The organism is Kitasatospora sp. NPDC032757 (assembly GCF_055579305.1).
Genome location: NZ_JBVINN010000008.1, coordinates 56,206 through 110,889 on the forward strand (window position 1 = coordinate 56,206; position 54,684 = coordinate 110,889).

The window sequence follows — 54,684 nt, forward strand, 5'->3', positions numbered from 1 at the left end:
CAGCGGCGGCCAGGCGGTCGACATCCGGGGCGTCGCCCTCGGCGTGATCGAGCGGATGGGCCTGACCGGGCAGGTCCGCGCCGTCCGCACCCGGATGCGTGGCATGTCCGTCCTCGACCCCGACGGCAAGGAGGTGCACCGCTCCGTCGAGGCCACCTTCAGCAGCGGCCGGCTGGACAGCGACGACGTCGAGCTGCTCCGCGAGGACCTCGTCGCGATCCTGCACGAACACACGGCCGGCGACGTCGAGTTCATCCACGGCGACACCGTCACCGCCCTCCACGAGGACGAGCACGGCGTCCACGTCACCTTCGCCCACGGCGGGCCCCGCACCTTCGACCTGGTGGTCGGCGCCGACGGCCTGCACTCCCGGGTCCGCAGGCTGGCCTTCGGCCCGGAGGAGCAGTTCCTGCACCACCTCGGCACCCACCTCGCCATCTTCAGCGCCGACAACTTCCTCGACCTGGAGGACTGGCAGGTCTGGCACCGCGACGGCGACGCCGGCTACGGCATCTACCCGGTGCGCGGCAACAGCGAGCTGAGGATCGTCTTCGGCTACGGCAACCAGGACCCCGCCGTCCGGGACACCGAGCGGACCAGGCAGCTGGTCGCCGAGCGGATGGCGGCGCTGCGCTGGGAGACGCCCCGGATGCTGGAGGCGCTGCACCGCGCCCCCGACTTCTACGCCGACGCGATGGCCCAGATCCACCTCGACCACTGGTCCACCGGCCGGACCGTCCTGCTCGGCGACGCCGGCTACTGCGCCTCGCCGCTCTCCGGTCAGGGCACCAGCCTCGCCCTGGTCGGCGCCTACCTGCTGGCCGACGAACTCGGCCGCGCCCGGGCCGCCGGCGAGGGCCACCGTGCGGCGTACGAGCGGTACGAGGAGCGGATGCGCCCCTTCGTCACCCTCAATCAGGCGCTCGCCACCGAGAACCCCGGCGGCCCGGCGGCAGAGGAGTCGGTCGAGCGGGCCAAGAACGCCATCGAGCTCGACCGCTGAGCAGATGGCTACCCAGGCCGCGTACGCCGCGCCCGACCCCGGCCCCGGCGTCACCGCCCGAGCAGGCGTCTGCCCTTCCACCCGCAGGACACCGTCGACTCCGAGACCCTCGTCCACGGTGACCACTGGGCCGAGTGGCTCGCCACGGACTGCCCCGCCCTCCTGGTGGCCGGCAGCCGGATGCCCTGCCTGGACGCCGACCTGGCCGAGGCGATGGCGGACCGGCGACCCCACACCCGGCTCGTCTTCCTCGACACCGACCACTTCGCCCACGACGGCGACCCGGCCGGCTTCGGCAAGGCCGTCCGCGAGTTCCTCGCCACGCTCGCCTGACGTACCGCCCCCGTGTCCGGGCGGCGCCCCCACGGCCCATGGCGGGCGTGGCGGTACCGGCCGGACACGGCCCACAAATTGACCCATCATTTCTGCAAATAACTGCACCATAGAGCGGGTCGTTCCGGCGCCTAGAGTCGTAGACACAAGGCCACGGCGGAGCGCCGGAGCAGCCGCAAGACCAGGGAGAACACTGTGAACACCAGCACGAACACCGCCGCGCTGAAGCCCGTCCTGACCCGCGCCGCCGAGGCCGAGACCACCAGCGACCCGAGCAGCGTCATGACCCTGCTCGCCGACTGCGGCACCGACGGCAGCCCGATCACCAGCTACCGCTCCACCTTCGCCAAGGGCGCGGTCGGCGCCCCCGCCCACTTCCACACCCGCGCCTCGGAGCTGTTCTTCGTCATCGGCGGCGCGCTCCAGGTGCTGGTGGACGACGAGGTGAAGACGCTGCACGAGGGCGACTTCCTGCTCGTCCCCCCGCACACCCCGCACGCCTTCGCGGCGGCGCCCGGCTCCGAGGCCGACGTGCTGTTCACCTTCACCCCCGGCATGCCCCGCTTCGACTACCTGCGCCTGCTCGGCCGGGTGATGCGCGGCGAGGCGAGCCCGCAGGAGATCAAGGACTCCTCCGAGCAGTACGACAACCACTACGTCGACAGCCCGCTGTGGCGCGCCACCCTGGAGGCGGCGGCCAAGTAACGGACGGGGTGCGCCCGCCGGTCAGGGGTGGGCGAACGCCGTGCCGGCGAGGGCGACGTGCACCGCGGTGCCGCCCAGGATGCTCAGCACGGCGTTGCGCCGCCCCCCGGGCGCGGGTCAGCAGTTGCAGTGCCACTCGTGGTCGAGCGGCGGAGTCCGGTCCGGCACGGGCGTGGGGTTGACGGTGCGTGGGGCGGTCGCGGGGTGGACGGTCCGGCCGGCCTTGAGGGTCTCGGCGACCTCGATGTGCTGGATCTCCTCCGGGTCGACCGTCACCGGGTTGGCGCTGAGGATCACCAGGTCGGCGAGCTTGCCGACCTCGATGCTGCCCTTGCGGTCCTGCTCGTCGTACTGCTGGGCGGCGTTGATCGTGATCGAGCGGACGGCGTCCAGGGCGGACACGCACTGCTCCGGCCCGAGGACGACCTTGTCGGTGCGGGTGCGCCGGGTGACCTGGCTGGACAGGATGGCGATCGAGTTGGGCAGCGCCACCGGGGCGTCGTGGTGCGAGGTGTAGGCCATCCGCCGGTCGAGCGCCCAGCGAGCGGGGGAGATGTTCGCGGCCCGCTCCTCGCCGAGGACGGTCTTCCGGTACCAGTCCCCCCAGTAGAACGTGTGCATGGAGAAGAACGACGGGATGATCCGGAGCAGCGCGAACTCGTTGATCTGGTCCTCGCGGGCGGTCTGCGCGTGGATCGCGACCGTGCGGCGGTCGCCCGGCCCGGCCTCCGCCGTGGCGGCCCTGACCGCGCCGATGAACTGGTCGATCGAGGCGTCCCCGTTGACGTGCGCGAGCACCTGCCAGCCCTTGGCGTACGCCGTGAGCACCTGCTTGAGAACGACGGCGTCGTCCTTGACGGCCGGGTAGCCGCAGTAGTCGTCCGGCTCGTTCCCCGGCGGCGTCTTGTACGGCTTGCTGAGCCAGGCCGTGCGCCCCTGCGGCGAACCGTCGAGGAACATCTTCACGCCCGCCGCCCGCACGCCGTTGACGTACTCCGGGCTCGCGCCGACCGGGTCCGTGCCCGGGTCCTTCTCCAGGGCGGCCGTGGCCTGGTCGGCGCGCGCGTAGGCGACGACGTCGATCTCGAACGGTACGGCGGCGGCGATCTCCCGCAGCGCGCCCAGGTTCGTCAGGGTGGCGCCGCCCTCCTGGACGGTGGTGAAGCCGAACGCGGCCGCCGATGCCGCGCCCTTGCCGAACAGCCCGAGCTGCGCGGCCATCGGGAGGCCCGCCAGCGCCGTGTCCGAGGCGGGGGAGAAGGCCGCCTCCTCCAGCACCCCGTTCGGCTCGCCGTGGGGCTCGGCGATGACGTCCTCCCACCGGCGGATGACCCCGCCCTCCGGGTCCTTGCGGTTCGAGTCGTAGCCGAGCGCCTCCAGCCCGAGGCTGTTGACCGCCCCGAGGTGGAAGGACTGGTGGATCGCCAGCACCGGCCGGGAGGTGGAGACCTCGTCCAGGTCCTTCCGGGTGGGGTGCTGCTTCTCCGTCAGCATCGCGTCGTCGTAGCCGAACCCGACGATCCACTCCGACTCCTGCCCGACGTCGGTGTCCGCCCAGTCGCGCAGCTTCTGCTGCAGCGAGGCGATGGTGGTGACGTCGCCGTCCGGAGCGGCCAGCAGATTGGCGATGGTGGCCTGGAGACCGATGCCGCCGAGGTGGCCGTGGGCGTCGATGAACCCGGGGAGCAGCGCCCGGCCTTCGAGGTCGCGCACCTTCGTCCGGAGGCCGCCCCAGCGGTCGACGGCCTCGGCGTGGTCGCCGACGAAGACGATGACGCCGTCCTTGACCGCCACCGCCTCGGCGGTGGGCGGCTCGGCGACGGTCACGATCTCGCCGCCGTGGAGGATGAGGTCGGCCTCCTCGTACGGTGCCGGAGTCTCCGGTGTCGTGTGCTGCTGATCGGCCATGGTGGGGCCCCCTTGCCAATGGATACGTTCGGTGCTGGTGGGGCTACCCAAGGTGATCGCGTTCAACCTGGTGGATCCCGAAAGCGCGGCGGCGGTGCGGCGCGGTCGGCGGGGCCGGTAGGGCCGGCGGGGCCGGTCGGCGGGGTGGCAGCCCTCAGCGCCGCCACCCCGCCCGGGACTTTGCGTCGGACGGGGTATCGGCGCGTGAAGGGCGATCAGTTGAGCCAAACCCCACCTTGGGGGGAACGTGGCGCGGAAAGGGCGGGGAAGTGCGCCGGGCGGCGCCCGCCGATCAGACGGCGAGGACCTCCGGGGCCTGACCGGAACCGAGCTCGGTGAAGCCCGGAGCCGGGGCGATCAGCGCCCACACGAACTTGCCGGCCCCACCCGCGCGTGGACAGCAACCCCACCGCTCGGCAAGCTCGTTGACGAGAAGGAGGCCGCGCCCGCTCTCGTCGTCGGCGGACGAGGGGCGGACCGTCGGTCGCCCGCCGCCCGCGTCGTGGACCTCGATCCGGAGGCGGTCCGTGATCAGCGCGAACCGGATCTCGATCATCCGGTCCGGCGGCGCGTCACTGTGCCGGACCGCGTTGGCGAACAGCTCGCCGAGCAGCAACTCGGCGATGTCCGCGTACCGTTCGCCCCTCGGCATCCCGGCCAGGTACGCGCGCAGCATCAGGCGCGCGAGCGGGGTGGACCCGGGCCGGGAGTCGAGCCGGGCCGCGAACTCACGTGGCCGGCGGGGGTCGGGGTGGAGCGGCCAGCGGTTGGCGCAGTTCTTGGGCATGGCGTGGCTACCTCCTGGGGGATGGGGGAGTGGAACGGGCTCGCAGGAAGGCGCGCGGAATCACGCTGTGCAAGCAAAGGATTGCGTTCCGGTGTCAATCATCGGGGTGCGGAGATACGGTGACGACCGATCCGGAGTACCGGTCACGTGCAGCACGTGAGGGGAGACGACGTGTCACACCGGCGAGCGAAGCAGGGGCCAACGGCAAGCTCGGCCGTGATGTTCGGCGAAGAGCTGCGGTTCTACCGGGAGATGCTCGGCTACACGCAGGAGGAGTTGGGCAAGCTCCTGCACTGCAACCGGACGAACATCACCCGCTACGAGAGCGGCAAGCGCCGGATGCCGATCGACTCGGTGGAGGATGCGGACCGGGTGCTCGGCACGGGCGGCCTGCTGAAGCGGCTCTGGGAGCGGGTCGACTGGGATGCGGAGATCGAGCACCCGGACTGGTTCCGGGACCACGCGGACATGGAAGCCGAGGCGGTCGCCGTCAGGGTCTTCCAGTACGGCTACATGCATGGGCTGCTGCAGTGCCAGGAGTATGCGCGGGCCATGTTCGCGGCCGGTGACGACGCTGGGAACCTCGACCTCATCGAGGAGCGGACGGCGGCGAGACTGGCCCGGCAGGAGCGCTTCCTGGTGCAGGACGGCCCGCTGCTGCTTGCCGTCCTCGATGAGAGCTCCATCCGATCGGTCGTCGGTGGACCGAAGGTGATGTGCCGCCAGATGGAACACCTGTTGCGAGTCATGGAGCTCCCGAACGTCCTCGTTCAGGTTGCTCCGTTCACATCCCGCTCCGCGATCATCAACACGTCGATGGTGCTCCTGGAAATGCCTGACGGGCAGCGGTGGGTCTACTCGGAGAGCCTCGATCGAGGCTTTCCGAGCGACGTTCCGGCCATCGTCTCGGGCCACCACCGCACCTATGATCGGCTGCGCGGCGACATTCTCTCGATGAGGGACACGCGCGCGCTGATCATCGATGCGCTGGAAGGGTTCAGGGATGACGAGGAACGAGCTCGCCGCAGCCGTCTGGCTCAAGAGCAGCTACAGCGGAACCAACGGCGGCGACTGCATCGAGGTGGCCCCCGGATTCCGCGGCGTCGTCCCGGTGCGTGACTCCAAGGACCCGCAGGGCCCAGCCCTCCTCTTCCCCGCTGTCGCATGGCAGTCCTTCGTCGCCGCCCTTCGGGCAGGCGACTTCCCCGGCTGACCGGTCAACTACGGTCACGAACGATCCCGCTCGACGGCTTTCGACCAGTACCGGTCCCGTGCTGGTGCAGTGAGTAACCGAACCGTTACCTTCACTGACTGTGCACGGATGACCCCTGTTCGACTCGACCGAGGCGGTAGGCATGGCACAGAACCCCCGTATCGACGTTGCGTTCACCCTCCGGGAAGGCGGCGCGGAGCCCACCCGGGACGAACTGGCGGAACTCGCCGGCTCCCTCAAGCCCGAGATCTGGTTCTCCACCCCGCTCTCCGACGCCGAACCGGGCGAGGGCGGGCGCGAGCCCGACGTCACCTGGGACCTCTCCGGTGCTCCGTACAAGGGGCAGGTCGCGACGGGCAAGGCGGCGGTCTACCTCGCCAACTCGAAGTTCGGCCTCAACCGGCCCTTCATCTTCGCGGACGGGTTCAACTACGGCGAGAGCGACCTCCCCGGGCTGTTCGCGTACTTCAACACGCCTTACGGCAACAAGCAGGGCCTCTTCGACCAGCTGCTCAGCAGCGGCTTCGACGTGATCGTGCTCGGCTTCACCGAGCGGCACACCCACATCCAGGCCAACGCCGAGGTCGCGATCGCCGCGATCCGCCGGGTGATCCAGGAGCGCAAGAGCGACATCCCGCTGACCGTCGGCGGGGTGAGCATGGGCGGCATCATCACCCGCTACGCGCTCGCCAAGATGGAGACCGAGGACTCCGACCACCAGACCGCCACCTACCTCTCCTACGACTCCCCGCACAACGGCGCCTGGATCCCGCTGATCCTCCAGCAGATGGCGTACTTCTTCGAGGACTTCACCCCCGCCGGGCCCGACGGCGTCAAGCAGGCCGAGCTGATCCGGAGCCCCGCCGCGCAGCAGCTGCTCTGGGCCTGGGTGGAGAACTCCAAGTACTCGGGCGAGGTGGCCACCGCCAGTGAGCTGCGCGGGGAGTTCCTGCGGGACCTCGCCGCCGTCGGCAACTTTCCGCAGCGCCCGCTCAAGCTCGGCGTCTCCAACGGCCGGCGTGACGGCGTCGGCCGCCCGCTGCCGGCCGGTGAGGTGGCCTTCGACTGGCAGGCACTGGTCGCCAGCGCCACCGCCCGGTTCCAGGCGGACAAGGGCGAGAAGAAGCCGATCGGCGGCATGCACCTCGGCCTGGCGCTGCGCCGCAGCACCACCACCGAGGTCCCGGCGCTGGACGGCGCGCCCGGTGGCACCCTGGAGTCCTTCGGCCTGGTCGCGGACGCGCTGAAGGCGAAGATCGCCCACGAGTACCGCAGCGGCGCCTTCGTGCCGTCGGTCAGTGCGGCGGCGCTGGACTTCGACCCGGTGAAGTGGGACGTCAACCTGAACCTCTCCATCACCGGCGCCGACCTCGAGCGCGGACACCTGGACGAGGTCGCGTTCGACGACGACAACCACCCGCACAGCCTGGTCTCCGGAGTCCTGATCGACTGGATCGTGGAGCACCTCGCCGGCTGACCCCGCCGCCTGCCGAAACCGGTTCGGAGCACCCCCGCGCATGGGCTACGATTTACCTCATCACCCAGATGCGCGGGTGGCGGAATAGGCAGACGCGCTGGATTCAGGTTCCAGTGCCCGAAAGGGCGTGGGGGTTCAACTCCCCCCTCGCGCACAGAGAAGTACCGACGAAACGGTGCCTCCCCAGTGACGGAAGTCGCTGTGGGAGGCACCGTTTCGTCGTTTGTTCGCCTGCGGGAACCTTCGCTCAAGAACTGACACCCCACCCGCACCGTACGGCGTCGCACGACGCCGCGCACCGGCTGCCCGCCCCCGCCAGGAGCGGGCGGCCGTCGTCGTTCCCGCGGTGATGTGCTCGACCCGCTGTGGGCACACGTCTGACGGCCCGGTATTTTCGCGCGGAGCGCGGATCCCGGCGTGCCCGGCCTGACCGGGCCGCTGGAGCCGGAGGCCGGCCGCCGGTGCTCGGGCGAGGCCGACCTCCGGCGGGGTGGTCGCGTCGGCCGTGAGCCGGTGCCGGCGGCCCGAGCCGCCGCCCCTGCCGTCGGGGCACGGTCGGACCGCCACCGCCCGGCCGGGAGGCCTCAGTTCAGGAACGCCGCCGTGGTCGCGACGAACCGCCCGGGGTCGTCCACCCAGGGGTTGTGGCCCGCGCCGGGCTGCTCGACGTACGTGGCGTCGGGGAACAGGGCGGCGAACTCGGCCATCGCCGGCGGCGGGCTGTTGAGGTCGAACTCCCCGGCGAGCACGAGGACGGCGCCCTCCCAGGCGGCGAGCGCCGCACGGGTGGCCTCCGGGGCGAAGGCGCCGTCCGAGCCGAAGACGCCGACCACCTCCGGGTTGGTCGGGAGGGTGGTCACCTGGTGGCGTTGCGCCGCCTCGTCCCACCGGCCGTAGCCGAAGGGGGCGATGGCCTCCCAGTCGCTGCCCGTGCCCGCGGCGATCGCCTGCAGCGCGGCGGACGCGGCCGGGTACCACGGCTCGCCCGCCCGCAGCCGGGCGGTCTCCTGCCGGGTCTCGCCGCTGATGGCGATGCCGACGGCCCGGGTGCTGGGGGTGATCAGGGCGAGCCGGCCGACGTGCTCCGGGTGCCGCGCCACGTACTGGGCCGCCAGGTTGGCGCCGGCGCAGTGGGCGAGCAGGTCGATCCGGGGGAGCCCGAGGTGGGTGCGGAGCGCCTCGACGTCCTCGACCATGCGGTCGCAGCGGTAGGAGGAGGGGTCGGCCGGCACCGCGGACCGGCCGGTGCCGCGCGGGTCCAGTACGAGCAGCCGGCGGTGCGCGGAGAGGCCGCCGAGCTCGCCGAGGTAGGCGGAGTCCGTGGGGCCGCCGGGGAGGCAGACGAGCGGCTCGCCCTCCCCGTGCACACGGTAGGAGAGCAGGGTGCCGTCGGGCGCGGAGAAGGTGGGCATGGCGTGGATCATGTCAGCGGCCTTCCCCGCCGGACAAGCGGATCCGGTCGGCGCCGTGTCCTATGCTGATCTCCGATTCAAGATCAACGGGGGATGTGCACGCCATGCTGACGGACTCTCTGCGCCGGACCATGCCACCGCTGGCCGCGCTCGCCGCGCTGGCCCTGGCGCTGACCGGCTGCGGGCCGGACAACAACGAGCAGCCGGCCTCGAACGGGAAGGGCGCGGGAACGTACGCCGACCCGTTCCCGTTGAAGTCGCCGGCCGACGCGACGGTGGCGGGGTACCTGAACGACAGGATCCAGGTGAGCGTCACCCCGGTCTCCGTCGTCAAGGGCGACAAGGCCGAGGTGGAGAAGCTCGGCATCGGGCTTCTCGCCGGAAAGACGCCGTACTACGTCACCGCCACCTACACCCACAAGGGCGGCCCGGAGGACATCGGCGCCTACGCCGCCAAGCTCTCGCTGCACTCGGACGCCGAGCACGCCTACCAGAACGCGCCGGCCTGGGGTGTCGACTTCCCGCCCTGCCAGGAGGGCAGCGACGCCGCCCGCAAGCTGACCCCGGGCAAGACCGTCACGACCTGCGAGATCTTCCTCGTGCCGGAGACCGTCCAGCCGGTCTTCGTCGCCTACAAGGGCGACGAGAAGGCCACCGCCGAGGTGGTCTGGAAGATCGGCTGACCGTAGGCCGGGCTTTCGTCGGCCGTGCCGCCCGGAGGTCGTCGCACGTGCCCTCGTCGGCGCCGGCGAAACCGATCGCGGATCGGACGGTGGACGGACCCGGCTCCACGGTGGAGACGCGAAAGCTCAGGGCAGCTCCTGCTCGGCCCAGATGGTCTTGCCCTGACGGGTGTAGCGGCTGCCCCAGCGGCTGGTGAGCTGGGCGACCAGGTAGAGGCCGCGGCCGCCCTCGTCGGTGAGGCGGGCGCGGCGCATACGGGGCTGGGTGGCGCTGGGGTCGGAGACCTCGCAGGTCAGGCACTCGGCGCGGATGAGGCGGACCTCGACCGGGCCCCCGGCGTAGCGGATCGCGTTGGTGACCAGCTCGCTGAGTACCAGTTCGGTGGTGAAGACCAGATCCTCCAGCCCCCAGGTGCGCAGCCGCTCCGTCGCCCGCTCGCGGACCAGGGCGACGGCGGCCGGGTCGGCGTCCACCGGCCAGGCGGAGGTGGCCTCCGCCGGCACCGCGCGGGTGCGGGCCAGCAGCAGGGTGACGTCGTCGGCGCGCGCGTTCGCGGGGCGGCCGGCGACGAGCGCCCGGCCGAGTTCGGGCAGCGGCGCGGTGACGGCGCCGGGGAGGGCGAGGCGGCGGCGCAGTTCGTCCATGCCGTCGTCGAGGTCGCCGCCGCGGCCGTGGATCAGTCCGTTGGTGTAGAGCGCGAGGAGGCTGCCGGGGGCCAGCTCGACCTCCGTCACCTCGAAAGGCAGACCGCCGACGCCCAGCGGCGGGCCCGGCTGTACGGGCACGTACTCCACGGTGCCGTCCGGGGCGGCGACGGCGGGCGGCGGGTGGCCGGCGGAGGCGATCGCGCACCGCCGCGACACCGGGTCGTAGACCGCGTACACGCAGGTCGCTCCGGAGGCGACGGCGCGGCGGTGGGCGGGCCACCCCTCGTCACCCGGCCTCCCGCCCGGTCTGTCGCCCGGCCTCGCGCCCGGCGGTCCGCCGGGGCTCCCGCCGTGCTCGTCGTCCGGCTCGGCGTCGGGTTCGTCGGTCTCGACCAGCAGCCGGGAGACCAGGTCGTCCAGGTGGACCAGCAGTTCGTCCGGTTCCAGGTCCAGGTCCGCGAGGGTGCGGACGGCGGTGCGCAGGCGCCCCATGGTGGCGCTGGCCTCCAGCCCGTGGCCGACGACGTCCCCCGTGACCAGCGCGACCCGGGCCGAGGAGAGCGGGATCACGTCGAACCAGTCGCCGCCGATGCCGGTGGCGGTGTCGGTGGGCAGGTAGACGCTGGCGGTGCTCACGGCGGCGGTCTCGGTCTGCGACGGCGGCAGCAGGCTGCGCTGGAGGCCGACGGCGGCGCGGCGCTCGCGGGTGTAGCGGCGGGCGTTGTCCAGGGCGAGGGCGGCGCGGGCGGCGATCTCGCGCAGCAGGTCCAGGTCGGCCGGCTCGTACGGCGGGCGGTGCGGGGCGCGCCGGACGGTCACCCGGCCGAGCAGGACGCCGCGGGCCCGGAGCGGGGCGGTCATGGCGGCGGGGGACAGGGCGGGGGAGAGGTCCGGGGGGAGGGCGGGGGCGTCGGTGGCGGGGGGTTCGGTGGTCGGGGATTCGGTGGCGGGCGAGCCGGAGACCGGGCCACGCCGGTCCGGCTGCTCGGACGGGCCTGGCCCCCCGGGCGGGTCGAGCACCTCGGACGGGTCGGACGGGTCGGATGCGACGTCGTCGGGCCCGGTGGCGACGGCGGTCCGGCGGAGCGCGGGCCGGCCGTCGCGGTCGGGGGCGGATTCCTCGCCGCTGAACACCGCCTCGGCGATCTCGACCACGGCCAGGTCGGCCAGGCCGGGCGCGAGGACGGCGGCGAGCTCCTCGGCGGTGCCGGTGACGGAGAGCGATCCGCCGACCGCCGCGGTGGCACGGTGCAGCACGGCCAGGCGTTCGCCCGAGCGGTGGAGTTCGGTGACGTCGGTGAACAGCGCGGTGACGCCGATCGTGTGCCCGTCGGGGGCCTGGAGCCGGAACGCGGAGACCGCCATCACCGCGCCGGTGCCCGGGTCCTCGATCGTCCGGACCACCTCCTCGGCCAGCACCAGCGGATGGCCGGTCTCCAGCACCTCGTGGAGGTGGCGTTCGACCGTCGCGGCGTCGTCGGGCTGGAGGAAGTCGCCCAGGCGGTGGCCGTTCAGGTTCGGCGGGAGGCCGGTGTAGGGGAGCAGGTGGGTGTTGGTCCTGACCAGCCGCAGCCGCTCGTCGAAGACGGCGAGGCCGACCCGGTCCTGGAGGAAGAGCTCCTGGGTGAAGGCCTGGTCCTGCCGCCACTGGGCCACCAGGCCGGCAGGGGCGGCGAGCACGAAGTACCGGGATGCGCCGTCGTCGCCGTTGTCGCCACTCCGGTCGTTGTCGTCGTTCGGACCGTTGCCGTCGTCGGGGCCGGTCCCGCTGGTCGGGCCGGCCCCGCCGTCCGCGAGCGGCAGCACCTGGAAGACGATCCTCAGCTCCTCGCCCCGCCCCGACCGCACCACGGCCCGCCCGGACCAGGCGTCGGCCGTCCGCCCCGCCAGCAGCGCGGGCCAGGTCGCCGGGTCGGCGAGCAGCTCCCGGGCCGGCCGGCCGCAGACCTCGTCGGCGCGCAGCGCGAGCAGCTGCTCGGCCGCCGGCGTCCAGCTGGTGATCCTGCCGTCCGCGTCGAGCAGGACCCCGGCCGCGCTGTCGACGAAGGGGAACCTCCGGCTGTCCATGTGCGCACCTCGGGTGTGTTCTCGCCGCCTCGGCCGTCGGCGGGCCTCTCACGTCCGCCCCCCGCCATCATCCCTCGGCCGTCATGACTCGGCCGGGCAGGGACGTCGGCCCGGGCGGGTGCGAGGTGCGGGTGCGGGGCGGGCACGGTGGGCGCGGGGCCGTGCGCGGCCGGGTGCGAGGGGCGTGCGGGGCGGGCGTGCGCGAGGGCTTCTCGCCATGGAGCTCTTATTGTACTCTCCGTCTAATAAGTGGGGTGGGCGGGAACCCCGCGCAGGGCATGCACCTGGAGGCAGCCATGGCTCGGACCGGCGCGACGGGCTCGGCGACAGGAACCCACGGCCACCACAAGGCCCACCCCACCGAGGCCCACACCACGAAGGCCCACGGCCACAGCCCGGCCGACGACGACGTCTCGCAGCGGCTGCTCGACTCGGCCGCGACCCTGTCCTACGACCCGGCGACCGAGATCGACTGGGAGGCCCCGCTCCCCGCGGGCGAGTACGGGCTCAACCCCGAGTGGAGCACCCTCTACGGCACCCGGCTCTGGGACGAGATGACCGAGGAGCAGCGGGTCACCCTGACCCGGCACGAGGTCTGCTCGATCATGACCACCGGCATCTGGTTCGAGATGATCCTGCAGCAGATGGTGCTGCGCGACCAGTACCTGAAGAACCCGGCCGACGCCGGGTTCCGCTTCGCCCTCACCGAGATAGCCGACGAGTGCCGGCACTCGATCATGTTCGCCCGCGCCTGCGAGAAGATGGGCGTCCCGCAGTACCGGCCGAACAGCGTGATCGCGCAGGCCGGCCGACTCTTCAAGGCCACCGCCAAGGGCGAACTCGCCTACGGCGGCATCCTGGTGGCCGAGGAGGTGCTCGACGTCATGCAGCGCGACTGGATGCGGGGCGAGAACGTCCTCGACATCGTCCGCGGCACCTCCCGGATCCACGTGGTCGAGGAGTCCCGGCACATGAAGTTCGCCCGGCAGCAGATCCGTGAGCGGATGCGCCACGCCTCGCCCGCACGCCGGCGGGCCGCCGCCACCGGTATCGCCGCCGGCGCCTTCGTCATCGTCAGCAGCATGGTGCACCCCGGCGTCTACACGGCCGCCGGCCTCGACCGCGAGCAGGCGGTCGCCGAGGTGCGCGCCAACGAGCACCGCAAGGCGATGATGCGCACCAGCTCGCGGCACCTGATGGCGTTCCTCGCCGAGTGCGGCCTGCTCACCAAGGCCTCCGCGGCGGTCTACCGCCGCGTCCACATGCTCTGACCTGCTCCCGACCGAACCCCCACGCAGCGAGGACCCCACCCCGGCCATGGCCTACGCGATCACCCAGACCTGCTGCAACGACGCCTCCTGCGTCTCCGTCTGCCCGGTCAACTGCATCCACCCCGCCCCCGGGGAGCCGGACTTCGGCAGCACCGACATGCTGTACATCGACCCGGCCGCCTGCATCGACTGCGGTGCCTGCGCCGACGCCTGCCCGGTCGACGCCGTCCACCCCGTCGACCGGCTCGCCGGGCCCGACGCCGTCTTCGGTGACCTCAACCGCGACTACTTCCGCGACCACCCGAACGACCACGCCTGGGGCGCGCCCGTCTTCCCCCGCAGCCTGCCGAACGGCCTCGGCACGCTGCGCATCGCCATCGTCGGGACCGGCCCCTCGGCGAGCTACACCGCCCAGTCGCTGCTGCGCACCACCGGCGCCGAGATCACCATGATCGACCGCCTGCCGGTCGCCGGCGGCCTGCTCCGGCACGGTGTCGCCCCCGACCACCAGGCCACCAAGCGGATCGCCGAGAGCTTCGCGTCCGTCTTCCACCACCCGCGCCTGACCGTCCACCTCAACGTCGAGATCGGCCGCGACCTCAGCCACGCCGAACTCGCCGCCCATCACCACGCGGTGGTCTACGCCGTCGGTGCCGCCGCCGACCGCCGGCTCGGCCTCCCCGGCGAGGACCTCCCCGGCAGCCTGCCCGCCACCACCCTCGTCGGCTGGTACAACGCCGACCCCACCGTGCCCGCCGACGCCGTCGACCTCACCGCCGAACGCGTCGTCGTCATCGGCAACGGCAACGTCGCCGTCGACGTCGCCCGGATCCTCCTCCTCGACCCCGACACCCTCGCCGCCACCGACATCGCCGACCACGCCCTCGCCGCCCTGCGCGGCAGCCGGGTGCGCGAGGTGGTGCTGCTCGCCCGGCGCGGACCGGAGGACGCGGCCTGGACGCGGCCCGAGTTCCTCGCCCTCCGGCACCTCCCCGGCGTCGAGCTGGTCGTCGAGGACCATCCGGACGTCCGGGCCGCCATCGACGCCGCCGCCCCCGGCTCCAAGGCCGCCCTGCTCGCCGGGCTGCCCCTGGAGACCACCGACACCGGACGGCCGCCGCGCCCCGGCCGGCGGATCGTGCTGCGCTTCCTCGCCACGCCCACCGCGCTCGCCGGCGAGGACCGTGTGACGGGCGTCGGGACGGGCGGGACCACGATCGCCACGGGCCTGGTCGTGCGGTCCATCGGTTACCGCGGTGTGCCCGTCCCCGGCCTGCCCTTCGACGAAGGCACCGCGGCCGTCCCGAGTCACGACAGCCGCGTCCTCGACCCGTCCACCGGCCGCCCGCTGTCCGGCACCTACGTCGTCGGCTGGGCCAAGCGCGGCCCCTCCGGCGGGATCGGCGCCAACCGTGCCTGCGCCCAGGAGACCGTCGACGCCTTCCTCGACGACGCCATCGCCGGCACCCTCCCCCAACCCACCGGCACCGCCAAGGACTTCGCCCGCCTCGTCCGCACCCGCCGCCCGGACGCCATCGGCCTGCGGCAGCTCCGTGCCATCGACCGCACCGAACGCAGCCTCGGCGAGGCCGCCGGCCGCCCCCGCGTCAAGTTCGCCACCGTGTCCGACCTGCTGGCGGCGGCCCGCCGCTGAGCGCCGCTCGCCGGCCCGCCGCTGAGCGCCGCTCGCCGGCCCGCCGCTGAGCGCCGCTCGCCGGCCCGCCGCTGAGCGCCGCCCGCCGGCCGGCCGCCTCAACGGCCCAGGACCGCGCCGCCGTTGAGGCCGATGATCTGGCCGGTGAGGTAGCCCGCGCGCGGCGAGGCCAGGTAGGAGACGGCGGCGGCGACGTCCCCGGGAGTGCCGGCCCGGCCGACCAGGGTGGCGGCGACCTTGTCGGCGTGGAACTGCTCCGACCAGCCGTCGCCGAAGATCTCGGTGTCCGCGACGTAGCCGGGCGCCAGGACGTTGACGGTGATGCCGTCCGGGCCGAACTGGCGGGCCAGGCCGAAGGCCCAGCCGTGCAGGGCGGCCTTGGCGGCGGCGTAGGAGCCGGCCGAGTGCGGGCCGGCGCCGCCGCGCTGGGCGGCGGCCGAGCTGATCAGGATCACCCGGCCGCCGGGTCGGCGGAGGTGGTCGGCGAGGGCGGTGGTGAGCAGCACGGCCGTCAGCAGGTTGGTGTCCAGGTCGCGCCGCCAGGCGTCGGCGAGCGCCGCCAGTCCGGCGTCGGCGGGCGGGGTGATCACCGCACCCGCATTGTTGACCAGCACGTCCACCGGCCCGAAGGCCGTGATCGCCCGTGCCGCCTCCGCCACCTCGGCGGCCGCCGTCAGATCGGCCGCCACCGGCACCACGCCCGGGCCGATCTCCGCGGCCGCCTTCTCCAGCACCTCGGCCCGCCGGCCGAGGATCACCACCCGGTAGCCCTCCCCGGCCAGTTCGGCGGCGATCGCCCGCCCGATCCCCGTCCCGCCCCCGGACACCACCGCAGTCCGCTGCCGCTCCATCGCGCCCCCCTCGGCCCGTTTGTCGTCCCCGAGATGCTACCGAAGGGTAACTTCCTGCCCGGGGGAGAGCACGTGGCCGCCGCCAGGCCTCCTCCACCTCCGCCCGCCGGCGGAACGGGCGGTCAGAGCGCCTGTTCGGGCCAGTTCAGCAGCCGGGCGCCCATCGCGGCGGTCTCCAGGGTGTAGCGGTGCAGGGCGTCCGCCGTGTCGTAGCCGGTCAGCGCCCGGATCCGCTCCAGCCGGTAGCCGAGCGTCCGCACGCTCAGACCCAGCCGGCGGGCGGCCTCCGCGTTCACGTACCCGGTCTCGGCCTGCACCGTGATGGTGTCCAGCAGCGGGCGGGCGCCGCCCCGGGCCGCGGTCAACGGGCCCAGCACGCTGCGCACCAGGTCGGCCATGGCCTCCCGGTCACGCATCAGCACCGGGAAGACCAGCAGCTCCTCCGCCTTCAACTGCTGCGCGGGCAGCGAGAGGCGTTCCGCGTAGTCCAGCACGCCCAGCGCCTCCTCGTAGCTGTGAACCACGCCGCCCGCCCCCGAGTGCCGGCGGCCGGTCGCCACCCGCAGCACCGGGTGGTAGCCGGCGCCGGGATGCAACGTCAGCTCGGTGAAGGCCTCCACCACGGCGCGGTCGTTGTCGGAGGCGATGCAGACCATGCGGCCGCCCTTGGTTGCCAGCAGCACGTCCCGCTCGCCGAACCGGCCCACCAGCTCCCGCTCCACCCGGTGCACCAGCGGGTGGACGTTGGTGTACGGCTCGTCGCCGACCGCCACGGCCACGGCGTACCCGCCGGCCAGTCGCAGCCCGAACCGTTCGGCGTGCTCGGCGAGCAGGCCGAGGTCGCTGCGCCCGTACAGCAGGTCGTCGATGAACTCCCGCCGCGCCGCCTCCTCCTGGCGCACCGCCATCCGCTGCGCCCGCTCGTGCCCCTCGCCCAGTGCTGCGAGCGCGGCGTCGGTGGCGGCCAGCACGGCGTCACCGGTGTGGCGCAGGTCGGCGACGGACACGGCGGCCGTGATCCCGGGCAGCGTCCGCCAGGACTGCCGGGTGGCGCCCAGGCAGTGCGCGACCAGTTCGCGCAGCCCGTGTCCGGCCTCGGCGGCGCGCTCGCCGAGGGCTTGCAGGCTCTCCAACTCGGCGCGGCGGAGCAGCCGTCCGGTCCGGGAGACGTCGCCGAGCAGGTCGCGACAGCGCAGACCCAGCTCGGCGGGTATGCCGGAAATGTCCTGATCTCTTCCCGCCGTCATGCCGCTCTGCTCCGCCCCCGAAACAACCCGTCGTCCCGGGTTCCGGGGGCGAATTTTACCGGACCCCGTTTTTGCGGACTCCATCCGGCCCGGACCGGTCGCCGCCGCGACCGCGCCCCACCGGCGCCCCCACGCCATACCCGTAGCCCCACCTGTAGGCCCATCCGTTGGCCCACCCCCGCCCCGCCCCCGGCGCCGGAAAACCGCTCGCCCGCGGTGGCCGGCCGCTGGCAGGGTTCCGGCCATGCAGCAGCAGAGCCTTCGCGAGATCCGCGCCGACCACGATGCCGGCACCATCGTCGTCTACCAGGCGTACGCGCCGGCCGTCGCCACTGCCGCGCTCGCCGCCGGGCGCTTAGTACCGCCGTTCTCCTTCGGCCGGATGACGTGGATCAAGCCCTCGTTCCGCTGGCTCATGCACCGCAGCAACTGGGCGCAGAAGCCCGGTCAGGAGCGAATCCTCGCCGTCCGGATCACCCGTGCGGGCTGGGAGGAGGCGCTCTCCCGCGCCGTCCTGACCACCGCCGACCCGGCCGCCGTCGCCCGCGCCGAGGTGCACGTCCAGTGGGACCCGGAGCGCTCCCTGCGCGGCGCCGCGCTGAACCGGTACAGCATCCAGGTCGGCATCGGCCGCTCGTTGATCCGCGCCTACGCCGAGGAGTGGATCACCGGCATCACCGACCTCACCCCGCAGGTCCGGAAGATCGCCGCGCTGGTGCACAACGGCCAGGCCGCCAAGGCCCAGCGCCTGCTCCCGCCCGAACGCCCCTACCCCCTGCCGGCGGGCCTGGCCCGCCGGCTCACCTGAAGCCCACTCGTCTGAGGCCGGCTCACCCGGGGCCCGCTCACGTCCGTCCGTCCGTGGCGCCGCCGAGCACCTTGCCGTAGACGGACGAGCTGCGCCGTACCGTCATGCCCACCCGCTGGTACAGCGAGAGCGCGCCGGTCTGCGAGTGCGTCCACAGCGTGCACGCCGACCGTCCGCGGCGGTGGAACGCCTGGAAGGCCTCGTGCAGCAGCACCCGGGCGATCCCCCGGTTGCGGTGGTCCCGTCGTACCGCGAGCCGTTCGACGTAGCCCTCGCCGCCCTCGCCGGTGCCCGGCCGGTCCAGCGACAGCACCGCGCCGACCATCTCCCCGCCCGCGAACGCCACCGGCGAGAGCTCCGGCGCGAAGGTGTCCCGCCCGACCGTGCGCAGCGCCCACTCCTCGTACGGCTTCCGCCGCAGCTGCCACTCGTCGAACGCGTCCTCGGTGAGCCGGTACGCGGCGCGCTCGTCCCCGGGCCGGAACGGTCGCACGGTGACCCCGTCCGGGGGTGCGGGCACCCGGGCCGCGGCGGGCAGCGCGATCTCCAGCAGCCACTCGGTGACGAACGGCTCGTACCCGCGCGAGCGCAACAGCCCGGCGGCCGCCCGGTCGCCGTCCGGCACGGTCTGCGAGAGCCGTCCGGCGCCCGCCTCGCGCGCCCGCCCCTCGGCCCAGTCGAGCAGCACGCCGCCCAACCCCCCACCCCGGTGGGCCGGGTGGACGTCCACCTTGCTCCGCCGCCCGTACACCCACGCCCGCCCGACGACCTCGCCCGCCGCGTCCTCGACCAGCAACGTGTCGCGGGAAGGGTCCAGCCCGGGCAGTTCGAGGTCGGCGGCCAGCGCGTCGGCCCCGCCCTCGGGCGCGCCTTCCAGCCCACCGAGCAGCTCCTGCGCCCGGGCGGCGACCAGCCGGTGGATCGCCGGAGCATCGGCAACGGTTGCCGCCCGAGCACGGTACCGGGCCGGGAGGGACACCAGAGGAGTACGAGGCATACCGCGACTCTGCGCCATCCACGCCCGCCCTGTCGACCTCCTTACCCGACTTACCCGAAGCACGAGTTGGCGGCCGACCCGCGCGGCCGGGTGGGAACGGGTCCGCGAACCCGGAACGCCACTCGCCCATCGTCACCGAGGGACTCCGCACTCCGCCGCGGCAAACTCAGTTGACGTGCCATCAGCACGAGACGGGACGATACGCGCCCGCTCCGCCAGCCTGGGCGAAGCCGCCCCACCCTCCCAGGGCGGCAGCTCATCGGCGGAGCGGACGACCTCGACAGCACAGGGTCCTCGTTGCGACCTGGACCCAGTCCACAAGCCCGGACTTGCCACCTGTTTGCTGTGCACATCACGAGCCGCTGCTGCTGTCATGGCGGAATGGCCGGGCGGCCAGGGATGCACGGCGGACAAGCCACGCTCGAATAGCCCACTCGGAGCGCATGGCCAGTTGCCCGGGGTGAGCATGGACCTGTCGCCCCTTGCGTCGGGCGACTTCCTTCCCTCTCTCACAAAGGTGAGCTGATGAGTGAACGATCCAGGCGGGGCCTATCCAGCCGGGCACGCCGTCAACGGCTTTGGGGTCTGGCCGGCGGAGTGACCATGGCAAGCGCCATTTTCGCGGGCACAGCAGGCGTAGGAGTGGCCAGCGCGGCAACGGGCGGGGCCAGCACCCCCGATGTCGCCGACCAGGTCCTGAACAGCCCGTGCCACACGCGACCGCCTTGGTTCTGCGGCCCCGGAGACGGCACCTGGCTCCCCGGGCCCACGGGGCCCACGGGGCCCCAGGGCCCGACGGGCGCGACGGGTCCGACCGGCGCCACGGGTGCGACGGGCGCGACGGGCCCGACGGGGCCCACCGGGGCCACCGGCCCGACGGGCCCTGACGGCGCGACGGGCGCGACGGGGCCCACCGGGGCTACCGGCCCGACGGGCCCTGACGGTGCGACGGGCGCGACGGGACCCACCGGGGCCACCGGCCCGACGGGCCCGACCGGCGCGACGGGACCCACCGGAGCCACCGGCCCGACGGGCCCTGACGGCGCCACGGGCCCGACCGGCCCGACCGGCCCGACCGGACCCACCGGGGCCACTGGCCCGACCGGACCCACCGGGGCCACTGGCCCGACCGGCCCGACCGGCGCGACGGGGCCCACCGGAGCCACCGGCCCGGCAGGGCCGACCACCACCCAGCAGATCGTGGGCACCCCCGCGACCGCGCAGCCTCTGCTCGGTCCGGTCACTGCTACCGCGACCTGCCCGGCCGGAACTGTGCTGCTCGGCGGTGGATACACCCTTGGCGGTGCCGGTGTGCTACAGGTCACCGACTCGAGCAGGGATTCCGTCAACCTCAATCAATGGAACGTGACGGCCTTCGTTGCCACCGGTGTTCTTTCCGGCACGGTAACGGCTGTCGCGGAATGCGCCCCCTGACGCGAAGGTACGACGCCGACATCCATTGAGTCTGCCGGCCTTGGCCCGAAGCCACCGCGCTTCGTGGCCGGGGTCGGCCCTTTCCCGCACAACGAGGCCACGTACTTGACCGCCTACGGCAAAGCTGCTGACAGACCAGAATCGGGACCGGTGACAACATGAGGCCGTCGATCTGCCTGTGCATGATCGTCAAGAACGAGGCGGAGGTCATCGAGCGCTGCCTTGCCTCCGTGGCAGACCTGGTGGATACCTGGGTGATCTCCGACACCGGCTCCACCGACGGCACCCAACAGCTGATCCGCTCGGCGCTCGACGGCATTCCCGGCGAACTCTACGAAGAGCCCTGGGTCGACTTCGGCCACAACCGCACCGCGAACATCAAGCGTGCGCGGGGCAAAGCCGACTACCTGCTCCTGCTCGACGCCGACCTGGTGATTCGCCAGGACTCCGCCCTGCCCGTGCTGACCGCCGACGCATACATGCTGCGCCACGAGGGCTCCACGTCGTACCGCATCAAGCGCCTCGTCCGAGGCGATGTCTCCTGGCGCTACGAGGGTGTCACTCACGAATTCCTGACAACGGATCAGGTGACGGGGCAGGCGAACCTCGATTCTCTCGTGATCCAGGACTTCGCGGACGGCGGGTCGCGAGGCGACAAGTTCGAGCGCGACACGCGTTTGCTCACTGCGGAGCTGCGGCGGGATCCCGGCAACGCGCGGACCGTCTTCTATCTCGCGCAGACTCTGCGCGACATGGGGCGGACGGAAGAAGCGATCACCTTCTACGAGCAGCGCGCCCGCATGGGCGGCTGGGCCGAGGAGGTGTACTACGCGCTGTTGCAAGCCGGCATCCTCAAGGCGGAGGATGCCGACTGGCCGGGGGCCATGGACACGCTGGCTCGCGCGTGGGAGGTACGCCCGCAGCGCCTGGAGGCCTGCTACGAGCTGGTCTCCCGGCTGCGGACGATGGGCCGCCACCAAGCCGCGCACGCCCTCGTCTGTGCGGCGCTGGACAGGGACGAACCGGACGACCTGTTGTTCATCCAGCCCTGGGTGTACCGCTGGGGCTTGCTGTTCGAGTTCTCGATCACCGCGTACTGGACCGGCGACCTGAAGGCCTCCCTCCGGGCTTGCGACCGCCTCCTCGCCATGCCGGACCTCCCCGACCGCTACCGCCGCCAGACCCTGGCCAATCGCGGCTTCGCCGTTCGCGGCCTCGCCTCAGTGTCGGACGACCAACGTCCCGCAGTATGTATGAGCGTCGCCCCGTGACGTGGACACCCTGACACTGGGATCTTGTAGATCCAGGAAGGGAAGTCCAGGTGGGACGTCCGTCGAAGCACTCGGACGAGTTTGAGTTGTCCATGCCGGGCAGCTCATCAGATGAATGAGGGATTCGGCAGAGCGGTCTGCCGGCCGGACGCCTGCGTGGTCATGGCTCACGTCCCCCGAGGCGTGGCCGGACGGCAGCATCCGCGTACACGCGGCGGCGCTGTCGTTCCCGCCCCCGCCGGGCGTGCGGGCCCGGCGGGGGCGGAGCTCGGAAAGGGACCACCGGGGGCTCGGCAGTGGCTCGGCAGCGGCTCGGCCCGGAGCCGGGCGCGGGTCGCCGGGGGCTACGCCGCGCCGCACCGGGGGCTACGCCGCCATTCGCCGCGCCGGGTCGTACGCCGCCCGCACACGCGCCTGCGCCGCCTCTCCCACACCCAGGTGGTCGAGGCCCAGCAGGGCGGCCCCCAGGACCGGCGGTGCGACGACGACGCGAGGCTCGGCGAGCGGGGCGGCCGAGGCCAGCCGCGCCGTCAGGTTGTCGAGCAGCAGCGGATGCCGGGAGGCGAGCACCCCACCGCCGAGCACCACCGGCGTCGGCTCGTCCAGGAGCCCCAGCCGTCGCAGGGCGACGACCGCGAGCCGGGCGATCTCGTCCGCCTGCCGGTCCACCAGCTCCAGGGCGACCGTGTCCCCGGTCTCCGCGACGGCGAAGAGCACCCGGGCGACCTCGTGCAGCCGGGCCCACGGCAGGTGCCCGAGGTGGATGGCCTCGGCGACCGCACCGGTGTTCGGCAGGCCGAAGTGCTCGGCGATGGCCCGGGCGAGGGCGGTGGGCCGGCCGCGGCCGTCCTCGGCGCGGACGGCGTGCCACATGCTGCTGGTGGCGAGGCCGCTGCCGCCGCCCCAGTCGCCGGTGAGTTCGCCGAGGGCGGGGAAGCGGGCGGTGCGGCCGTCGGGGAGCAGGCCGACGCAGTTGATGCCGGCGCCGCAGACGACGGCGACGCCGCGCGGGCCGTCGGTGCCGGCCCGGAGGAGGCCGAAGGTGTCGTTGGCGACGGTGCTGGTGACGCCCCAGGGGTGGGATTCCAGGGCGGTGCGCAGGGCTTCCTCCTCCACCGGGAGGTCGGCGTTGGCGAGGCAGGCGCTGACGTGGGTGGTGAGGACGCCACTGCGGAAGGAGAGGCCGGCCGCCGCGGCGGCCTCCTCGACCAGCGGGACGAGGCCGGCGACCGCCGCCGCGCCGCCGACCTTCTGCGGGGCGAAGCCGCCGCCGCGGGCGGTGCCGCGGACGGTGCCGTCGGCGCCGATGAGGGCGACGTCGGTCTTGGAGTTGCCGGCGTCGATGGCGAGTACGCCGGGCAGGAGTGGTTCGGGCTGGTGGGTCATCTGGTCCCCGCGGCTCGTACGTGGCCCGGCCGTTGTCCCCGGCCGGGGATGGTCGGTCTCCTCGCGGCCCGGCCCGCCGGCGCCGACGGACGCGCGGCGGGCCGGACGCGGTGGGCGGGTCACGCCCAGGCGAGGTGCTCGCGGTTGTGGGCGAGCAGCCGGTCCGTGAGCCGGTCGGCGAGTTCGATCTGGCCGACCAGCGGGTGGGCGAGCAGGGCGTCGAAGACGCGGTCGCGGCCGCCGTGCAGGGCGGCGTCGAGGGCGAGGTGCTCGTACGCGGTGACGCCCGCGATCAGGCCGGCGTAGAGCGGTTCGACGGGCCGCTGCGGCAGCGGGCGTACGCCGGCGGCGTCGACCTCGGCCGGGACCTCGATGACCGCGTCGTCGGGCAGGAACGGCAGCACGCCGTCGTTCCTCGTGTTCACCACCTGGACGGACGTGCTGCCGCCCGTCCCCAGCAGCGCGGCGATGAGCTGGACCGCGGCCTCGGAGTAGAACGCACCGCCGCGCTTGCCGAGCAGCTCCGGCTTGGTGTCCAGGGCGGGGTCGGCGTACAGCTCCAGCAGCTGCCGCTCGATCTCGGCGACCTCCGCGGCCCGCGAGCCCTTGGCCTTCAGCTCCTCGACCACCAGGTCGTGCTGGTAGAAGTACCGCAGGTAGTACGAGGGGACGACGCCGAGCCGCTCGATGACGCGCTGCGGCAGGCGCAGGTCCTCGGCGATCTCCTTGCCGAAGCCGGAGAGCAGCTCCGGCAGCACCTCGCGCCCGCCCGCCGCGCCGGGTGCGTCGAGCAGGGTGACGCCGCGCTCCCAGGTGAGGTGGTTGAGGCCGACGTGGTCGAGCCGGACCAGCTCGGGGTCGACGCCGAGGTGCCCCGCGAACCGCCGCTGGAACCCGATGGCGACGTTGCAGAGCCCGACGGCCTTGTGGCCCGCGGCCTGCAGGGCGCGGGTGACGATGCCGACCGGGTTGGTGAAGTCGACGATCCAGGCGTCGGGGTTGGTGCGGCGGACCTTCTCGGCGATGTCGAGCACCACCGGGACGGTGCGCAGCGCCTTGGCGAGGCCGCCCGCGCCGGTGGTCTCCTGGCCGACGCAGCCGCACTCCAGCGGCCAGGTCTCGTCCTGGTTGCGGGCGGCCTGGCCGCCGACCCGCAGTTGCAGCAGCACCGCGTCGGCGTCGGCGACCCCGGCCCCGACGTCGGTCGTCGTCGACACGACCGCGCCGTGCCCCTGCTTGGCGAAGATCCGCCGGGCCAGCCCGCCGATCAGTTCCAGCCGGTCGGCGGCCGGGTCGACGAGCACCAGTTCGCCGATCGGCAGGGTGTCCCGCAGCCGGGCGAAGCCGTCGATCAGCTCCGGGGTGTACGTCGAACCGCCGCCTACGATGGCCAGCTTGAGTGCGGACATCAGCCCTTGACCCCTGTCAGTGTCACGCCTTCGATGAAGGCCTTCTGTGCGAAGAAGAAGAGGACGATCACCGGCGCCATCACCAGCAGGGTGGCGGCCATGGTGAGGTTCCAGTTGGTGTGGTGGGCGCCCTTGAAGGACTCCAGGCCGTAGGAGAGCGTCCAGGCGCCCGGGTTCTCACTGGCGTAGATCTGCGGGCCGAAGTAGTCGTTCCAGGCGTAGAAGAACTGGAACAGGGCGACGGCGGCGATGGCCGGCCTGGCCATCGGCAGCACGACCTTGACCAGGGTGCGGAGGTCGCCGCAGCCGTCGATCCGGGCGGCCTCGATGTACTCCTTGGGGATGGTCAGCAGGAACTGGCGCAGCAGGAAGATCGAGAACGCGTCGCCGAAGGCCATCGGGATGATCAGCGGCCAGAGCGAGCCGGTGAGGTGCATCTGCTTCGACCAGAACAGGTACATCGGGATGACGGTGACCTGCGGCGGCAGCATCATCATCGCGATGACGGCCATCAGCGCCAGATTGCGGCCCCGGAAGCGGAACTTGGCGAGCGCGTACGCCACCGGGAGGCTGGAGACGACGGTCAGCACGGTGCCGAGGCCGGCGTACAGCAGCGTGTTGCGCCACCAGGTGAGGAACCCGGGGGTGTCCCAGACCTTGGCGTAGTTGCCCCACTCCCAGGAGGCGGGCCAGTAGTCGGTGGTGAGGGCCTGGTTGTCCGTCATCACCGAGGTGAGGAAGGCGAAGACGAACGGCAGCAGGAAGAACAGCGTGGCGGCGATGGCCAGCGAGTGGACGGCCACCCAGTTGAGTGCGGCCCGCCGGCGGGCGGCCCGGGCGGCGGGGCTGCCGGGCCGGCCGGAGCCGGAGGTGCCGGACGTGCCCGCGGGGGCCTTGGTGAGCGTGGTGCTGAGAGTCATGATCGTGTCCTCACTGGTCCGCTAGTCGTCGCTCGCCATGAAGCCGGACTTGCGGCGCAGCAGGAGCGAGGTGACGGCCATCGAGATGGCGAACAGCACCAGGGCGACGACGCAGGCCGCGCCGTAGTTGAAGCGCTGGAAGCCGAGGTTGTAGACCATCTGCGGCAGGGTCCAGGTGGAGCCCTGCGGGAAGCCGGGCTCGAACTGCTGCCCGGAGTTGCCCGCGATGCCGCCGGCGACCTTCCCGGCGACGATCGCCTGCGTGTAGTACTGCATGGTCTGGATGACCCCGGTGACCACCGCGAACATGATGATCGGCGAGATGTTCGGCAGGGTGACGTACCGGAACCGCTGGAGCGGTCCGGCGCCGTCGAGTTCGGCCGCCTCGTACTGCTCCCTCGGGACGTCCAGCAGGGACGCCATGAAGATGACCATCAGGTCGCCGATGCCCCACATGGCGAGCATGGTGAGCGCGGGCTTGGACCAGGCGGGGTCGGCGAACCAGCCGGGCTGGGGCAGGCCGATCTCCCCGAGGAAGTGGTTCACCGGACCGGTGCCGGGGTTGAGCAGGAAGGCGAAGGAGACGGTGGCGGCCACCGGCGGTGCCAGGTAGGGCAGGTAGAACGCGGTGCGGAAGAATCCGGCGCCGGTCTTGACCTTGGTGATGAGCAGCCCGATGCCGAGGCCGAACGTCACCCGCAGCGCCACCATGACGACGACGAGCCAGAGCGTGTTGCGCAGGCCCTGCCAGAAGGACGGGTAGTCGTTGAAGACGTAGTCCCAGTTCTTCAGCCCGTTGAAGGTGGGGGCCGTGAAGCCGTTGTACTTCATCAGGGAGAAGTAGGCGGTGGAGATCAGCGGGTACAGGAAGAAGACGCCGAAGCCGATCAGCCAGGGGGAGAGGAAGGCGAGGGTGCGGGCCGCCTCCCGGCGGCGCTTCCGGCGCAGCAGGTGCTGCGTGGAGGGCGCCGCCGGGTCGGTCGATCCGGTGCCCTTGCGGGTGCCGAACGCGAGTGACATGGGAGCTCCGTGGTGCCCTGGCTACTTGGCCTGGGCGATGGCGGCGTCGATCTCCTTGGCGGTGGCCGCGAGGCCGCCCGCGAGATCCTTCTGCTGGCCGGACTCGTAGGCGTAGCCGAGGTTCTGCAGCGAGACGATGTAGGCGCCGCCGTTGACGCTCGCCGGCGTGGTGCCCGAGTCCGCGTTCTTGGCGATGTCCAGGAACGTCTTGAAGTTCGCGTCGCTGATCAGCTTCGGCGAGTTGAGCGCCTCGAAGGTGCTCGGCACGTTGTGGATCGCGTTGGCGAAGCCGACCACCGCGTCGGTGTCGGTGGTCAGGTACTTGACCAGCTCCCAGGCGGCGGCCTGCTTCTTGCTGCTGCTGGAGATTCCGACGATGGTGCCGGTCTGGTAGCCGCGGCCCCAGGTGGCGGCCTGGTCGTCCGGCACCGGGAACGGTGCGGTGGCCCACTCGAAGTCGGGCTTGTTCTCGGCGAGCGAGGCGGTGCGCCACTCACCGTCGATGGCCATCGCGACCTGGCCGGTGTGGAAGGGGTTCTTGGCGCTGAACTCCTCGCCGAAGGCGGAGCGGAACTTGTCCAGCTTGTCGTAGCCGCCGAGCTTGTCGACCAGGCCCTTCTGCCAGGTCAGCATGGAGGCGACCTTGGGGTCGGTGGCGAGGCTCGACTTGCCGGAGCCGTCGAAGTAGGCGGGGCCGTACTGGCCGAGGAAGTGCTCGGTGGTGGACTCGTAGCCGTGGTAGAGCGGCATGAAGCCGAGCTGCTTGTAGCCGTCGCCGTCGGCGATGGTCAGCTTGGCGGCGGCGTCGGCGAACTCGCTGAAGGTCTTCGGCGGGCTGGTGATGCCGGCGGAGGCGAAGGCGGCCTTGTTGTAGTACAGGCCGAAGGCGTCGCCGAGCAGCGGCAGGGAGCACTGGTTGCCCTGGTACTGCGTGTAGTTGAGCATCGCGGCCGGGAAGGTCTTCGCGGCGTCGATCTTGTCCTTCTCCAGGAAGGGCTTGAGGTCGGCGAAGGCCTTGGTCGAGCAGAACATGCCGACGTTGTTGGTGGTGAAGGAGGAGACCACGTCCGGGGCGTCGGCGCCGCCGGCCCGCAGGGCCTGGTTCACCTTGTCGTCGGCGATGTTGCCGACGGCCTTGACGTGGATGTTCGGGTGGGCCTTCTCGAAGGCGGCGATGTTGTCGTTGATCGCCTTCACCTCGGAGTCCTGGCTCCAGCCGTGCCAGAAGGTGATGGTGACGTCCTTGCCGCTCGCCGAGTCGTCGTTGCCGCCGGCGTCGTTGGTGCCGGTGCAGGCGGTGGCGAGCAGGGCCAGGACGGCGCTGCCGGTGACGGCGGCGAGCGTGCGGCGGCCTCTGCGGGAGGTGGTGGAGAGCACTTCGAGGTCCTCCTGGGGGTGCGCGGGCAGGCGTCATTGCCTCTGGTCCCGCGTTGGGGGTTGGGGGAGAGGTGTCAGGTGCGGTGCGGCGGGTGGTGCGCGGGGAGCGTCAGTGGGTGGAGAAGACCGCCTCGCGGGCGGCGGCCAGCGCGCGTTGCAGCGCGCCGGTCAGGACGGGCGAACCGGGCAGGGCGCTGCTGCGGACTTCCGGCCGGGCGATCGAGATCTTGGCCAGCTCCTCCTCGACGAGTGCGCGCAGCCGTTCGCCGCCCGCACTCGGCACGCCGCCGGAGACCACCACGAGCTGGGGGTCGACGACGGCGACGATGACGGCCAGCCCGACGGCGAGCCGGCCGGCCAGCGCGGCGAGGAACTCGTCGCCGGCGCCCGGGGTCGCCAGGGCCTTCGCGAGCGACTCCTCCGCGGTGGGCGCGCCGAGCCCGTACTCTCGGGCCAGGGCGCGGACGGCGGGTGCGCCGACCAGCTCCTGGAACCCGCCCGAGTTGCGGCGGCGCACGTCCCGTACGACCGGTGAGCCGGGCACCGGCATGTAGCCGACCTCCCCGGCGCCGCCGGTGAAGCCGCGGTGCAGCCGGCCGGCGATCACGATCGCGGCGCCGGTGCCCTCACCGGCCCAGAGCAGGACGAAGTCCTCGAACCCGCGCGCGGCGCCGGAGGCCTGCTCGGCGACGGCGGCGAGGTTCACGTCGTTCTCGATCGACACCGGGGCGCCGACCGCCTCCGAGAGCTCCTGCACCAGCCGCGGCGAGTGCCAGCCGGGCAGGTGGGAGGCGTAGCGGAGCTTGCCGGTGACCGGGTCGGGCGCGCCGCCGACGCCGATCGCCACGGTGTGCAGGCTGCCCTCGGGGAGCCCGGCGGCGCGGACGGTCTCGGCGACCGCGGCGGCGACCCGGGAGACGGTTTCGGCGGCCGGCCAGCCCTTGGTGAGGACGACGTGCTCGGCCAGCGTGGTGCCGGTGATGTCGGCGACGGCGACCCGGACGTGGCTGGTGGTGACGTCCAGTCCGGCGACGTGGCCGGCTGCCGGATTCACCTGGTACAGCTGCGCGTTGGGGCCCGGGCCGCCCGCGGTGGTGCCGACCGGCAGGACCAGCCCGGCCGCCTCCAGGCGGGCCAGCAGCTGGGACGCGGTGGGCTTGGAGAGCCCGGTCAGGGTGCCGATCTGGGTGCGGGAGAGCGGGCCGTTCTCCAGCAGCAGTTCGAGGGCGGCGCGGTCGTTGATGGCCCGCAGCAGGCTGGGGGTGCCGGCGAGGGGGGCCTTGGCGGTCGTCTTGGTCACGCGAAGATCCTCCTCTTCCTGCAGGTGGTGGCCGTCGCCGGGTGGGGCGCCGGCGGCCGCCGGGCGGGCCCGGCGCGAACTGTTAGGAAACTTTCCAGTCGCTTGAGACAGGACCGTACGGTCCTCGTCAGGAGGGTGTCAATGGTCGTCACGGCGGTGGATGCCGACTCGTTACCGGGCGGAACGAAGCCCCGCCCCCCGGGTGTCCGGGAGGCGGGGCTTTCATCCGTTTTAGGGTTGCTTCCCCGGCGGTCGGGGTGACTCGGGCCGGCGGCCAGTGCGACTCGGCCCCGGCGTCGGGGCGACTCGGGCCGGCCGTCAGGCCGACTCGGCCCGACCGCCGGCGCGGTTTCGCCCCGGCGTCAGGGCGACTTGACTCCGGCGTCGTCGGCCGGCCTGACCGGTGCCGGTATCGGCGCCGTCGCCAGGTAGCGGGGCGAGGCCGGGTCGGCCAGCGCGGACGGCGGGGCGGCGTCGGTGGGTGCGGGCGCCGTGGCCGTTGTCAGGACCACCGCCGCCGCGGCCGTCCCGGCGGCCGTGCCCGCGGCGGCGCCGGCCGGCACGACCTCCTCCTTGACCTTGATCCCGGCCAGGTCGAACGCGGCCTTCAGTCGCTGCCGCAGCGCCCGCGCCACCGTCAGCGACTTGCCCGGCGCCGTCCGGGCCTCGACCCGCAGCACCACCGAGTCCGCCGCCACCGACTCCACGCCCAGGATCGACACGGGCGCCCAGACCAGCTCGTCGAACGGCGCCTCCTTGGCGAGCGTCTCCGCCGTCTCCTTGATCAGCGCCTCGACCCGGACGAGGTCCTCCTTGTAGCCGATCTGGACGTCCACCGAGGCGGTCGACCAGCCCTGGCTCATGTTGGCGATCCGCTTCACCTCGCCGTTGCGGATGTACCAGATCTCGCCGTTGGCCCCGCGCAGCTTGGTCACCCGCAGGCCGACCTCCAGCACCGTCCCGGTGGCCACCCCGGTGTCGATCTCGTCGCCCACGCCGTACTGGTCCTCCATGATCATGAAGACACCGGAGAGGAAGTCGGTGACCAGGTTGCGGGCGCCGAAACCTATCGCCACACCGGCCACACCGGCGCTCGCCAGCAGCGGGGCCAGGTTCACCCCGAGCGCTGCGAGCACCATCAGCGCGGCCGTGCCCAGGATGGTGAACGACGCGACGCTGCGCAGCACCGAGCCGATCGCCTCGGAGCGCTGCTGGCGCCGCTCGGGGTTGACCACGCCGGTGTTGGCCAGCAGCCCGCCGAGCCGGCCGGGCTCGTCCTCGCTCTCGTTCGGCCTGGTCATCCGCGCTATCAGCTGGGTGATCAGCTTGCGCACCACGGCCCGAAGCACCAGCGCCAGCACGATGATGAAGACGATCCGCACACCGCCGGCCAGCCACTCCTGCCAGTGCGAGTCGAACCAGCCGGCCGCCTGCCTGGTGGTGTCGCTGACCTGCTGCGCGCTGGTCGGGATTCTGAGGTCGAGCTGGGGCACTCCGGGGGCCGTCGGGCTCGGGGACGGGCTCGGGGGCGCGGCCGAGCCCGACGTGGCCGGGAGTGTCGTCGTGGACGTGAGCGTCGTGGACGCGTCGGCGAGGAGGCCGGCGGCACCGGACCAGAACACGTGCGGGACCTTCCTGCAGGGGGTGTGGCACAGCCCGCCGGCGCGGAAGCATGCCCCTGGCCTGCGGACCGTCCGCCCCAGCCTATCGGCCGCCGGACCACCCGGCGGACACGCAGGGGAGCCCCCGGGCCGGCGGGGAGGCGCCGCCGCCGGGCGTGCGGAAACCGTCCGGACGCCCCGTCAACGACCCGGCGCGCCCCCGCTCCGCCCCCGAACCGCCCGCGCGTCGCCCCCGGCAAACGCCCCCGACCGGCGCCGCACCGCCCGCCGCTCCGGCTGGTCCGACCGGCCGAGCCGTCCCCCGGAAGGGCACCCGGGTGCAACCCGTCCGACGCCCGGGCATACCGGGTATGACAGAAACCACACCCGGAGTTCATCCCCGGTCCGTTACACAGGAGTGGTGGCGCCGTACAAAGGCGTAAGGCGACACTGGGGGAGATCACGCACCCGTTGCGTGGTCCAACCGCTCGTCCCGGCGCGAGCCACGCGCCGCAGGCGTCCAAGGAGGCATCCGTGCCGCATGTCCTGGTCCTCAACGCGTCCTACGAGCCACTCGGCGTCGTATCGATGCGCCGCGCACTCATCCTGGTCCTCAACCACAAGGCGGTCAGCCTGGAGGATTCGGGAGTCACTCTGCACAGCGCCACCAGCGCCCTTCCGGCGCCGTCCGTCGTCCGTCTGACCCGCTTCGTCCGGGTCCCGTTCTGCGGGCCCGTCCCGCTCACCCGCCGGGCGCTGTTCGCCCGTGACCACGGCCGTTGCGTCTACTGCGGAGCCGCCGCCACCAGCGTCGACCACGTCATCCCGCGCAGCCGCGGCGGCCAGCACCGGTGGGACAACGTGGTGGCAGCCTGCCGCCGCTGCAACCACACCAAGGCCGACCGCCACCTGACCGAGCTCGGCTGGCGGATGAAGCGCACACCGGCCCCGCCGAGCGGCCTGGCCTGGCGCATCATCGGCACCGGGATCAGGGACCCGCGCTGGCGGCCCTACCTGGAGCCGTACGGCGGCGGCGACCTGCTGCGCGCCCCGCAGTGGGGCGAGTACGAACATCACGACCATACCGAGGCCGGGCACACGGTGCCGCTCGGCCGGGCGCACGCCGCCCACCCAGCCCCCGTCCGCCGCGGTGAGCAGCCCGAACCGCTCTCCGCCTGACCCCGCTCCACAAGGGCTTGCCCGTCATCACCATCGGTACGCCTCATGGGCCGCCGCGCACCCCGCACCGGGGAGCGCGGCGGCCCGCCGTTCGTGGCCGGCCCGCTCGCCCCGGGACGTGGTGCCCCGGGCGTCGCCGGGGCCCGCCCGCCGCCGAGCCGCGGGGCGTCACGGCTTCGGCGGCGTCGTGCCCGGTGCGGCCGGTGCGGTCGGCGGTGTGGCCGGGGCCGTGGCGGGCGGCGTGGACGGGGCGACCGGCGGCGGGGTCTGCCCGGCCGGCGGGGCCGCCGGGGTGACGGCGTACAGCTCGACGCCCCAGAGCGAGTAGCCGTACTTGGTGGCCCGGGCCACGCCCTGCACCCGCACGAACTTCGCGCCCGGCGCGTCGAAGCGCACCGTCTCGTTGCCGCCCTTGCCGTCCTCCACCGTCGCCACGGTGGTCCAGCCGACGCCGTCCGCCGAGGTCTGGATCTTGTACGCGGAGGCGTACGCCGCCTGCCAGTGCAGCACCGCCGAGCCCAGGTGGGCGGCCTGCGGCAGCTCCAGCCGGACCCAGGCGTCGTCCTTCGCCGGCGAGGACCAGCGGGTCTTCGGGTCGCCGTCGGCCACCGCCGAGGCGGGGAAGTTCGCCGTCTCGTCGGCCGAGGAGGTCGCATGCGCGGTGGTGGCCAGGTCCGGCCCGCCGGTCGGCGGCACCACGTGCACCTGGAGCACCTGCCGGACGGTGGCCGACCCGGCCACGAACAGCACCGGCACCTGGTACGTCCCGGACGGCGTGTCCGGAGCGGCGCTGACCAGCAGCGGAACGCCGACCCGGCCGCCGCGCGGCACGTTCACCCCGGACACCGGGGCCACGGTCAGGCCCTTGGCGACGGCCGGCACCTCGGTGCGCAGCTCGCCGTTCACCCCCTCCGGGCGGCCCGCCTCGATCATCGCCCGGGCCTGCACCGGTGCGGTCGCTCCGGTCACCACGTCCACCGCGGCGTCGGCCAGGCTGAGCCGGGCCGCCGGGACGTCCGCGTACCAGGGGATCACCTGGTTGACCACCGGCGGCTCCCCGCCCGGCTTCCAGGCCAGCCGGAACGCGTCCGCGCTCTGGCCGCCGGCCGGCAGCTCGTTGTAGCCGGGCTGGACGGTGCCGATCTCCACCCAGGTGCCGTCCTCGCGGCGCAGCGCGACGGTGGCGGACGCCCGTACGTTCGGGTCGGTGAGGATGGTCAGCCGGTCCAGCGGCCGGGCCGCGCCCAGTTCGACGGTGAGCGGCTCGTCCGAGGCGGTCGGCGCGGTGGCCGCCCGGTAGGCGGTGTCCGGGTTGCCGTCCAGCACGGCGGTGGCCGAGGCGCCGGGCAGCGCGGCCGGACCGCCGGTGACGCTGGCCGGGGCCTCGTCGGGCGCGGTCACGGTGAACTCGCGCACCGCCACCGCGGTCTTCTGCGCGGCGGTGGCGCGCAGCCGCACCCCGCGGACCACCGTCCCGGCGGGCAGCTGGGCGGTGACGCTCTTCTGATTCTTCACCTGCGTCAGCTGCTTCCAGCCGCCCTCGCCGGTGGTGTACTCCAGCACGCCGTCGCGGATGTAGTCGTCCACCGCGGTCCCGCCGTCCGGGCCGCTGCCCCAGGAGCCCATCAGCACGGTGACGCTGCCGACCGGGCGGCCGCCGCCGAGGTCCAGGCCGACCGAGTCGCCCGGCTGCGGCGGCGCCGAGCTCCAGTAGAAGGTGTCGGCCACGCCGTCGGTCATCAGCGCCGGCAGGTGGTCGTGCGCGGTGCCGAGCGTGCTGGTCGCGGTGATCCCACCGCCGACCACGCCGGCCCAGTTGTCGGCGGCCCGGACGGCGCGCTCCAGGAACGGGCCGAGCACGCCCGCGCCGACCGTCGCCGGGCTCTGGCCCAGCTGCTCGCGCAACTTGTTCAGTTCCACCCGGGCCTTCCAGGCGGCCGCGCCGTCGCCGCCGCGCTGCGCCAGCAGCATGTCCAGCGCGGCCTGGCCGGCGAGGCCGTAGTCGCGCAGCGGTGCCAGCCAGGGGCCGGCCTCGGCGGCCAGCGGCGCGGTGGCCGGGGTCGCGGCCAGGGTCTGCTGCGCGGCGGCCATCGCGGCGAAGGCGTCGCGCAGCGGGCCCGCCGCCTCTATCAGCTTGGCGAGGTCCGGCGCGGCCCCCGCGTTCGGCTCGGCGGTCGCCCAGAACCGCTCCAGCAGCGGGGCGATGTAGCCGGACTCCTGCTTGGACAGCGGCGAGGAGGAGCTGTTGCCGGCCAGCGCCGTGACGGCCGACAGCGCCGCCCCGGCCGGGGTGGTCGCCGCGCCGGTCGGACCGGCCAGCGACCGCAGCGCGGCCTGCCAGGACTCCTCCGGCTTGTACGCGGCGGGGTTCCAGGCGAAGTCTCCGGCGGTGGACAGCGCGATCCGGGAGGCGACGGGCTGCTGCATCGCGCCGGTCAGCATGACGGCCGACCTGGTGGCGACCTCCGCGTCCCGCCCGGTGTAGGCGCCGAGGAAGAGCCGGTCCGGGTCGGCGTCGTTGACCGGGTAGTTGTCCATGGTGACCAGCGGATGCCCGTACAGGCTGCCGGTGTCGGCGGTCTGAGCGCCCGTGATCTTCTCCGGGATCACGCCGACCCCGCTCCACGCCACCTGCACGCCCTCCGGCAGCGCCGCCGCCAGGGCCTTGCGGTACGGCGTGCTGCCCTGCTGGTGGTACTCGGTCGGCACCACGGAGAGCGGGGCCAGTCCCGGGTTCCTGGCGATCAGCCGGTCGTGCACCTTGGCGACCAGCTCGGCCTGCGCCTTGGCGGCGGCGGCCGGCCCGGTGCCGTACTTGGACCGGTCCTCGCTGCAGTGCCACTCGTCGTAGGAGACGTCCAGGAACTGCAGCTGGAACGCGGTGAAGCCGAGCTTGCGCAGCCCGTCCAGCTTGGCGACCAGCGCGTCCGCGTCCTTGGCCGAGCTGAAGCAGAGCGACTGCCCCGGGTCGATCGCGTACCCGAGCCCCACGTGGTTCTTCCGGGCCCGGGCGGCCAGCGCCTTCAGCTCCTCGGCCCGTGCCTGCGGGTAGCCGTCCCGCCAGCGGGAGAGCCGGTACGGGTCGTCGCCCGGTGCGTACAGGTAGAAGTTCTGCTTCGACCGGCCGAGGAAGTCCAGCTGGTCCAGCCGCTGCTGCTGGCTCCACGGCGTGCCGTAGAACGCCTCCGCGGTGCCGCGCACCGGGGCGCCCGACGGCCAGTCGCGCAGCGTGATCCCCGGCAGCCCCAGGCCCGCCGCGCCCGGCGCCTGCCCCTGGCCGGCCGGCACCGCGGCCAGCAGCTGGCGCAGCGACTGCGCCGCGTAGAACGTGCCCGCCGCGTCCGTCCCGGCCAGCACCACCACGCCGTACGTCCCGCCGCCCTGTGCCGGCAGCTGGCCCGCCGACAGCACGTAGCCGCCGGCCGGCATCCCGGCGGTGGACGGCGCGGCACCGTCCTTGCCGCCCGCGGCCGCGGTCAGCTCCCGCAGCACCCGGTCCACCTCGCCGCCCGCCCCCTCGGCGGGCCCGCCGATGTAGACCACCAACGACCCGGCGGCCGGCGTTCCGGCGTCCTCCTGCGGCGTCACCGACGTCGCCCCGGCCACGCCCAGCACCTCGTGGACGGCGTCCACCGCCCCGAGGTCCGCCTTCGGCGCGGGCACCAGCGTGACGGCGGAGGGCACCGCGACCGGCTTCCCGGCCACGCTCTGCTCCTGAGGCCGCGGGAACACCTGAGGGTTGGTGACACTCCCCAGCGGCGTCTGCGCCGCCGTGCTCACCACGTCCGGCCCCGGGCCGTACGCGTACGCCACCGGCCCGCTCACCAGCAGTCCGCCGACCACCGCGGCCGCCGACAGCGTCGCCGCGATCTGCAGCGTCCTGCGGCTGGGCGCCCCCGGCCGCTCGGCCAGCGCCCGCTCCGCCCGCACCGAGGCGAGCAGCGGCTGCGTCCCCTTGAGGTCGGCGATCAGCCGGTCGGCGGTCCTGGGGGCCAGTTGACGGCACGTCCGCGCCGTCAGCTGACGCGCCGCGATCGCGGCCGGGTGGTACAACACGTCGCGCAGCGCCGGGCTCTGCTCCAACTGCTGCCGCAACCGACGCCCTGCAGCGACGGACACTCGGGCTTGCACAGGAGCCTCCTCGCCAGGCAACGACCACATCGCGCCAAAGCCCACCAGTTGGCCCAGCCGGTGTCAACGCCGTCGACGGCTATGACTAGTTTGTCCGTTTTATTGGCGACTGGGGCCGCCACTCCCTCTTCACGCGGCGGCCACCTGGTCACCACCGGGACCCCCGTCGTTCCGTCGTGGCCGCACACCCGGTACGAGGTCCGAAGCACTCCCGCCGTGCCGGTCCGGCGTCCCGGCTGCCCGCGGCCCCGCACCCCGCGGAGCCGTGGACCCGCATGCCGCCGCCCTCCTGGTCCCGTACCGGTCCGCGTCGCAGCTCGCAGCCCGCAGCCGGCCGCGCGCCCGGCCGCCCGTTCACCGTGTGTCGCGCGGGGTCACCGGGCCGTTACGCGGGTAGGACTGTGGCTGTTCTGACCGGGCTTTCCCGAGACATCGCAGGAGCCGCGAGTGGCCGCTTATCTCGACCGTGACGGAGCCGACGGCCTGGAGGTGCCCGCGCAGGACGCGCCGGCCCCTCCGGCCGACCTGGTGGCGTTGGCACAGGCGTACGGGGTGGACCAGGCGTATCAGCCGGGGGCACGGACGCTGGTGGCGGTGCTGGGTGCGTTGGGGGTGGAGGCGGGGACGCCGGAGGCGACGCGGGAGGCGCTGGAGCGTCACCGGGCCGGGCAGCGGGCGCGGTTGCTGCCGCCGTGCGTCGTCGTGCGGCAGGGGCGCAGGACGGCGCTGGACGCGCCGGCCGACGTGCGGCTGAGCGTCGAGCTGGAGGACGGCGGCGTCTGGGAGCTGCCGCGCGGGCACTCGCACTGGCTGCCGGCCGATCTGCCGTTGGGGCGGCACACCCTGAAAGCGGAGACAGCGGAGAAGGTGCAGCGCGCGCACCTGATCGTCGCACCCGAGCGGCTGCCGCAGCTGCCCGGCCGCAGCTGGGGCTTCCTCGCACAGCTGTACTCCGTCCTCTCCGAGCGCTCCTGGGGCATGGGCGACCTCGGCGACCTCGCCGAGCTGGCCCAGTGGGCCGGAGCGGGGCTCGGTGCCGGGTTCGTGCAGATCAACCCGCTCCACGCAGCCCTCCCCTCGACGCCCTCCGATCCGTCCCCCTACCGCCCCTCCTCCCGCCGCTTCGCCGACCCCGTCCACCTGCGGGTCGAAGCGGTGCCCGAGTACGCGTACCTGACGGGCGAGCAGCGCGCCGAGGCCGAGGAGCTGGGCCGCCGGGCCGCGCGGCTGCGTGCCGAGGTGCTGGGCCACGACGGCCTGATCGACCGGGACGCGGTCTGGGCACTGAAGCGCCGCGCCCTGGAGCTGCTGCACGAGGTGCCGCGCGGTGCGGGCCGCCAGGCCGCGTACGACGCCTATCGGGAGCGGGAGGGCGAGTGGCTGGAGCGGTACGCCCTCTGGAACGCCCTCGCCGAGGCGCACGGGGCCGACTGGCACGCCTGGCCGAAGGGGCTGCGCCACCCGGGGAGCCCGCACGTCACCCTCGCCGCCGAGGAGCACCGGGAAGCGGTCGAGTTCCACCGCTGGCTCGCCTGGCAGCTGGACCAGCAGCTCGCCCACGCCCAGCAGGCGGCCCGTACGGCCGGCATGCCGGTCGGCCTGATCCACGACCTCGCAGTCGGCGCGCACCCGGACGGCGCCGACGCCTGGGCGCTCCAGGACGTCCTCGCCACCGGTATCTCGGTCGGCGCCCCGCCGGACGCCTTCAACGCCCACGGCCAGGACTGGGGCCTGCCGCCCTGGCGTCCGGACGCGCTCGCCGCGGCCGGCTACGCCCCGTACGCCGAGCTGCTCCGGTCGGCCGCCCGGCACGCGGGGGCGATCAGGATCGACCACGTGATGGGCCTGTTCCGGCTCTGGTGGGTGCCGGAGGGCCATGCGCCGACCGAGGGCGCGTACGTCCGCTACGACGCGGAGGCGATGCTCGGCGTGCTGGCCCTGGAGGCGCACCGGGCGGGGACGGCGGTGATCGGCGAGGACCTGGGCACGGTGGAGCCGGGCGTCCGCGAGGAGCTGGCGGCGCGCGGCATCCTCGGTACGTCCGTGCTCTGGTTCGAGCGGGACTGGCAGGCCAAGGGCGAGATTCTCGCGCCGGAGCGGTGGCGGCCGGGCAGTCTGGCCACCCTGACCACCCATGACCTGCCGAGTACGGCGGCCCGGCTCTCCGGCGAGCACGTCGAGCTGCGGCACCGGCTCGGTCTGCTGGCGCGCTCGCTCGGCGAGGAGCAGGCGGAGGCGGCGGCCGACCTGGCCGACTGGCGGGCCGAGCTGGCCCGGCTGGGTCTGCTGGCCGAGGGCGAGCCGCTCTCCGCGCAGGCGCTGTACCGGTTCCTGCGGGCCACCCCGGCCGAGCTGGTGGGCGTCTGGCTGCCGGACCTGGTGGGCGATCCGCGCCCGCAGAACCTGCCCGGCACCTGGGACCAGTACCCGAACTGGCGGCTGCCGGTCGCCGACGGCGCGGGGGACCCGGTGACGCTGGACGCGATCGCCGCGGACCCGGCGGCGACGACGCTCGCCGCCGTGCTGGGGCAGCGTCCCGCGGGAGCAGCCCGAAAGGCCGACCCCGCCGCGCGCGGTGACGTAAGCGGCGGGTAAGTTGGGCGACGTGGACAAGAGGAACGCTTTGCGAGCCGGTGCGGTCACCGCAACGGTCACGCTGATGATGCTGCTGTCGTCGCCCGCCATGGCCCTCACCCCGGACGACGGCGACGACCCGGGAGCCGGCCTGAGCGTCGCCCAGGTCCTCGGCCTGTACGTTTTCATCCCGATCGCGTCGTTCGTGATCATCGCGGCCCTGGCCGCGATGCCGTACGGCAGCAAGGGCGGCAAGAAGTAGCCGAGGGAGCTCTCTCTCCACCCACCCCGTACATCGCCCGAGGGGGCGCCGGACACTGTCCGGCGCCCCCTCGGGCGTTTCTCCGTGCCCAGCGGGCGCGGGTACCGGGGGCCGCAGGCGGAACCCGCGACCCCCGGCGGTGCGTCAGTGCCCCAGCTCCCGGGCGCCCGCCGCGCGGTCGGCCACCTGGGCCTTCAGCGCGCGCTCGATCCCGGCCCGCGCCTCGATGACCTGCCGCCGCAGCGCCGGCGCCGGCTCGGCCGAGGCCAGCCAGGCGTCGGTGGCGTCCAGCGTGGCCTGCTCGACCTGGACGGCCGGGTACAGGCCGACGATGATCTGCTGCGAGATCTCGTGGCTGCGGGTCTCCCAGATGCCCTTGACGGCCGCGAAGTACTTCGCGGTGAACGGCGCCAGCAGCTCACGCTGGTCGGCCTGCTGGAAGCCGGCGATCACGGCCTCCTGGACGTAGTTGGTGAGCTTGTCCGACTCCACCACGGAGGCCCAGGCCTCCGCCTTGGCCTCGGCGGTCGGCCGGGCGGCGCGGCAGGTGGCGGCGTGCTCCTGGCCGGCCGCCGTGTTGTCGCGCTCCAGCTCGGCCGCGACGGCGGCCTCGTCGGCGCGGCCGGTGGCGGAGAGCCGGCCCAGCAGCGTCCAGCGCAGCTCGGTGTCGACGGCCAGGCCCTTCAGCTCGACCGAGCCGTCCAGCAGGCCGGCGAGCAGGCCGAGCTGACCGTCGGTACGGGCGACCGAGGCCAGGGCGCGGGCCCAGGCCAGCTGGTGGTCGCTGCCGGGCTCGGCGGCGCGCAGCTGCGCCTCGGCGGCCTCGGCCCAGCGGGCCAGGCCCTGCTCGCGCCAGGCCGGGTCGGCGTAGGCGTCGAGGGCGAGCTTGACCTGGCGGTGCACCGACTGGACGACGCCGATGTCGGACTCCCGGCCGAGGCCGGAGACGGCGAGCGCCAGGTAGTCGCGGGTGGCGAGCTCGCCGTCGCGGGTCATGTCCCAGGCGGAGGCCCAGCACAGGGCGCGCGGCAGCGAGTCGGTGAAGCCGCCGAGGTGCTCGGTGACGACGGCCAGCGAGTCCTCGTCCAGACGGACCTTGGCGTACGAGAGGTCGTCGTCGTTGAGCAGGATGACGGCCGGGCGGTGCCGGCCGACCAGCTGCGGGACGTCGGTGCGCGGGCCGTCGACGTCCAGCTCGATCCGGTCGGTGCGGACCAGCGAGCCGTCCGTCAGCTCGTACAGGCCGATGGCGATCCGGTGCGGGCGGAGCACCGCCTCGCCCTTGGCGCCGGCCGGCAGCGCGGGGGCCTCCTGGAGGACGGCGAAGGACTCGATCTCGCCGTCGGTGTTGAGGGTGAGCGCGGGGCGCAGCACGTTGATGCCGGCCGTCTCCAGCCAGGCCTTGGACCAGGCCTTGAGGTCGCGTCCGCTGGCCTTCTCCAGGGCGCCGAGCAGGTCGCTCAGGCGGGTGTTGCCCCAGGCGTGCTGCTTGAAGTAGGCCTGCACGCCCTGGAAGAAGGCGTCCTGGCCGACGTACGCCACCAGCTGCTTGAGCACCGAGGCGCCCTTGGCGTAGGTGATGCCGTCGAAGTTGACCTGGACGTCCTCCAGGTCGTTGATGTCGGCCATGATCGGGTGGGTGGACGGCAGCTGGTCCTGCCGGTACGCCCAGGTCTTCATCTGGTTGGCGAAGGTGGTCCAGGAGTGCGGCCACTGCGAACCGGGTGCCTCGGCCTGGCAGACGGCCTCGGCGAAGGTGGCGAACGACTCGTTCAGCCAGAGGTCGTTCCACCACTCCATGGTGACGAGGTCGCCGAACCACATGTGGGCGAGCTCGTGCAGGATGGTCGCGGCCCGCGACTCGTACGCGGCGTCGGTCACCTTGGACCGGAACACGTACTGGTCGCGCAGGGTGACGGCGCCCGCGTTCTCCATCGCGCCGGCGTTGAACTCCGGGACGAACAGCTGGTCGTACTTGGCGAACGGGTACGGGTAGTCGAACTTCTCCTGGAAGTAGTCGAAACCCTGCTTGGTGACCGCGAAGATCGCCTCGGCGTCCAGGAACTCGCGCAGCGAGGGGCGGCAGTAGACGCCCAGCGGCACCTTCTGGTCGCCGTTCTCGTAGGTGTCGAAGACGCCGACGTACGGGCCGGCGACGAGCGCGGTGATGTAGGTGGAGATCCGGCCGGTCGGCTCGAACTTCCAGACCTGGGTGTCACCGTCGCCGGCCGGGGCCGGGGTGGGGGAGTTGGAGACGACGACCCAGCCCTTGGGGGCGGTCACGGTGAACGTGAACGCGGCCTTGAGGTCGGGCTGTTCGAAGGCGGCGAAGACCCGGCGGGCGTCCGGCACCTCGAACTGGGTGTACAGGTACGTCTCGCCGTCGACCGGGTCGACGAACCGGTGAAGGCCCTCACCAGTGTTGGTGTAGGCGCAGTCGGCGACGACGCGCAGCTCGTTCTCGGCGGCCAGGTCCGGCAGCGCGATCCGGCTGTCGGCGAAGTTGGCGTTGTCGAGCCGCTCGCCGTTGAGCGTGATCTCCCGGACGCTCGGGGCGACCAGGTCGATGAAGGTGGCCGCGCCGGGGGTGCGCGCGGTGAACCGGACCACCGTGGTGGACCGGAAGGTGCCTCCCTCGCGGGCCGAGCCGAGGTCGAGCTCGATGTCGTACGCGTCCACGTGCAGGAGGTCGGCCCGGGTGCGGGCCTCCTCACGCGTCAGGTTGGTGCCGGGCACTCGCAGGACTCCTTCGTCAGGCTTGATGCCTCGCATCCTCCCATGTCCGGTCGTCCATGCCGGGGGGAATTCCCGGGGGAACGCCGCCGGGGGGGGGGGGGGGGGGGGGGGGGGGGGGGTCCCCCCCCCCCCCCCCCCCCCCCCCCCCCCCCCCCCTCCCCCCTCCCCCCCCTCCCCCCCCCCCCCCCCCCCCCCTCCCGGCCCGTCTCCCCCCCCCCCCCCCCCCCCCCCCCCCCCCCCCCCCCCGGCCGTGCCGACGGGTGGTCAGCCCCTCAGGGCCGGCGCGTCACTTCTTGACGAACTTGATCACCGGGCTGTCCGAGCCGGAGCTGCGGGAGAAGCCGAACAGCGAGCCGTCGGACTGCACCACGTACTCGGTGGAGCTGGCGTACATGCTGTCGGCGGCCTTGTTCTGGGTGAGGTTGCCGAGCTCGCTCACCGAACCGTCGGCCGGCGAGAGCGTCACCAGCTTGGAGTCCTTGTTGTAGCCCATGTCCAGCACGGCGCGGATCTTGCCGTCCTTGTCGGTGCCGGAGACCAGCCGGATGCCGTCGCTGGCACTGCCGGTGGACGACCAGAGCCGCTTGCCGCTGGTCAGGTCGTAGGCGTTGATGGCCGGCTTGCTCGGGTTGGTCTGGACGTACAGCGTGGTCCCGCTCACCACGCTCTGGGTGAACGCGTCGGCCTGGCCGGAGAGGCGCAGGCTGTCGGCGCCGGGCTCCTTGACCGACATCGGGTTCATCGGCTTGTTGCTCTTGTCGAACGGCAGGATGTAGTCGCCGTTCGGGCCGCTGGTGACCAGCAGCACCAGCGGCTGGTCCGAGACGACCTTGTCGACCCGCTCGATGCTGCCGGTCAGCGGGATCGGCGCGCCGCTGGTGGTCTTGCCGGTGTCCGTGTCGACCAGGACCAGCTGGGACTTGGTGGTGGTGTTGAGGCCGTAGCAGCGGTCGCTGACCGCGATCTGGGCGCCGGCCGCCTTGCCGTAGACGCTGCAGTCCTTCTCACGCGGCTGGAACTGCCAGGCAGGCGAGCCGTCGCTGATGTTCACCGCGCCGACCATGTTGCCGCCGATGCCGATGACCTTCTCGGTGACGCTCAGGGTGGGCGAGGACATCCGGTCCTGGCTGACCTTGGCCGTCCAGAGCAGCTTGCCGGTGCTGACGTCGACCGCGCCGACGGTGGAGCAGTCGCTGTCACCGGTGTTGAGCGCGACCGCGGCGATGTGCTTGGAGTTCACGCCGTACGAGGCGGCGCAGAACTCCTTGCTGCCGGCAGGCGGGGCGATCGTCCACAGCTCCTTGCCGTCGGCCGAGTTGAGGCCGCGGATGCCGTAGCTGTCGGCGCGCACGATGGTCTTGTCGGCGCCCCAGATGCCGAGCATCTGCGAGCCGCTGGTCGTGTTGGCCGGCTTGGCGGCGGCCCAGGCGAGGTTGTAGGCGCCGGCCTTGCCGGCGCCACCACCGGTGGGACCGCCCGAGCCGTTCGTGGCGGTGGGGTCGGTGGTGCTGCCGCCGGTGACGCCGCCGGCGCTGGTGCTGCTGCTGCCGGGGTCGTCGGGGCTGCCCTGGAACAGCACGACCAGGCCGGCGACGATGGCGATCGCCAGCACACCGCCGATGATGCCGCCCCAGAGCATCACCGGGTTGCGCTGCTTGGGCACCGGAGCCACCGGCGCACCCGGGTAGGTGTACCCGGCCTGCTGCTGCGGGTAGGCGTAGCCGGTCCCGCCGCCGTCGGTCGGCGGGGCGGTGTAGCCGTACTGCTGGCCGCTGTTGGGGGCGGCGAACGGGGGCTGGGCCGGGTCGTACGGGCCGACCGGCGCGCCGGGCGGGGGCGGCGGTGTGCCCTGCGCGGGGAAGGCGGCGGCGGTGGGCGCGTAGGCGTAGTCACTGCCCGGCGGCTGGGCCGGGGGCTGTCCCGGCGGCGTTCCGGGCGCGGCCGGCGCGGCCGGTCCACCCTGCCCGGGGACCGGTGCCCCGTCGAGCTGTGTCATCTGGTCCGCCATGGCGGCCGGGTCGGGCGCGCCGCCGGGCGTGCGCCCGAGCGAGACGCCCCGGTTGTCCTGCGGACCGCTGCCGGTCGTGTCGCCTGCCCCCGGCGTAGGGTGATCCCCTGCCATCTGATGCCCCGTCATGTCTGGAAGCGTCCCCCGGCCGGGTCACGTCCGAGGCCGGTGGGACGGGTGAGATTGGGCACCATCGTACGGGTGGCCCGTTTTGGCCCGGCCTCAGGAGCCCCGAACCCCGCGCACCGCACCCCTGAGCTGCCCGGCCTTCCCGCAGCCCGTCGCCGCCCCCCGCCCCGGCGTCTCGAAGCCCCCACCTCACCCGCACGGACACTGCGCCACCCCCTCACCTGCCCTCCCCACCGCACGCGCCCCTCCCGTCGCCCGTTGCCGCCTCCCCGTCACCCGCCGTCCGCCCCCCGCCGTGCCCTCCCGTGCCGCCGCCGGCCGCGCCACCCGGACGCCCTCGCGCCGCCTCCCCGTCACCCGCCGTTCCACCCACGTCGCCCGTCGCCGCACCCCCGACCCCCTTCAGGGCCTAGGCTTCAGGAGTTGAAGGGATCGCCCGGCGGAGGGGTTCCCTCGCCCTTGGGAGGGTGGATCATGTCGACGGACACACCGGGCTCGCAGTCCTCACTGCACCGGGCGAACCTGGAGCGCGTGCTCCGGGCGGTACGGATGGCCGGCTCGCTGACCCAGGCCGAGATCGCCCGCGGCACCGGGCTCTCCGCGGCCACCGTTTCCAACATCGTCCGGGAACTCAAGGAGAGCGGCACCGTCGTGGTCGCCGACACCTCCTCCGGCGGCCGCCGCGCCCGCAGCGTCTCGCTCAGCGGCGACGCCGGCATCGTGGTGGGCATCGACTTCGGCCACACCCACCTCCGGGTCGCCGTCGGCAACCTCGCGCACCGGGTGCTCGCCGAGGAGAGCGCCCCGATCGACGTGGACGTCTCCGCCGCCCAGGGGTTCGACCGCGCCGAGGCGCTGGTGGAGCGGCTCCTGGCCCAGGCCGGGTTCCGCCCGGACAAGGTGATCGGGGTGGGGCTCGGGGTCCCCGGCCCGATCGACGTGGAGACCGGCGCGCTCGGCTCCACCGCGATCCTGCCGGGCTGGACGGGCATCGCCCCCGGCCGCGAGCTGGCCGAGCGCCTGGGCATGCCCGTGCACGTGGACAACGACGCCAACCTGGGTGCGCTGGGCGAGCTGGTCTGGGGTGCGGGCCGCGGCCTGAGCGACCTCGCCTACATCAAGGTGGCCAGCGGTGTCGGTGCCGGCCTGGTGGTCAACGGCCAGATCTACCGCGGCCCCGGCGGAACCGCCGGTGAGATCGGGCACATCACCCTGGACGAGGCCGGCCCGGTCTGCCGTTGCGGCAACCGCGGCTGTCTGGAGACCTTCGTCGGCTCCCGCTACCTGCTGGGCCTGCTCTCCACCACCCTCGGCCCGGACCTCTCGCTGCCCCGGGTGGTCGAGCTGGCGCACCAGGGCGATCTGGGCTGCCGCCGGGTGATCGCCGACGCGGGCCGGCAGATCGGCACCGGCGTCGCCACCCTCTGCAACCTGCTCAATCCCCGCCGGGTGATCCTCGGCGGCGACCTCGCCGACGCCGGCGAGCTGGTGCTGGCCCCGATCCGGGATTCGGTGGCCCGCTACGCCATCCCGAGCGCGGCCCGCCAGCTGTCGGTGGTCCCGGGGACCCTGGGCGGCCGGGCCGAGGTGCTGGGCGCGCTGGCGCTGGTGATGAGCGAGATGGACGACTCCGGGACGCTCGGCAGATCCGTACAGGCGTCCGTCGCCCGACCGTGAGTACCCGCCGGGGGACCCTCCGTGGCCGTCTGCGCGCCCCGTACGGCGATTGCCGGCGGGTGGTGGCGGGCGCCCCGCTCGGCGTCCGGTAAGTGGACATTAGACTCGACCGGTCGGCACCGACCGAGTTCGTCGGACCGCGCCGGCACACCGGGCAGCGACGCCCGTCGGACCGCCCGCGGTCCGCGACTTTGAACGAGGAGGAACGGGTGGCCCTGCTGACCCGCATTCGGGGACCGCGCGATCTCGACCGGCTCACGCCCGGACAGCTGGCCACCCTGGCCGAGGAGATCCGGACCTTCCTGGTGACGGAGGTCTCCAAGACGGGCGGCCACCTCGGCCCGAACCTCGGCGTCGTGGAGCTGACCGTCGCGCTGCACCGGGTCTTCGACTCGCCGCGCGACCGCATCCTCTTCGACACCGGCCACCAGAGCTACGTCCACAAGCTGCTCACCGGCCGCCAGGACTTCTCCCGGCTGAAGATGAGCGGCGGCCTCTCCGGCTACCCGTCCCGCGCCGAGTCCGAGCACGACGTGATCGAGAACTCGCACGCCTCCACCGTCATCTCCTACGCGGACGGCCTGGCCAAGGCCAACAAGATCAAGGGCAAGACGGACCCGGTCGTCGCGGTCATCGGCGACGGCGCGCTCACCGGCGGCATGGCCTGGGAGGCGCTCAACAACCTCGCCGACGCCAAGGACCTGCCGGTCGTCATCGTCGTCAACGACAACGAGCGCTCCTACTCGCCGACCATCGGCGGCCTCGCCAACCACCTCGCGACGCTGCGCACCACCCAGGGCTACGAGCGCTTCCTCTCCTGGGGCAAGGACGCCCTGCAGCGCACCCCGGTGGTCGGCCAGCAGCTGTTCGACACGCTGCACGGCGCCAAGAAGGGCCTGAAGGACTTCATCGCCCCGCAGGGCATGTTCGAGGACCTCGGCCTCAAGTACATCGGCCCGATCGACGGCCACGACCTCACCGCCCTGGAGTCGGCGCTCACCAAGGCGCGCGGCTTCGGCGGCCCGGTGATCGTCCACTGCCTCACCGAGAAGGGCCGCGGCTACCACGCGGCCGAGAACAACGACGAGGACCGCTTCCACGCGGTCGGCGTGATCCACCCGGACACCGGCCTGCCGGTCAAGAGCTCGGGCAAGGACTGGACCTCGGTCTTCGGCGAGGAGATGGTCGCGCTCGGCCACGAGCGCGAGGACATCGTCGCCATCACCGCCGCGATGCTCCACCCGGTGGGCCTGGCCCCGTTCGCCAAGGCCTTCCCGGACCGGATCTTCGACGTCGGCATCGCCGAGCAGCACGCCGTCACCAGCGCGGCCGGCCTGGCCACCAACGGCCTGCACCCGGTCTTCGCGGTCTACGCGACCTTCCTCAACCGCGCCTTCGACCAGGTCCTGATGGACGTCGCCCTGCACAAGCTGGGCGTCACCTTCGTCCTGGACCGGGCCGGCGTCACCGGCACCGACGGCGCCTCGCACAACGGCATGTGGGACATGTCGATCCTCCAGGTCGTCCCGGGCCTGCGGCTGGCCGCGCCCCGTGACGCCGACCAGGTCCGTGCCCAGCTGCGCGAGGCCGTCGAGGTCACGGACGCCCCGACGGTGGTCCGCTACTCCAAGGGCACGGTCGGCCCGGCAGTCGCCGCGGTGGGCCGGATCGGCGGCATGGACGTGCTGCGCGAGGCCCCGGAAGGCTCGGGGCCGGCCGACGGCCGCCGCGCCGACGTGCTGATCGTCTCGGTCGGCGCGATGGCCCCGACCAGCCTGGAGGTGGCCGACCTGCTGGCCGCCCAGGGCATCAGCGCGACCGTGGTGGACCCGCGCTGGGTCAAGCCGGTGGACGCGGCCCTGCCGGGCCTGGCCGCCGAGCACCGGGCGGTCGTCACGATCGAGGACAACGGCCGGGTCGGCGGCGTCGGCGCCGCGATCGCGCAGGCGCTGCGCGACGCCGAGGTGGACGTCCCGCTGCGTGACTTCGGCATCCCGCAGGAGTTCCTGGACCACGCCTCCCGGGGCGAGATCCTCGCCGAGATCGGGCTCAACGCGCCCGACATCGCCCGCCAGGTGACCGCGCTGGTCTCCCGGCTCGCCAAGCTGGACGTGGCCACCGTCGAGGCCTGAGCCCGGCCCCGGGCCACCCCGGCCCGCTCCCACGGCGTCCGTTTGCGACAACTTCGCAACAGTCCACCCGGGGGCGAGCCGATAATCGCACCGAAAGGCGGGACCGGCGCTGCCCAGGCCGGTCCCGCCCGGTAGGTTGTCATCCGTGCCGACCCCCACCCGCCCCCGTCTCGCCGGGCTAGCCGAGCGCCTGCCCGACCGCGTCCGTACTGGGCTCCTCATGCCCGTCGGCGGGCAAGGAGGGCGTTACTGGACGAGGCTGGTGCCGGTGCTGGCCCTGGTCGCGCTCAGCACGCACATCCCCTCCTTCGTCCGGCCGGTCTGGAGCCCCGACGAGGGCTTCCTGGCCACCCAGGCCCGGATGCTGGCCGACGGGGGCGTCCTCTACGACACCGTCGTCGACCGGAAGCCCCCGCTGCTGCCCTGGCTCTACCAGGCCTGCTTCGCCGTCTTCGGCTCCGCCTCGCTCTGGCCGCTGCGCACCCTGGCGGTCGTCGCGCACCTGGGCACCGCGATCCTGCTGGCCTCGATCGCCCGCGGACGCTGGGGCAACCGGGCGGGCGCCGGCGCCGGCCTGCTCTACCTGCTGGTCTCCATCGGGCTCTCCCCGGAGGACACCCAGGCGGCCACCTTCGAGGTGTTCATGCTGCCCGCCATGGTGGCGGCCTTCCGGTACGCCGAGCGGCGCCGCTGGCTGGCCGCGGGCATCGCGGTGGCACTCTGCTCGCTGACCAAGCAGACCGGCGGCGCGGTGCTGCTCCCGGTGCTCTGGATGCTGTTCCAGGACGCCCGCCGGCGCGGCGTCCGCTGGCCGCCCGCGCTGTTCAAGATCGGCTTCGGCTTCACGCTGCCGATAGCGCTGGTCGCGGTCATCCTCACCAAGCCCAAGGGCTTCCTGTTCTGGGTGGTCACCGGCAGCGGCGACTACGCCTCGTTCGGCGGAGCCTGGCTGCAGATGACCGGCCGGGCGCTCGGCAACTCGGCGATCCTGGTCGGGGCCGGCCTGGGCTTCCTGCTGCCGGTCGGGCGCAGGCTCTGGCTGAAGTACCGCCACCGCCCGCTGCCGGTCGCGGGGGAGGAGCACGGCTCCACCGCCGACCTCTGGGTCTGGCTGCTCTCCTCGGTGGTCGCGGTCAGCGTCGGCTTCCACTTCTTCGGCCACTACTACCTCCAGCTGATGCCCCCGCTGGTCCTGCTGGGCACCGGCGCGGTCGCCACCTCGGCGATCCGCTGGAAGCCCGTCCTGGCGTACACGACGGCCGCCGCCACCGTGTTCTGGGCGCTGGCGCTGGCCTGGCCGGGCGAGCGGCTCAACCAGACCACCGAGGTGGCCACCGCCGTCGCCGCGCAGACCACGCCGAAGGACACCGTGCTGGTCTGGGGCATGCACCCGGAGCTGTACTGGCTGGCCGACCGCAAGCCGGCCACCCGCTACCTGACGGCCGGCTTCCTGACCAACTACAGCGGCGGCAAGGACAGCAGCCCCAACGTCGGCGAGCAGTACAGCGTCAGCAACGCCTGGCAGACCTTCGACAAGGAGCTGCTCGCCAACGGCCTCCCGGAGGTCGTGGTGGACGACTCGGGCCTGGCGCCGTACCAGCCGACCCAGATCCCGCGGATCGAGAACCTGCTGGACACCCACTACGAGATGGTCGGCGTCTTCGCCGACACCGTGGTCTACCGCCTCAAGCACTGAGCCCCGGCGTCCCGCCCCGCGCGGACGTCCCGGCCCGTGAAGAGCCCGGACCCGGCCGATACGGTCCCCTCGCCGCGCGGACGTCCCCGCCCGTACGGAGCCCCCCCGGTACGGACCCCGTCCCGCGCGGCACATACGGAAGAGCCCCGGTGACCTCCAAGGTCACCGGGGCTCTTCGCGTCACTGCTAGGCGGGCACCGAGGCCACACCCGGGGCGAGGAACCGCTTGCCGGTCACCCGCTCCGAGACGCCCTCACGGTCCAGGTACGGGGTGATCCCGCCCAGGTGGAAGGGCCAGCCGGCACCGGTGATCATGCAGAGGTCGATGTCCTGCGCCTCGGCGACGACACCCTCCTCCAGCATCAGGCCGATCTCCTGCGCGACGGCCTCCAGGGAGCGGTTGAGCACCTGCTCCTCGGTCAGCACGGTGTCGCCGAAGGAGAGCAGCTCCAGTACCTCGGGGTCGAGGACCTGCTTGCCGTCCACCCAGGTGTAGAAGCCGCGCTTGCCGGCCTTGACCACCTTGCCGAGGTTCTCGGAGACGGTGAAGCGCTCCGGGAAGGCGTCGTGCAGGGTCTCCGAGACGTGCAGCGCGATGGCCGGGCCGACCAGCTCCAGCAGCACGATCGGGGACATCGGCAGGCCGAGCGGCTCGACGCCCTTCTCGACCGTGGCGATCGGGGTGCCCTCGTCGATGATGTTCTGGATCTCGCCCATGAAGCGGGTCAGGATCCGGTTCACCACGAACGCCGGGGCGTCCTTGACCAGCACCGAGGTCTTCTTCAGCTTCTTCGAGACGCCGAAGGCGGTGGCCAGCGAGGCGTCGTCGGTCTGCTCGCCGCGGACGATCTCCAGCAGCGGCAGGATCGCGACGGGGTTGAAGAAGTGGAAGCCGACGACCCGCTCGGGGTGCTTCAGCTTCGAGGCCATCTCGGTGACCGACAGCGAGGAGGTGTTGGTCGCCAGCACACAGGTCGGCGAGACCACGTTCTCCAGGTCGGCGAAGACGGTCTGCTTGACGCCCATCTCCTCGAACACGGCCTCGATCACGAAGTCCGCGTCGCCGAAGCCGACGGCCTTGTCGAGCGAGCCGGTGACCAGGCCCTTGAGGCGGTTGGCCTTGTCGTTGCCGATCCGGCCCTTGCCGAGCAGCTTGTCGATCTCGGCGTGGACGTAGCCGACGCCCTTGTCGATGCGCTCCTGGTCGATGTCGGTGAGGACCACCGGCACCTCCAGCCGGCGGGCGAAGAGCAGCGCCAGCTGGGAGGCCATCAGACCGGCACCGACGATGCCGACCTTGCTGACCGGGCGGGCCAGCGACTTGTCCGGGGCACCGAACGGGCGCTTGGCCCGGCGCTGCACCAGGTTGAAGGCGTAGATGCCGCTGCGCAGCTCGCCGCTCATGATGAGGTCGGCCAGGGCCGCGTCCTCGGCGTCGAAGCCGGCCTGCAGACCGGCCGCGTCCGTGAGGCCGGCGTCCTTGACCAGCTGGATGATGTCCAGCGCCTTGTAGGCGGCCGGCGCGGCGCCGTGCACCTTGGCGTCGGCGACCAGGCGGCCCCAGGCGACGGCGTCGTCCCAGGCCTTGCCGCGGTCGATCGCCTCGCGCTCGACGACGACGTCGCCCTTGAGGACCTTGGCGGCCCACAGCAGCGACTGCTCCAGGAAGTCGGCCGGCTCGAAGATCGCGTCGGCGATCCCCAGCTCGAACACGTCCTTGCCCTTGAGCTGCTTGTTCTGGCTCATCGAGTTCTCGATGATGACCTTGATCGCCTTCGAGGGGCCGATCAGGTTCGGGAGGATGGTGCAGCCGCCCCAGCCGGGGACGAGGCCCAGGAAGACCTCCGGCAGCGAGAACGCCGGGACGCCCGCGCTGACGGTGCGGTAGGTGCAGTGCAGGCCGACCTCGACGCCGCCGCCCATCGCCGCGCCGTTGTAGAACGCGAAGGACGGGACGGGCAGCGCGGCGATCCGCTTGAAGACCTCGTGCCCGCCCTTGCCGATGGCCAGCGCGTCCGCGTGCTCCTTGAGCAGCTCGACGCCCTTGAGGTCGGCGCCGACCGCGAAGATGAACGGCTTGCCGGTGACGGCGACACCGACGATCTTGCCCTCGGCGGCCTCGGCCTCGACCTGGTCCAGCGCGACGGACAGCTTCAGCAGCGAGCCCGGGCCGAAGGTGGTCGGCTTGGTGTGGTCGAAGCCGTTGTCCAGGGTGATCAGGGCCAGCTTGCCGGCCTGCAGCGGCAGGTCCAGGTGGCGGACGTGGGCCGTGGTGACGACCTCGCCCGGGAACAGCTCGGCGCCGTGCTGCAGCAGCTCAGTAGTGGTGCTCATGCTCACTTACCACCCTCGAAGTGCGGGTTCTCCCAGATGATGGTGCCGCCCATGCCGAAGCCGATGCACATCGTGGTGAGGCCGTAGCGGACGTCCGGGCGCTGCTCGAAGCGGCGCGCCAGCTGGTTCATCAGGCGCACGCCGGAGGAGGCCAGCGGGTGGCCGAAGGCGATCGCGCCGCCGAACGGGTTGACCCGCTCGTCGTCGTCCGCGATGCCGTAGTGGTCCAGGAACGCCAGCACCTGGACGGCGAAGGCCTCGTTGACCTCGAAGGCCTGGATGTCGTCGATCGTCAGGCCGGCCTTGGCCAGGGCCTTCTCGGTGGCCGGCACCGGGCCGATGCCCATGACCTCGGGCTCGACGCCCGCGAAGGCGTACGAGACCAGGCGCATCTTGACCGGGAGGCCGAGCTCCTCGGCGACGTCCTCGGCGGCCAGCAGCGACGCGGTGGCGCCGTCGTTCAGGCCGGCCGAGTTGCCCGCGGTGATGTTGCCGTGCGGGCGGAACGGGGTCTTCAGACCCGCCAGGCTCTCCATCGTGGTGCCCGGGCGCAGCGGCTCGTCCACGGTGGCCAGGCCCCAGCCGGTCTCGCCGACCGCGGGGTTGGTGTTGCGGATCGAGATCGGCACCAGGTCCGGCTGGATGTCGCCGTTGGCGTAGGCCTTGGCGGCCTTCTCCTGCGAGCGCACGGCGTAGGCGTCGCAGCGCTCCTTGGTGATGTGCGGGAACCGGTCGTGCAGGTTCTCCGCGGTCATGCCCATGAACAGGGCGGACTCGTCGACGAGCTTCTCGGAGACGAAGCGCGGGTTCGGGTCGACGCCCTCGCCCATCGGGTGGCGGCCCATGTGCTCGACGCCGCCGGCCACGACGATGTCGTACGCGCCGAAGGCGATGCCGCCGGCGGTGGCGGTGACGGCGGTCAGCGCGCCGGCGCACATGCGGTCGATCGAGTAGCCCGGGACGGACTTCGGCAGGCCGGCCAGCAGGGCGGCGGTGCGGCCGATCGTCAGACCCTGGTCGCCGATCTGCGTGGTGGCCGCGACGGCGACCTCGTCGATGCGCTCGACGGGCAGGTTCGGGTTACGGCGCACGAGTTCCCGGATGCACTTGACGACGAGGTCGTCGGCGCGCGTCTCGTGGTAGATGCCCTTCGGGCCGGCCTTGCCGAACGGGGTGCGGACGCCATCGACGAAGACGACGTCCCTCGCGGTACGAGGCACGGGGGCTCTCCTCCCAGGGACCAACAGGTTGAGGTGGGCAGGCTGCCGCCGTCCGTCGCAGAGAGGACGTGAGCGGCGCCGCTTCACCGCCATGCTACCGGTCGGTAACCAGCCTGCCCAGGCCCGACGGCCCGATCTCCACGTGTGTCCCGCGACACGTCGCCCCGTCCGGGTACGACGAAGGGGATGCCGTCGTCGAAACGGCATCCCCTTCCGCGTCCTGCTGCTCAGCCCTGCTGCGCGGCCCCGCCGCCCGGGCCTGCCCGAGGCTCGGCCCTACTGCTCGGTCCTGGCCGGGCCCGGCTCCGTCGCCGCCTTGACGAACGCGGCGGCGACCACCGGCGCGACCAGGTCGACCTGCCACTGCCGGGCGCCGAGCCGGCGCAGCGCGGCGGCCACGTCGGCGGCGCTCGCGTCGGCCGGCGGCTCCCAGGAGACCCGGCGGACGAGGTCCGGGGTGATCAGGTTCTCGGCCGGCAGGTTGTGCGCCTCCGCCAGCTCGCTCACCGCGGCCCGCGCCCCGGAGAGCCGGGCGGCCGCCACCGGGTCCTTCTCGGCCCAGGCGCGCGGCGGCGGCGGTCCGTCGTGCGGCGCGGAGGCCGGCGGCAGCTGGTTCTCCGGGACCTCCCGGCCGCGCTGCACGGCCGCCAGCCACTGCTCCAGCTGACGGCGGTGCACCCGCGGCCCGAAGCCCTGGACGGCCTGCAGAGCGGCGATGTTGAGGGGCATGGCCAGCGCGGCGTTGACGATCGCCGCGTCCGGGAGCACCCGGCCCGGCGAGACGTCCCGCTCCTGCGCGAGGCGGTCCCGCGTGAGCCAGAGTTCGCGCACCACGGCCAGCTGGCGGCGCCGGCGGACCTTGTGCAGCTGCGAGGTGCGGCGCCAGGGGTCGGTGCGCGGTGCCGGGCGGGGCGCGGCGGCGATCGCGGCGAACTCCTCCAGCGCCCAGTCCAGCTTGCCCTGGGCGTCCAGCTCCTCTTCGAGTGCGTCGCGCAGCTCGACCAGCACCTCGACGTCCAGAGCGGCGTAGCGCAGCCACGGCTCGGGCAGCGGGCGGGTGGACCAGTCGACCGCGGAGTGCTCCTTGGCCAGGCTCAGCCCGAGCACGCTCTCGGTCATCGGCCCGAGGCCGACCCGGGCGAACCCGGCGATCCGGCCGGCCAGCTCGGTGTCGAAGAGGCGCTGGGGCCGCATGCCGACCTCGGCCAGGCAGGGCAGGTCCTGGGTGGCGGCGTGCACCACCCATTCGGTGTCCGCGAGGGCCGCGCCCAGCCCGCTGAGGTCGGGGCAGGCGATCGGGTCGATCAGCGCGGTACCGGCGCCGGCGCGGCGCAGCTGGATGAGGTACGCCCGCTGGCCGTAGCGGTAGCCGGAGGCCCGCTCGGCATCGACGGCAACCGGTCCGGTACCCGCGGCGAAGGCGGCGACGACGGCGGCCAGCGCCCGCTCGTCCGCCACGACTGGCGGGATCCCCTCCTTCGGTTCGAGGAGCGGGACCGGGGCTGCTTCTTCTGGGATGGCTGCTACGGCGTCGGTCACTCACCAAGGGTACGACGGACCTCGCAGCCGGGAGTGTTGTCGGACTGGTCAGACCGGGTCGGTGAATATGCCCGTATGACCGCCCGCTCGCCTCCGGGGCGCTCGCGGCGGGGTGCCCGCTCGTGTCCGGCCCGCTCGGGGCGGGGGCGCGCTCGCCGTGGTGCGGCGCCGGAAGCGGCTGCGGGGGGCCTGGGGGAAAAGTCCCCCCAAACCACCGCAAAAACCACAACCAACAGTCACTGGCTGCCGCCTATGCGCAAGACCAACCATCACACCCCCGCCACC

At 73.1% G+C, this 54,684-nt stretch carries 37 protein-coding genes and 1 tRNA gene (1 of these 38 only partly in view); 18 read left to right on the plus strand and 20 right to left on the minus strand.

Annotation, left to right across the window (positions count from 1 at the left end):
• From ACZ5WK_RS13230 to ACZ5WK_RS13240, 3 genes are all read left to right on the plus strand, one after another.
• Positions 1-1,003: the 3' portion of an FAD-dependent monooxygenase gene (locus ACZ5WK_RS13230; RefSeq protein WP_465547445.1), read on the plus strand. It extends 110 nt beyond the left edge of the window; the window shows 1,003 of its 1,113 coding nt (coding positions 111-1,113); the start codon falls outside the window, past its left edge; its stop codon occupies positions 1,001-1,003.
• Between the two features lie 180 nt (positions 1,004-1,183).
• Complete coding sequence (locus ACZ5WK_RS13235) at positions 1,184-1,336, plus strand: alpha/beta fold hydrolase (protein ID WP_465547446.1); 153 nt, start codon at positions 1,184-1,186, stop codon at positions 1,334-1,336.
• 195 nt (positions 1,337-1,531) lie between these two features.
• Positions 1,532-2,041, plus strand: a complete 510-nt coding sequence (locus ACZ5WK_RS13240; protein ID WP_396325026.1) for a cupin domain-containing protein — start codon at positions 1,532-1,534, stop codon at positions 2,039-2,041.
• A gap of 117 nt (positions 2,042-2,158) precedes the next feature.
• Here ACZ5WK_RS13240 and ACZ5WK_RS13245 read toward each other — a convergent pair whose 3' ends face one another.
• Complete coding sequence (locus tag ACZ5WK_RS13245; RefSeq protein ID WP_465547447.1) at positions 2,159-3,949, minus strand: amidohydrolase; 1,791 nt, start codon at positions 3,947-3,949, stop codon at positions 2,159-2,161.
• Positions 3,950-4,241: 292 nt separating this feature from the next.
• A complete protein-coding gene (locus ACZ5WK_RS13250; protein ID WP_465547448.1) occupies positions 4,242-4,736 on the minus strand; it encodes an ATP-binding protein in 495 nt (164 codons plus the stop codon).
• Positions 4,737-4,955: 219 nt separating this feature from the next.
• Between ACZ5WK_RS13250 and ACZ5WK_RS13255 the strand changes: the two genes are divergently transcribed.
• The 4 genes from ACZ5WK_RS13255 to ACZ5WK_RS13270 all read left to right on the plus strand — a co-directional run bounded on the left by ACZ5WK_RS13255 (position 4,956) and on the right by ACZ5WK_RS13270 (position 7,580).
• Positions 4,956-5,855, plus strand: a complete 900-nt coding sequence (locus ACZ5WK_RS13255) for a helix-turn-helix domain-containing protein (RefSeq protein ID WP_465547449.1) — start codon at positions 4,956-4,958, stop codon at positions 5,853-5,855.
• Complete coding sequence (locus tag ACZ5WK_RS13260) at positions 5,818-5,949, plus strand: DUF397 domain-containing protein (RefSeq protein ID WP_465547450.1); 132 nt, start codon at positions 5,818-5,820, stop codon at positions 5,947-5,949. The genes ACZ5WK_RS13255 and ACZ5WK_RS13260 overlap by 38 nt, the downstream gene beginning before the upstream one ends.
• A gap of 142 nt (positions 5,950-6,091) precedes the next feature.
• Positions 6,092-7,426: a lipase family protein gene (locus ACZ5WK_RS13265; RefSeq protein WP_465547451.1), complete on the plus strand. Its 1,335-nt coding sequence runs from the start codon at positions 6,092-6,094 to the stop codon at positions 7,424-7,426.
• Between the two features lie 70 nt (positions 7,427-7,496).
• A tRNA-Leu gene (locus tag ACZ5WK_RS13270) sits at positions 7,497-7,580 on the plus strand.
• A gap of 430 nt (positions 7,581-8,010) precedes the next feature.
• Here the strand turns inward: ACZ5WK_RS13270 and ACZ5WK_RS13275 are convergent.
• Positions 8,011-8,838: an alpha/beta fold hydrolase gene (locus ACZ5WK_RS13275; protein WP_465547452.1), complete on the minus strand. Its 828-nt coding sequence runs from the start codon at positions 8,836-8,838 to the stop codon at positions 8,011-8,013.
• Positions 8,839-8,942: 104 nt separating this feature from the next.
• Here ACZ5WK_RS13275 and ACZ5WK_RS13280 point away from each other — a divergent pair, with 104 nt between their 5' ends.
• Complete coding sequence (locus ACZ5WK_RS13280) at positions 8,943-9,521, plus strand: hypothetical protein (protein ID WP_465547453.1); 579 nt, start codon at positions 8,943-8,945, stop codon at positions 9,519-9,521.
• Between the two features lie 126 nt (positions 9,522-9,647).
• On the opposite strand, the gene ACZ5WK_RS13285 is transcribed toward ACZ5WK_RS13280, so the two are convergent.
• Positions 9,648-12,236 (minus strand): ATP-binding SpoIIE family protein phosphatase, encoded by a 2,589-nt coding sequence (locus ACZ5WK_RS13285; RefSeq protein ID WP_465547454.1) that lies wholly within the window; start codon positions 12,234-12,236, stop codon positions 9,648-9,650.
• Between the two features lie 254 nt (positions 12,237-12,490).
• On the opposite strand from ACZ5WK_RS13285, the gene ACZ5WK_RS13290 reads away from it, so the two are divergent.
• Positions 12,491-13,507, plus strand: coding sequence for an AurF N-oxygenase family protein (locus ACZ5WK_RS13290; RefSeq protein WP_465547455.1), 1,017 nt, complete (start codon positions 12,491-12,493; stop codon positions 13,505-13,507).
• 46 nt (positions 13,508-13,553) lie between these two features.
• Complete coding sequence (locus tag ACZ5WK_RS13295) at positions 13,554-15,161, plus strand: FAD-dependent oxidoreductase (RefSeq protein WP_465547456.1); 1,608 nt, start codon at positions 13,554-13,556, stop codon at positions 15,159-15,161.
• 98 nt (positions 15,162-15,259) lie between these two features.
• Here ACZ5WK_RS13295 and ACZ5WK_RS13300 read toward each other — a convergent pair whose 3' ends face one another.
• Positions 15,260-16,012, minus strand: coding sequence for an SDR family NAD(P)-dependent oxidoreductase (locus ACZ5WK_RS13300; protein ID WP_465547457.1), 753 nt, complete (start codon positions 16,010-16,012; stop codon positions 15,260-15,262).
• A 122-nt stretch (positions 16,013-16,134) separates the two neighbouring features.
• On the minus strand, positions 16,135-17,259 hold the full coding sequence (locus ACZ5WK_RS13305) for a PucR family transcriptional regulator (RefSeq protein ID WP_465547458.1): 1,125 nt from the start codon (positions 17,257-17,259) through the stop codon (positions 16,135-16,137).
• Positions 17,260-17,503: 244 nt separating this feature from the next.
• Between ACZ5WK_RS13305 and ACZ5WK_RS13310 the strand changes: the two genes are divergently transcribed.
• Positions 17,504-18,067: a DUF4291 domain-containing protein gene (locus ACZ5WK_RS13310; RefSeq protein ID WP_465547459.1), complete on the plus strand. Its 564-nt coding sequence runs from the start codon at positions 17,504-17,506 to the stop codon at positions 18,065-18,067.
• A gap of 37 nt (positions 18,068-18,104) precedes the next feature.
• On the opposite strand, the gene ACZ5WK_RS13315 is transcribed toward ACZ5WK_RS13310, so the two are convergent.
• Positions 18,105-19,064: a GNAT family N-acetyltransferase gene (locus tag ACZ5WK_RS13315; protein ID WP_465547460.1), complete on the minus strand. Its 960-nt coding sequence runs from the start codon at positions 19,062-19,064 to the stop codon at positions 18,105-18,107.
• A gap of 1,616 nt (positions 19,065-20,680) precedes the next feature.
• Between ACZ5WK_RS13315 and ACZ5WK_RS13320 the strand changes: the two genes are divergently transcribed.
• Positions 20,681-21,769: a glycosyltransferase gene (locus ACZ5WK_RS13320; protein ID WP_465547461.1), complete on the plus strand. Its 1,089-nt coding sequence runs from the start codon at positions 20,681-20,683 to the stop codon at positions 21,767-21,769.
• A 366-nt stretch (positions 21,770-22,135) separates the two neighbouring features.
• On the opposite strand, the gene ACZ5WK_RS13325 is transcribed toward ACZ5WK_RS13320, so the two are convergent.
• The 7 genes from ACZ5WK_RS13325 to ACZ5WK_RS13355 form a co-directional block, all read right to left on the minus strand.
• Positions 22,136-23,155, minus strand: a complete 1,020-nt coding sequence (locus ACZ5WK_RS13325) for an N-acetylglucosamine kinase (protein ID WP_465547462.1) — start codon at positions 23,153-23,155, stop codon at positions 22,136-22,138.
• A gap of 119 nt (positions 23,156-23,274) precedes the next feature.
• On the minus strand, positions 23,275-24,564 hold the full coding sequence (locus ACZ5WK_RS13330; protein WP_465547463.1) for a 6-phospho-beta-glucosidase: 1,290 nt from the start codon (positions 24,562-24,564) through the stop codon (positions 23,275-23,277).
• The gene (locus tag ACZ5WK_RS13335) at positions 24,564-25,484 is read right to left on the minus strand and encodes a carbohydrate ABC transporter permease (protein ID WP_465547464.1); all 921 of its coding nucleotides are present in this window, start codon (positions 25,482-25,484) and stop codon (positions 24,564-24,566) included. The genes ACZ5WK_RS13330 and ACZ5WK_RS13335 overlap by 1 nt, the downstream gene beginning before the upstream one ends.
• A 21-nt stretch (positions 25,485-25,505) precedes the next feature.
• A complete protein-coding gene (locus ACZ5WK_RS13340) occupies positions 25,506-26,504 on the minus strand; it encodes a carbohydrate ABC transporter permease (protein ID WP_465547465.1) in 999 nt (332 codons plus the stop codon).
• Between the two features lie 21 nt (positions 26,505-26,525).
• Positions 26,526-27,881: an ABC transporter substrate-binding protein gene (locus tag ACZ5WK_RS13345; protein ID WP_465547466.1), complete on the minus strand. Its 1,356-nt coding sequence runs from the start codon at positions 27,879-27,881 to the stop codon at positions 26,526-26,528.
• A 109-nt stretch (positions 27,882-27,990) separates the two neighbouring features.
• The gene (locus tag ACZ5WK_RS13350; protein WP_465547467.1) at positions 27,991-29,181 is read right to left on the minus strand and encodes an ROK family transcriptional regulator; all 1,191 of its coding nucleotides are present in this window, start codon (positions 29,179-29,181) and stop codon (positions 27,991-27,993) included.
• 362 nt (positions 29,182-29,543) lie between these two features.
• Positions 29,544-30,674 carry a mechanosensitive ion channel family protein gene (locus ACZ5WK_RS13355; RefSeq protein ID WP_465547534.1) on the minus strand — a complete coding sequence of 377 codons (1,131 nt, stop codon included), beginning with the start codon at positions 30,672-30,674 and terminating at the stop codon, positions 29,544-29,546.
• 642 nt (positions 30,675-31,316) lie between these two features.
• Between ACZ5WK_RS13355 and ACZ5WK_RS13360 the strand changes: the two genes are divergently transcribed.
• On the plus strand, positions 31,317-31,961 hold the full coding sequence (locus ACZ5WK_RS13360) for an HNH endonuclease (RefSeq protein WP_465547468.1): 645 nt from the start codon (positions 31,317-31,319) through the stop codon (positions 31,959-31,961).
• Between the two features lie 168 nt (positions 31,962-32,129).
• Here ACZ5WK_RS13360 and ACZ5WK_RS13365 read toward each other — a convergent pair whose 3' ends face one another.
• Positions 32,130-36,080 carry a beta-N-acetylglucosaminidase domain-containing protein gene (locus tag ACZ5WK_RS13365; protein ID WP_465547469.1) on the minus strand — a complete coding sequence of 1,317 codons (3,951 nt, stop codon included), beginning with the start codon at positions 36,078-36,080 and terminating at the stop codon, positions 32,130-32,132.
• A gap of 459 nt (positions 36,081-36,539) precedes the next feature.
• Here ACZ5WK_RS13365 and malQ point away from each other — a divergent pair, with 459 nt between their 5' ends.
• Positions 36,540-38,687, plus strand: coding sequence for a 4-alpha-glucanotransferase (gene malQ / locus ACZ5WK_RS13370; protein ID WP_465547470.1), 2,148 nt, complete (start codon positions 36,540-36,542; stop codon positions 38,685-38,687).
• 10 nt (positions 38,688-38,697) lie between these two features.
• A complete protein-coding gene (locus ACZ5WK_RS13375; protein WP_396325053.1) occupies positions 38,698-38,928 on the plus strand; it encodes a hypothetical protein in 231 nt (76 codons plus the stop codon).
• Between the two features lie 144 nt (positions 38,929-39,072).
• Here the strand turns inward: ACZ5WK_RS13375 and pepN are convergent, their stop codons facing one another.
• Together pepN and ACZ5WK_RS13385 are read right to left on the minus strand one after the other, a co-directional pair.
• Positions 39,073-41,664, minus strand: coding sequence for an aminopeptidase N (pepN, locus tag ACZ5WK_RS13380; RefSeq protein WP_465547471.1), 2,592 nt, complete (start codon positions 41,662-41,664; stop codon positions 39,073-39,075).
• Positions 41,665-41,950: 286 nt separating this feature from the next.
• Positions 41,951-43,786 (minus strand): outer membrane protein assembly factor BamB family protein, encoded by a 1,836-nt coding sequence (locus ACZ5WK_RS13385; protein ID WP_465547472.1) that lies wholly within the window; start codon positions 43,784-43,786, stop codon positions 41,951-41,953.
• Positions 43,787-44,275: 489 nt separating this feature from the next.
• On the opposite strand from ACZ5WK_RS13385, the gene ACZ5WK_RS13390 reads away from it, so the two are divergent.
• The 3 genes from ACZ5WK_RS13390 (at position 44,276) to ACZ5WK_RS13400 (ending at position 49,306) form a co-directional block, all read left to right on the plus strand.
• Positions 44,276-45,478, plus strand: a complete 1,203-nt coding sequence (locus tag ACZ5WK_RS13390; protein WP_396320558.1) for an ROK family transcriptional regulator — start codon at positions 44,276-44,278, stop codon at positions 45,476-45,478.
• A 209-nt stretch (positions 45,479-45,687) separates the two neighbouring features.
• Positions 45,688-47,610 carry a 1-deoxy-D-xylulose-5-phosphate synthase gene (gene dxs, locus ACZ5WK_RS13395; RefSeq protein WP_465547473.1) on the plus strand — a complete coding sequence of 641 codons (1,923 nt, stop codon included), beginning with the start codon at positions 45,688-45,690 and terminating at the stop codon, positions 47,608-47,610.
• Between the two features lie 145 nt (positions 47,611-47,755).
• Positions 47,756-49,306, plus strand: coding sequence for an ArnT family glycosyltransferase (locus tag ACZ5WK_RS13400; RefSeq protein WP_465547474.1), 1,551 nt, complete (start codon positions 47,756-47,758; stop codon positions 49,304-49,306).
• Positions 49,307-49,492: 186 nt separating this feature from the next.
• Here the strand turns inward: ACZ5WK_RS13400 and ACZ5WK_RS13405 are convergent, their stop codons facing one another.
• The 3 genes from ACZ5WK_RS13405 to ACZ5WK_RS13415 all read right to left on the minus strand — a co-directional run bounded on the left by ACZ5WK_RS13405 (position 49,493) and on the right by ACZ5WK_RS13415 (position 54,399).
• On the minus strand, positions 49,493-51,640 hold the full coding sequence (locus ACZ5WK_RS13405) for a 3-hydroxyacyl-CoA dehydrogenase NAD-binding domain-containing protein (RefSeq protein ID WP_465547475.1): 2,148 nt from the start codon (positions 51,638-51,640) through the stop codon (positions 49,493-49,495).
• Between the two features lie 2 nt (positions 51,641-51,642).
• On the minus strand, positions 51,643-52,860 hold the full coding sequence (locus ACZ5WK_RS13410) for a thiolase family protein (RefSeq protein WP_396320554.1): 1,218 nt from the start codon (positions 52,858-52,860) through the stop codon (positions 51,643-51,645).
• 276 nt (positions 52,861-53,136) lie between these two features.
• Complete coding sequence (locus ACZ5WK_RS13415; protein ID WP_465547476.1) at positions 53,137-54,399, minus strand: HRDC domain-containing protein; 1,263 nt, start codon at positions 54,397-54,399, stop codon at positions 53,137-53,139.
• Positions 54,400-54,684: the final 285 nt, after the last annotated feature.

What these genes read in the sequence shown, in the direction of transcription:
- ACZ5WK_RS13235 (WP_465547446.1), top strand. Translation starts at nt 1,184, where the DNA reads ATGCCCTGCCTGGACGCCGACCTGGCCGAGGCGATGGCGGACCGGCGA.
- ACZ5WK_RS13245 (WP_465547447.1), bottom strand. Translation starts at nt 3,949, where the DNA reads ATGGCCGATCAGCAGCACACGACACCGGAGACTCCGGCACCGTACGAG.
- ACZ5WK_RS13250 (WP_465547448.1), bottom strand. Translation starts at nt 4,736, where the DNA reads ATGCCCAAGAACTGCGCCAACCGCTGGCCGCTCCACCCCGACCCCCGC.
- ACZ5WK_RS13255 (WP_465547449.1), top strand. Translation starts at nt 4,956, where the DNA reads ATGTTCGGCGAAGAGCTGCGGTTCTACCGGGAGATGCTCGGCTACACG.
- ACZ5WK_RS13265 (WP_465547451.1), top strand. Translation starts at nt 6,092, where the DNA reads ATGGCACAGAACCCCCGTATCGACGTTGCGTTCACCCTCCGGGAAGGC.
- ACZ5WK_RS13275 (WP_465547452.1), bottom strand. Translation starts at nt 8,838, where the DNA reads ATGCCCACCTTCTCCGCGCCCGACGGCACCCTGCTCTCCTACCGTGTG.
- ACZ5WK_RS13280 (WP_465547453.1), top strand. Translation starts at nt 8,943, where the DNA reads ATGCTGACGGACTCTCTGCGCCGGACCATGCCACCGCTGGCCGCGCTC.
- ACZ5WK_RS13285 (WP_465547454.1), bottom strand. Translation starts at nt 12,236, where the DNA reads ATGGACAGCCGGAGGTTCCCCTTCGTCGACAGCGCGGCCGGGGTCCTG.
- ACZ5WK_RS13295 (WP_465547456.1), top strand. Translation starts at nt 13,554, where the DNA reads ATGGCCTACGCGATCACCCAGACCTGCTGCAACGACGCCTCCTGCGTC.
- ACZ5WK_RS13300 (WP_465547457.1), bottom strand. Translation starts at nt 16,012, where the DNA reads ATGGAGCGGCAGCGGACTGCGGTGGTGTCCGGGGGCGGGACGGGGATC.
- ACZ5WK_RS13305 (WP_465547458.1), bottom strand. Translation starts at nt 17,259, where the DNA reads ATGACGGCGGGAAGAGATCAGGACATTTCCGGCATACCCGCCGAGCTG.
- ACZ5WK_RS13310 (WP_465547459.1), top strand. Translation starts at nt 17,504, where the DNA reads ATGCAGCAGCAGAGCCTTCGCGAGATCCGCGCCGACCACGATGCCGGC.
- ACZ5WK_RS13315 (WP_465547460.1), bottom strand. Translation starts at nt 19,064, where the DNA reads ATGCCTCGTACTCCTCTGGTGTCCCTCCCGGCCCGGTACCGTGCTCGG.
- ACZ5WK_RS13320 (WP_465547461.1), top strand. Translation starts at nt 20,681, where the DNA reads ATGATCGTCAAGAACGAGGCGGAGGTCATCGAGCGCTGCCTTGCCTCC.
- ACZ5WK_RS13325 (WP_465547462.1), bottom strand. Translation starts at nt 23,155, where the DNA reads ATGACCCACCAGCCCGAACCACTCCTGCCCGGCGTACTCGCCATCGAC.
- ACZ5WK_RS13330 (WP_465547463.1), bottom strand. Translation starts at nt 24,564, where the DNA reads ATGTCCGCACTCAAGCTGGCCATCGTAGGCGGCGGTTCGACGTACACC.
- ACZ5WK_RS13335 (WP_465547464.1), bottom strand. Translation starts at nt 25,484, where the DNA reads ATGACTCTCAGCACCACGCTCACCAAGGCCCCCGCGGGCACGTCCGGC.
- ACZ5WK_RS13340 (WP_465547465.1), bottom strand. Translation starts at nt 26,504, where the DNA reads ATGTCACTCGCGTTCGGCACCCGCAAGGGCACCGGATCGACCGACCCG.
- ACZ5WK_RS13385 (WP_465547472.1), bottom strand. Translation starts at nt 43,786, where the DNA reads ATGGCAGGGGATCACCCTACGCCGGGGGCAGGCGACACGACCGGCAGC.
- ACZ5WK_RS13390 (WP_396320558.1), top strand. Translation starts at nt 44,276, where the DNA reads ATGTCGACGGACACACCGGGCTCGCAGTCCTCACTGCACCGGGCGAAC.
- ACZ5WK_RS13405 (WP_465547475.1), bottom strand. Translation starts at nt 51,640, where the DNA reads ATGAGCACCACTACTGAGCTGCTGCAGCACGGCGCCGAGCTGTTCCCG.